A 56338-nucleotide genomic window follows, 5' to 3' on the forward strand; every position below is an offset into this window, starting at 1 on the left:
CCAGACCTGGCAGCGTCTGCCAGCGACGCTGGAAAAAGTGGGCATGAAAGTGACCGACAGCACCCGCTCAACCGGCAGCATGACGGCAACCTATAAGCCGCTCTCCGACAGCGCGTGGCAGGAACTGGGCGCGAAAGATCCTCAGCTTGCCTCCGGTGACTACAAGATTCAGGTCGGTGACCTTGATAACCGCAGTAGCCTGCAGTTTATCGATCCAAAAGGTCACACGCTGACCCAGTCGCAGAACGATGCGCTGGTCGCTGTCTTCCAGGCAGCATTCAGCAAATAAATACGAGGGCTGGTGAATCCAGCCCTTTTTATTTTCGTGCTACGCAAACGTGTGCGTGGCATAATATCCCCAGTTTTGAACACAAATCATCACACCAGGAGTAATGAAGATGCAGAAGCAAGCTGAGTTGTATCGTGGCAAAGCGAAGACCGTATACAGCACGGAAAACCCGGATCTGTTGGTGCTCGAGTTCCGCAATGATACGTCAGCAGGGGATGGCGCGCGCATTGAGCAGTTCGATCGTAAAGGCATGGTGAACAACAAGTTCAACCACTTCATTATGACCAAACTGGCCGAAGCGGGTATCCCGACTCAGATGGAAGCGTTGCTGTCCGATACGGAATGTCTGGTGAAAAAACTGGATATGGTTCCGGTTGAGTGCGTTATTCGTAACCGCGCGGCGGGCTCCCTGGTGAAGCGTCTGGGCATTGAAGAAGGTATCGAACTGAATCCACCGCTGTTCGATCTGTTCCTGAAAAACGACGCCATGCACGACCCGATGGTCAATGATTCCTACTGCGAAACCTTCGGCTGGGTGAACAAAGAGAACCTGGCGCGCATGAAAGAGCTGACCTACAAAGCCAACGACGTGCTGAAAAAATTGTTTGATGACGCGGGCCTGATCCTCGTCGACTTTAAGCTGGAGTTTGGTCTGTTCAAAGGCGAAGTGGTGCTGGGCGATGAGTTCTCACCGGACGGTAGCCGCCTGTGGGACAAAGAAACCCTGGATAAAATGGACAAAGACCGCTTCCGTCAGAGCCTGGGTGGCCTGATTGAAGCGTACGAAGCGGTTGCTCACCGTTTAGGCGTTAAGCTCGACTAACTCCCTCACTTGCCAAAGGATGTTCGCATCCTTTGGCGTCTTACCTTTGTTTCCTATGGTAATCTTGCCGTTAACCGCCTACGATCATAGCTATTATAAATGGAATAGTTAGAGGTGGTTATGCGCTGGCAAGGGCGTCGTGAAAGTGACAATGTAGAAGACAGACGCAGTGATGGCGGCGGCGGTCCTTCCATGGGCGGACCCGGCTTCCGCTTACCCAGCGGCAAGGGCGGTATCATTCTGCTGATAGTGGTGCTGGTCGCGGGCTATTACGGCGTCGATCTCACCGGGTTAATGACCGGTCAGCCGCTGCAACAGCAGCAGCATTCTCAGCGCTCCATCAGCCCGAATGAAGATGAAGCGGCCAAATTTACCTCCGTGATCCTCGCCACAACGGAAGACACCTGGGGTCAGCTGTTTGAGAAGATGGGGCGTACCTACCAGCAGCCGAAGCTGGTGATGTACCGGGGCGCAACCCGCACCGGATGCGGCACCGGACAGTCCGTGATGGGGCCGTTCTACTGCCCGGCGGACGGCACCGTCTATATCGATCTCTCCTTTTACGATGACATGAAACGCAAGCTTGGCGCTGACGGCGATTTTGCCCAGGGCTACGTGATCGCGCATGAAGTCGGCCATCACGTGCAAAAGCTGCTGGGGATTGAGCCAAAAGTGCGCCAGCTGCAGCAAAATGCGTCGCAGGCTGACGTGAACCGCCTGTCCGTTAAAACGGAGCTGCAGGCGGACTGCTTCGCGGGCGTCTGGGGCCACAGCATGCAGCAGCAGGGCGTGCTGGAATCCGGCGATCTTGAGGAGGCGCTGAATGCCGCTCAGGCGATCGGTGACGACCGTCTTCAGCAGCAGAGCCAGGGGCGCGTCGTGCCGGACAGCTTCACTCACGGTACTTCGCAGCAGCGCTACAGCTGGTTTAAACGCGGTTTCGACAGCGGCGACCCGGCGCAGTGTAATACCTTCGGCAAAGCGATGTAATGCTGGCGTTTGAACAGCTGATACGCGAGCTTGAGCGCACCGGCCATCGTCGGCTGGTGGTGCTCAGCGGTGAGGCGCAGTGGACGTTGAGTCAGGCGACTGACCTGCGTAATGCCCTGCCGGGAGACTGGCTGTGGCTGGATGACAATCCCTCAAAAACCCTCAGCGGACTGCTGGGACGCGAATACCTTCACGCCGTTTTTGACGCGCGCGCCGGGTTTGACGTCTCAGCCTTCGCCGCGCTCAGCGGGACGCTGCGCGCCGGAAGCCTCCTGGTGCTGCTGGTTCCTCCGCTTGCTGACTGGGCCGACAGGCCAGACAGCGATTCTTTGCGCTGGAGCGACAGCGCGGAGCCGATCGCCACTCCACACTTTGTGCACCACTTCTGCCGGACGCTTGCCGCCGATTCGGATGCGATTGTCTGGCAACAGCATCGTCCTTTGTCCGTTCCCGTTGCGCCGGATTTACCCGCCTGGCAGCCTGCCAGCGGCGCACCGCAGCGCGAGCAGGCGGAGATCCTCGACGCGCTTCTGACCATGCCTGCGGGCATCGCTGCCGTAACGGCACCGCGCGGGCGAGGAAAGTCAGCGCTGGCGGGGATGCTGCTCAATAGCATTCAGGGGAGTGCGGTGGTCACGGCACCGGCTAAAGGGGCAACGGATGTCATTGCGCGCTTTGCGGGCGAGCATTTCCACTTTATGGCCCCGGATGCGCTGCTGGCCTCCACGCTGCAGGCCGACTGGCTGATTGTCGATGAAGCGGCTGCCATCCCGGGCCCGCTGCTGGAGAAGCTGGTGACGCGCTTTTCGCGCGTATTATTAACCACCACGGTGCAGGGCTATGAAGGGACGGGCAGGGGATTCCTGCTGAAGTTCTGCGCCCGTTTCAGCGGACTGCGGCATTATGCCTTATCGACCCCCATTCGCTGGGCCGCCGGATGTCCGCTTGAGCGGTTCGTGGCAAATGCTCTGTTATTTGATGATGCGCTTATCGATCGCAAACCGGAAGGTGAGGTTCGTATAACGCCGCTGGCGCCGCGGATGTGGGAGAGCGACCCGGCACGCGCGGCAAGCGTTTATGAACTGCTGTGTGCTGCACACTACCGCACGTCACCACTCGATTTACGCCGGATGATGGACGCGCCCGGCCAGCACTTTGCTGTTGCAGAGACGGGGGCTGATATTGCAGGCGCGCTCTGGCTGGTGGAAGAGGGCGGGTTGTCACCGGAACTTAGCCGCGCCGTGTGGGCGGGATACCGGCGTCCACGCGGGAATCTCGTGGCGCAGTCGCTGGCGGCGCACGGCGGCTCTCCGCTCGCGGCGACGCTGAAAGGGCGACGGGTTAGCCGCATTGCGGTTCACCCCCTGCGCCAGCGGGAAGGCATCGGGCAACGGCTTATCCTTAGCGCCAGCGGGGAAGATTATCTGTCGGTGAGTTTTGGTTATACCGACGAGCTGTGGCGTTTCTGGCAGCGGTGCGGGTTTGTGCTGGTGCGGATGGGGAGCCATCGGGAAGCCAGCAGCGGCTGCTACACGGCGATGGCGCTGCTGCCGCTGAGCGAGGCCGGGCGTCGGCTGTGCGCGCAGGAACATCACCGTTTATGCCGGGATATGCGCGTCCTGTCGGCCTGGAACGGTGAAAAGATCCCGGTGGACGACGGCTGGGAAGCTACCCTTAATAGTGATGACTGGCGGGAGCTGGCGGGGTTTGCTTTTGCCCATCGCGCGTTTTCAACCTCGGTTGCCGCGCTGACGCGGTTGTTGCTCACCGTTGATATGCCGCTTCCGGCCCTGCGGGGGAAACTAGCAGGGAAAACGGATGAGCTCGGGCGAAAAGCGTTGCTGGCAAAGCTGCGCTCTGAAACCGCGCAAGCGCTTGAAAGCCTTGATTATCCGCGCTGCCAGCAGTTGAAGGAAGCCATTTTGCAATGGCAATTTTTTCAATGACTTCTTCAGTAAAGTGGCATGGTCATTCCCGCCGGGAGGCGTAGAATCCAGGTCATCTATTAAGGAGACCACCATGAAACATGACCATTTTGTTGTTCAAAGCCCTGACAAACCGGCTAAACAGTTACTGCTTCTGTTTCATGGGGTTGGCGATAATGCCGTCAATATGGGGCAGATTGGCAGCTGGTTTGCGCCCGTTTTCCCGGAAGCGCTGATTGTCAGCATCGGCGGCGTAGAGCCATGCGGCCCGAACGGGCGCCAGTGGTTCTCGGTTCAGGGCGTGACGGAAGAGAACCGTCAGGCGCGTATCGACGCCATCATGCCGACCTTTATCGACGTCATCCGCTACTGGCAGCAGCAGAGCGGCGTAGGAGCCGAAGCGACCGCGCTGATTGGCTTCTCGCAGGGGTCAATCATGTCGCTGGAAAGCGTAAAGGCACAGCCGGGTCTGGTTTCACGGGTGATCGCGTTTAACGGCCGTTTTGCGACGTTACCGACAAGCGCAACCACGCAGACCACGATCCACTTAATCCACGGCGGTGAAGACCGGGTGATTGAGCTCTCGCATGCGGTTGCTGCCCAGGAAGCGCTGATGCGTGAGGGTGGGGATGTGACGCTTGATATCGTTGACGATCTGGGCCACGCCATTGACGACCGCAGCATGCAGTTTGCGCTTGACCATCTGCGCTATACCGTACCGAAGCACTACTTTGATGAAGCACTCAGCGGCGGTAAGCCGGATGACGATGATATTGTTGAGTTTATGTGATTCTTCCCCCTCTCCCATGGAGAGGGGGAATCGGATCGATTACTTCTTCTGATCCTTCTTCGGCCAGTCGTCGTCATCGTCCCACTTGTCGTTGAAATCACGGTGCGGGGGAAGATCCGGCTTGTTGGCGAGAAATTTTTTATGGTCCACGCGCTTAAGGTCTTTAATCACGTTCAGCAATACGCCGACCAGAAAAACCAACACCAGAACCCACCAGTACTTTGAAAGCCAATCCATTCGCTATTCCTCTCAGAGCGTTCGTCAGGCGACGATTTGCTCCATAATACGTTGATACATACGGGCCAGCAGTTGTAAATCTGCCGCATTGACACACTCATTTATTTTATGAATGGTTGCGTTCACTGGCCCCAGTTCGACAACCTGAGCACCCATACGGGCGATAAAGCGTCCGTCTGAGGTACCACCCGTTGTCAGCAGCTGTGGCTTAATTTCATTATAGTGCTCGATGGCGTTCACCACCGCATCCACCAGTTTACCGCGCTGCGTCAGGAACGGCTGGCCGGAAAGCCACCACTCCACGGTGTAACGCAGCTGATATTTTTCCAGCAGGGCGATAACGCGCGCCTTGATCATCTCATCGGTCAGTTCCGTGCTGAAGCGGAAGTTGAACTGGACGACGTAATCCCCCGGGATCACGTTATTGCTGCCGGTCCCGGCCTTGACGTTCGCAATCTGCATGCTGGTCGGCGGGAAGAACTCGTTGCCCTTATCCCACTCAATCGCCACCAGCTCGCTCAGCATTGGCGCGGCGCGGTGGACCGGGTTATCGGCCAGATGCGGATACGCAACGTGCCCCTGAACGCCGTGAATGGTCAGGTTACAGGTCAGCGAGCCACGGCGACCGTTTTTGACGACGTCACCCACCACTTCGGTACTGGACGGCTCACCGACCAGGCAGTAGTCGAGACGCTCGTTGCGGGCCATCAGCGCTTCGACGACCTTCACGGTGCCGTTGTGCGCGCTGGCTTCTTCGTCGGAGGTGATCAAAAACGCGAGGCGGTTTTTGTGGTTCGGATGCTGCGCCACAAAGCGCTCTGCCGCCACGACCATCGCCGCCAGAGAGCCTTTCATGTCTGCCGCGCCGCGGCCAAACAGCATGCCATCGCGAATGGTCGGCTCAAACGGCGGGTTAATCCAGCGATCCGCGTCACCGGCGGGAACGACGTCAGTATGCCCGGCGAAGGCAAGCGTTTCGCCCTGTCCGCGCCACGCCCAGAAGTTCTGGGTATCGCCAAAGTCCATGCGTTCAACGGTAAAACCGATGGCACGCAGGCGTTCAATCATAAGAGCCTGACAACCTGCGTCGTCCGGGCTAAGGGAAGGACGGCGAATAAGCTGCTGAGTCAGCTCAATGACCGGGCATGACATAAACTACACCTCAACGAAAAAAGTCGGAATAAAGGGTTTCACTGAAACCCAGCAGCATAGGCTGCCCTGGCGCGCAGAGCAATGGGCGTTTGATAATTGCCGGCATCTCGAGCATCAGTTTTGCCGCGCTGTCGGCATCGGTGATGCTGGCGCGCAGTGAGTCGTCCAGTTTACGCCAGGTGGTGCCGCGGGTGTTCAGCAGGGCTTCCCAACCCAGTTCGCGGATAGCGCTATGCAGAAATTCTGCATCGAGCCCGTCGGCACGGTAATCGTGGAAGCGGTACTCCACGCTGTTAGCGTCCAGCCAGCGGCGGGCTTTTTTGATGGTGTCGCAATTTTTAATGCCGTACATCACAACCATGGTGAATCCTTTTGATGTTCTGATAATTAAATGTTCAGTAAATTCGAAGATATATCCTTAAGTGGAATATAACACATTCAGGAATCGTCTGGATTAATGTGTCTTCTTAATTCGACTCACAACTGTACGCTGAATATTCTTTCATCATTTAAGCATAGATGTCCATAAACTTTAAAAACCCAATAAAGTCAGCCAATAAAATAAAACTCACCCGTCCGTAGGGTTATTTCAAAATATTGCTGGCCGTCACAAAAAATTGAGGTCTCTCCGTTCATATTTATCATAAATCCCCGCAGGACGTGGGGTACAATCACAGCAATTGGTTAAATAGTCTTCACAATGATGGTACGTTTTTGTAGAATGCGCATAATAATAAGAGAGGTTGTTATGATTGAACGTGAACTGGGGAACTGGAAAGATTTTATCGAAGGCATGCTTCGTAAATGACATTCAGTAAGAATTGCAAGAGCACTAAAATAAGTAAAATAACCATAGTGTGAATTAATCACACAATAAAAAGGCGGCCGATAAAGCCGCCTTTTTTTATTTCAACCACTTACTCAGGACGTTCCTTCAGCGGGAAGCGGCGACGCACCAGCACAAAGAACAGCGGAACGAAGTAAATGGCCAGAATGGTGGCCGAAATCATGCCGCCCATCACCCCCGTCCCGACCGCATGCTGGCTGCTGGAGCCTGCACCCGTACTGGTTGCCATTGGCAGAACACCAAAGACAAACGCCAGCGACGTCATCAGAATCGGACGCAGGCGCTGACGGCAGGCGTGCAGCGTGGCGGCCATCAGCTCGTGGCCTTTGGCATTCATCTCGTTGGCAAACTCAACGATCAGAATGGCGTTTTTCGCCGACAGCCCAATGACGGTGAGCAGGCCCACCTGGAAGTAGACATCGTTCTCCAGGCCGCGCATCCAGGTCGCCAGCAGCGCACCGATAACCCCAAGGGGCACGACCAGCATGACCGAGAACGGGACCGACCAGCTCTCATACAGGGCGGCAAGGCAGAGGAAGACCACCAGCAGAGAGAGCGCGTAAAGGGCGGGGGCCTGCGCCCCGGAGAGACGCTCCTGGTAAGACATGGCCGTCCACTCGAGACCAAAACCGGCGGGCAGCTGTTGCACCAGTTTTTCCATGGTGTCCATGGCGGTACCGGTGCTGACGCCCGGCGCGGCTTCCCCGACGATTTCAACCGCAGAATAGCCGTTATAGCGTTCCAGGCGTGGCGATCCGCTCTCCCAGTGCGAACTGGCAAAGGCGGAGAACGGCACCATGCCGCCAGCATTATTTCTGACAAACCAGCGGTTAATATCATCCGGCAGCATGCGGAACGGCGCGGCGGACTGGACATACACTTTTTTCACGCGGCCGCGATCCATAAAGTCATTCACATAGCTCGACCCCCACGCCGTTTGCAGGGTGTCGTTGATATCGTTGATCGACACACCCAGCGCCTGCGCCTTACGCTGATCGATATCAACCTGAAGCTGCGGGCTGTCGTCGAGGCCGTTATGGCGAACGCGGGTCAGGCCGGGATCGTTGCCTGCCAGCGCTAACAGCTTATCGCGTGCCGCCATCAGCGCCGTGTGGCCCGCCCCGGCGTGATCCTGCAGCTCCATATCGAACCCGGCTGAACTGCCCAGGCCGCTTATCGCCGGCGGGCTGCTGGCAAAGACGCGCGCTTCTTTGATGTGCGCAAAGGCTTTTGTCGCACGTTCAATGATGGCAAACGAGGTGCCCGTCCGGGTATCGCGTTCGTCCCAGTCCTTCAGGCGGACAAACATGCGGGCAACGTTCTGCCCGTTTCCGCCCGGGCCGGAACCGACGGTGGAGAAGACCGAGACAACGTTATCTTTCTCTTTGGTGAAGAAGTACTGCTCCACTTTCTGCACCACTTTCAGCGTCTGCTGCTGCGTTGCGCCGCTCGGAAGCTGCACCGAGGTGGTGAACATCCCCCGGTCTTCCATCGGCAGGAACGAGGTGGGCAGGTGCAGGAACAGCCACACCATCCCGCCCAGCAGCACAACGTAAATCATCATCCAGCGCAGACTGCGGTGCAGTACGCGACCAACGGCAGATTCATAGCGCGCGGCGTTGCGGTTGAACATCCGGTTAAACCAGCCGAAGAACCCTTTCTGCCCGTGATGCTCCCCTTTGTGCAGCGGTTTCAGAATGGTGGCGCACAGCGCGGGGGTGAGGATCAGCGCGACCAGCACGGAGAGCACCATCGCCGAGACGATGGTGATCGAGAACTGGCGGTAAATCGCCCCGGTGGTGCCGCCAAAGAAGGCCATCGGGATAAAGACGGCCGACAGCACCATCGCAATCCCGACCAGCGCCCCCTGAATTTGCCCCATGGACTTGCGCGTCGCCTGGCGCGGAGAGAGCCCTTCTTCGCTCATGATGCGCTCGACGTTTTCAACCACCACGATGGCATCATCCACCAGAAGGCCGATCGCCAGCACCATCGCAAACATCGTCAGGGTATTAATGCTGTACCCGAAGGCGTAGAGTACCGCAAAGGTCCCCAGCAGCACGACGGGGACGGCAATGGTGGGGATCAGCGTCGCGCGGAAGTTTTGCAGGAACAGGTACATGACCAGGAACACCAGCGCGATGGCTTCCAGCAGAGTCTTCACCACGTCCTCAATGGAGGCTTTAACGAAGGAGGTGGTTTCATAGGCGACTTTGTACTCCAGCCCGTGCGGGAAATACTGCGACAGCTCGTCCAGACGGTCTAACACCAGTTTTGCCGTCGCCATTTCGTTCGCGCCGGAGGCCAGCTTAATCCCCAGACCGGAGGCCTGATTGCCGTTAAAGCGGCTCAGGTAGTCGTATTTCTCCGCCCCCATTTCCACCGTGGCGACATCGCCCAGACGCACTTCCGACCCGTCCTGATTCACGCGCAGGGTGATATTGCGGAACTGGTCCGGCGTCTGCAGCAGGGATTGCGAATTAATGGTGGCGTTCAGGGCTTGCTTATCAACGGAAGGCGTTCCCCCCAGTTGCCCCACGGCAATCTGGGCGTTCTGGGCTTTAATGGCATCCGTCACGTCGGTTGCCGTCATTTGGTAGCTGTTCAGCTTGTTGGGATCGAGCCAGATACGCATGGAGTACTGTGAGCCGTAGGCGTCGATATCCCCGACGCCGTTGATCCGGCTGATGGGATCCTGAATATTACTGGCGACGTAGTCCGCGATGTCCTGTTTATCCATCGAGCCATCTGTCGAGACAAAGGCGATGGTCAATATGTTGGTATCGCCGGTTTTACGCACGGTCACGCCCTGGTTTTGCACCGCCTGGGGCAGCTTGCGCATCGCCGACTGCAGCTGGTTTTGGACCTGCTGCACCGCTTCGTCCGGGTCGGTGCCCGCCTTAAAGCTCAGGGTCACCGTCGCCTGTCCCGTGGCGCTGCTTTGCGAGGACATGTACATCAGGTTATCCAGACCCGTCATGTTCTGCTCGATAACCTGCGTCACGGTATTTTCCAGCGTCTGAGCGGACGCGCCGGGGTAGTTTGCGGTGACGCGCACGTTCGGCGGTGCCAGGTCGGGGTATTGCTCAACGGGAAGTGACGTAATCGCCAGGACACCTGTCAGACACAACAGGATGGCAAGCACCCAGGCAAAAATGGGGCGATCGATGAAAAAATTCGCCATGAAAGTGTGACCTCGTTTTGCTGCACGTCATTATTGTTTATTGCCCGCATAACTTTAGCGGTAAGGCCCAGGTCAAACGTGGAGAAATAAAGGAGATAGTGTAAATTATCATGCGCTTTTCCCTGCGCTTCCCTCTTTACCGTTATTTACCCGTTAACGGCGTGGGCGCCGGAAACGTCACGCTGACCAGCGTGCCGCCGTTTTGCGGCTGCGAGAAGTGCAGCACTCCTCCAAGCCGCTGCGCGCGTTCGCGCATAATGTTCAGACCGTAATGTCCCGGCGGCTCGCTGGCCTCGCCAATCCCGATGCCGTTGTCGCGAATGCTGACGCTGTGCGTACCGTCCGCTGCGGTCACGCAGCTCACGGTGATCTCGCTGGCCTGCGCGTGCTTAATGGCGTTCAACACCGCCTCACGCACGATCTGTAACAGGTGCACCTGCTTTTGCGCGTCGAGCGCCAGCGAGGAGAGGCGGCAGTCGAGATGCAGTTTCGCCTGCGTCTGGCTCTGCAGGACATCGAGTGACTCCTGCAGCGCCGCGGGTAAATTCGCGTGGTTCAACGTCAGGCGGAAGGTGGTCAGCAGCTCGCGCAGCTGCTGCCAGGCATTGTTCAGCTCGCGGGAGAAGTCGGTGATAATGGCCTGCGCTTGGGTATTTTCTTCCGGCACGGCGCGTTTGAGCAGTGCAAGCTGAATGCGCAGATACGACAGCACCTGCGCCAGCGAATCGTGCAGCTCGCGGGCAATGGTGGCGCGCTCTTCCATCAGCAGCAGCTGCTGGTAATGCTTTTGCGCCTGGTTAAAGTACAGCCCGCGCCCGAGCATGGTCGCCACGCTTCTCATCAGCGGAAGGGGGACGCTGTCCGCCTCGCTTTGCCAGCGCAGCTCGCCGTAGAGCGTGTCCTGCATCAGTACCGGCAGGTTTTGCAGAGGGATACCCTCAGCCTCCGTCCCTTCGCACAGCCGCCAGTCGTCGCTGGTGCGCAGTTCCAGATAATTCATCTGCGTATAGTCATGGACAATCTGCAGGATATGCCGGAAACAGTGGCTGTCTATCTGGCCGGTATTGAGCGCCTGCGAGCACTTAAACAGCATGTCGAGCTGCTGGTGGGCTTCGTGCAGGTGCCGCGTCTTTTCCGCAACCGAGGCTTCGAGCGAACGGTAGAGTGTATCGAGCTCGGCTGACATGTGGTTAAAGGCGCGCGAAAGCTGGCCCAGCTCGTTCGGCAGGGCGCTATCCGGCGCAGGAGTGGCAAATTCGCCGCGCTCAATGCGTTCGCTGGCCGCCACCAGGTTATTCAGCGGCAGCACCACCTGACGACGGATGCGTCGCAGGGTAAACAGCGTCAGCAGCAGGATCCCGAGTGCGCCAGCCAGCGAGAGCAGGGTGACCGTTTGAATTTTATGTTCGGTGTAGTGCTGGAGGGCGAGCACAAAGGCATCAATGCGGCCCACAAAATCCTCAATATTGCGTTGGTACCACGCGCTGTCGCCGCGGGCGATATGCGCATCCATCTCCTGCCAGGCCACATGCAGCTGCTGATAGCGTGCTTTCACATTGTCCGGGACGTACCAGCGATCCAGCTTCTGCAGGGCAGGCGCACCGAGCGTCTGTTGCCAGCTCTCGCGATGTGCCGAAAGGGAAGGGCTGTTGCGCTGCATCTCGTAGCCCAGACGATAGCTCTGCATGCGCAGTGAGCCAGCGATGTTGATGGCTTCGGCATCGCGCTGGCTGCTGGCCAGCGTCAGCAACGCGACGGTGCTGCTGAGTACGGATAGGGCAATGATCGAAAAGAAAGCCCAGGCAAGGCTTCCGGAAACGGGTCGTTTAACGGTCACAGAACGGCTCTCTGAATAAAATTGATCTGCCACAGGTTCACTGGAAATAATTGGGCGCTTCAGGCATTTGAACATTGCCCGAACGCACCGTGATGCGTAAATACCATACTCTTATAAAGAGAAAGGTTATTGAACCAAAAACAGGTGTGGTTATGAATCGTTTTATTATGGCTAACAGCCAGCAGTGCATTGGGTGTCGCGCCTGCGAAGTCGCCTGCGTGATGGCGCACAACGGTGAGCAGCATGCCCTGAGCGAGCGCCATTTTCATCCCCGTATCACGGTCCTGAGATCCGGCGAGAAGAGCCACCCCGTGACCTGTCATCATTGCGAAAATGCACCCTGTGCGCAAAGCTGCCCGAACGGCGCCATCAGCAAATGCGATGACAGCGTACAGGTGAATCAACAAAAATGCATCGGCTGTAAGGCCTGCGTAGTGGCCTGCCCGTTTGGCACGATGGAGATTATCGTCACTCCGCTCGACAATGGCAGCGTGAAGGCCTCGGCGAATAAATGCGATCTCTGTCTGACGCGTCCACACGGCCCGGCCTGTATCGAAAATTGCCCGGCGGATGTCCTCACCCTGGCGACGCCCGCCGCGCTGGAAAACCTGGCGAAATCGCGCCGACAGCGCACGGCCTGCCTGGAGGCGCAGCCCTGGCATGGTGCCGAGGCCGTCAGCGTGGACGCGCCGCGTACTAAACTGCAGCAGATGCAAACGACCCCGCCCCGCGGCGAGCCCGACAAGCTGGCTGGCGCAGAGCGCGTGGGCCATTTTAACGAAATTTACCTGCCGTTCCGGGCCGAACAGGCCGCCCGCGAGGTGTCGCGCTGCCTGAAGTGCGGAGAGCACAGCATTTGCGAATGGACCTGCCCGCTTCACAACCACATCCCGCAGTGGATTGAGCGCCTCAACGCGGGGGATATCACCGGCGCGGCCGAGCTTTCTCATCAGACCAACTGTTTACCTGAAATTACCGGTCGCGTCTGCCCGCAGGACCGGTTATGCGAGGGCGCCTGCACGCTTCGTGACGCGGCGGGGGCCGTGACGATAGGCAACATCGAGCGCTACATCTCCGATCGGGCGCTGGCGATGGGCTGGCGGCCGGATATGTCCGCCGTCACGCCGTCAGGTAAACGTGTCGCGATTGTCGGCGCGGGGCCCGCCGGGCTGGCGTGCGCCGACGTGCTGGCGCGCCGCGGCGTGAGCGTGACGGTCTATGACCGGCATCCGGAGATCGGCGGTTTGCTGACCTTTGGCATCCCGGCATTTAAGCTCGATAAATCGCTGCTCGCCCGGCGCAGAGAGATCTTTACCGCGATGGGGATCCGCTTCGAGCTGAACTGCGAGGTGGGCCAGGACGTGTCGATGTCGCAGCTCAAGAGCGATAACGATGCCCTGTTTATTGGCGTGGGTACCTATCGTTCGATGAAGGCGGGTATCCCGAACGAGGATGCGCCAGGGGTCTACGACGCGCTGCCTTTCCTGGTGGGCAACACGCGTCATGTTATGGGGCTGGAGGCAACGGCCAGCGAGCCGTTCATCGACACCCGTGGCCTGAACGTGGTGGTGCTGGGCGGAGGCGATACCGCGATGGACTGCGTCCGCACGGCGTTACGTCACGGCGCGGCGACGGTCACCTGCGCCTATCGTCGGGATGAGGCCAACATGCCGGGCTCGAAGAAAGAGGTGCAGAACGCCAGAGAAGAGGGGGCGTCATTTGAGTTTAACGTCCAGCCGGTTGAGCTGACGCTGGATCCGAACGGTAAGGTCAACGGTATCCGGATGCTGCGTACCGCGCTCGGTGAGCCGGATGCGCAGGGGCGTCGTCGGCCCGTTCCGGTGGCGGGCAGCGAGTTTGTGATGGCCGCGGATGCAGTCATCATGGCGTTTGGCTTTAATCCGCACGCGATGCCGTGGCTGCAGGCGCAGGGTGTCGAAACGGATGACTGGGGGCGGATCGTGGCCTCGGTCGAGAGCCGCTACCGTTATCAAACAACCAACCCGCAGATCTTCGCCGGGGGCGATGCGGTACGCGGCGCGGATCTGGTCGTCACCGCGATGGCGGAAGGGCGTCATGCCGCGCAGGGGATACTCGACTGGCTGGGAGTGGATGTACCACAACATCATTAATCCGGCGGACGACAAAGCGGGATTCACGGCGTAGTATAGGACGACTCATTGTGCCGTGGAGCCCGTATGACCCTGAAAATTGACGTTATCAAAGACAAAATTCTCTCTGAAAACTACTTTGTCCTGCGTAACATCACCTATGATCTTACACGTAACAACGGTGAAGTGATCCGCCACAAGCGCGAGGTCTATGACCGTGGTAACGGAGCAACCATTCTGCTCTATAACCGTGAAAAGCAGAGCGTGGTGCTGATCCGGCAGTTCAGGGTGGCAACATGGGTCAATGGCAATCCTGACGGACGTCTGATTGAAACCTGCGCGGGCCTGCTCGATGACGATGAGCCGGAAGTCTGTATCCGCAAAGAGGCCGTCGAAGAGACCGGCTTTGAAGTGGGCGAGGTCAAAAAGGTCTTCGAGCTGTACATGTCCCCGGGCGGCGTGACGGAAATTGTCCATTTCTTCATTGCTGAATACAGCGACGCACAGCGCACGCACCGGGGCGGTGGCGTAGAGGATGAAGATATCGACGTGCTGGAGCTTCCTTTTGCCCGAGCGCTGGAGATGGTGCGTTCAGGCGAAATCAGGGATGGTAAAGCGGTGATATTGCTGCAGTATTTACAGACAACCGGGCTGATGAACACCCCTTTCGAACGGATATAGCCTGTTTTTCAGGTATATCTGATAAATCCGATTGAGCAACCCCGGCGGGAACACGAAGATACTGCCCTGTTATGCGTTTTCGTTCCGGGATTGTGTCATTCATGCGCTACAGCGTTTTTTTATTTTCCCTGTTTTGTGTGCTCCTCGCGCCGCAGGTGCGGGCTGCACCCGCGCAGCAAGCCTTCTCTGACTGGCAGGTGACCTGCAATAACCAGAACTTTTGCCTTGCCCGCAACACGGGCGAACACCGCGGTCTGGTCATGACGCTCACCCGGAGCGCCGGGGCGAAAACGGATGCCACGCTGCGTATCGATCTCGGCGGTCTTGATACGCCTTCCGTGAAAGAGCCGGATATTGCCCCGCGGCTGCTGCTGGATAATGTTCCCCTGAAGCTCGACAAACAGCGCTGGCAGCTCACCCCCTGGCATCTGAAAACGGACGATGCGGCCACCATCACCGCCTTTCTGAAAAACATCCAGGAAGGAAAAGCCCTGACTCTGCGAGGCGGTAAGCAGGTGATTTCACTGGCCGGTCTGAAAGCCGCGCTGCTGTTCATTGATGCCCAGCAAAAGCGCGTTGGCAGCGAAACCGCGTGGATCAAGAAAGGTGACGATCCGCCGTTAAGCGTGCCGCCCGCACCTGCCCTGAAAAAGGTGGCGATCGTTAATCCTACCCCAACACCGCTTTCTCACGCTGAACTGAACGATCTGCTGGATTATGGTACCGGCAGGATGAACAGCAGCCAGTGTTCGCTGGATCCTAACCGTCGCGAAGTGCGCGTCACCGCGTTAACCGATGACAAAGCGCTGCTGATCGTCAGCTGCGAGGCGGGGGCCTATAACACGGTCGATCTGGCGTGGCTGGTGTCACGTAAAAAACCGTTCTCTGCCCGCAGCGTGAGGCTGCGTCTGCCGTTTACGCCGTCAGGCGACAGCAGCGAAATCGAGTTGATGAACGCCAGCTTTGATGAAAAGACGCGTGAGCTGACCACGCTCTCGCTGGGGCGCGGTATGGGGGATTGTGGGATCCAGACGCGCTGGCGGTTTGACGGCCAGCGTTTCCGCCTGGTGCGCTATGCCGAGGAACCCAGCTGTGATAACTGGAATGGGCCAGACGCCTGGCCCACGCTGTGGATCACGCGATAGCTTTTTGCCGGGTGGCGCTGTCGCTTACCCGGCCTACGGTTTGGTGGTTTTGTAGGCCGGGTAAGGCGTAGCCGCCACCCGGCAACGCAGACCGCACTAAATCACGCTCAGCGCCTTCTCTACCACGTTCTCAACGGTAAAGCCAAAGTACGGGAACAGCTTGTCGGCAGGGGCGGACTCACCGTAGCCCCGCATCCCAACAATCGCCCCTTTGAGCCCGACATACTTGTACCAGTAGTCGGCAATACCGGCCTCCACCGCCACGCGCGCCGCGACGTTAGAGGGCAGCACCGATTCCCGGTACGCCTCGTCCTGGGCGTCAAAGATATCCGTTGAGGGCAGGGACACCACGCGCACCGCGTGGCCTTCGGCGGTCAGTTTTTCCGCCGCTTTCACCGTGATTTCCACCTCGGAACCGGTCGCAATCAGGATCACGTCCGGCTTGCCGCCGCTGTCTTTCAGGATATAGCCGCCGCGGGCAATGTTTTTCACCTGCTCCGGCGTGCGCTCAATCTGCGTCAGGTTCTGGCGTGACAGAATCAGCGCCGTCGGGCCGTTATGGCGTTCTACCGCCAGCTTCCAGCCCACCGCCGCTTCGACCTGATCGCAGGGGCGCCAGGTGCTGAAGTTTGGCGTCAGGCGCAGGCTCGCCAGCTGTTCAACCGCCTGGTGGGTGGGGCCGTCTTCTCCCAGACCGATGGAGTCGTGGGTATAGACCATAATCTGCCGCGCCTTCATCAGCGCTGCCATGCGCGCCGCGTTACGGGCGTACTCGACGAACATCAGGAAGGTGGCGGTGTAGGGCACGAAGCCGCCGTGGTGGGCGATGCCGTTGGCGATCGCGGTCATCCCGAACTCGCGCACGCCGTAGTGGATATAGTTCCCGGCAATATCCTCCTTCAGCGATTTCGAGCCCGACCAGATGGTCAGGTTACTCGGTGCCAGGTCCGCCGAGCCGCCCAGCAGCTCAGGAAGGAGAGGGCCAATCGCATTCAGGGTGTTTTGCGACGCCTTACGGGTGGCGATTTTTGCCGGGTTGGACTGCAGGTTTTCAATCAGCGCCTGAGTTTTATCGTCCCAGTCCTCCGGCAGACCGCCGCTCATGCGCCGGGAAAACTCGGCGGCCAGCTCCGGGTACGCTTTTTTGTAGGCGGCGAATTTCTCGTTCCAGGCCTGCTGGGCTTTCTCACCGTCTTCACGGGCATCCCACGCCCGGTAGATCTCTTTCGGGATCTCAAACGGCGGGTATTTCCAGCCCAGCTTCTGCCGGGTCAGCGCCACTTCTTCGTCACCCAGCGCCGCGCCGTGCGCCTCTTCTTTGCCCGCCTTGTTCGGCGAGCCGAAGCCGATAACCGTGCGGCAGATAATCAGGGACGGTTTGTCCTTCACGCTCTGCGCTTCCTGAATCGCTTTTTTCACCGCCTCAGGATCGTGGCCGTCGATCTCGTGCACCACGTGCCAGTGGTAGGCCTCGAAGCGTTTTGCCGTGTCGTCGGTGAACCAACCCTCGGTTTCCCCGTCGATGGAGATGCCGTTGTGATCGTAGAAGCCAATCAGCTTGCCGAGCCCCAGGGTGCCCGCCAGGGAACAGACCTCATGGGAAATCCCCTCCATCAGGCAGCCGTCACCCATAAACACGTAGGTGTAGTGATCGACAATCTTGTGGTCCGGCTGGTTGAACTGTGCCGCCAGCGTACGCTCGGCAATCGCCAGCCCGACCGCATTTGCCAGCCCCTGACCGAGCGGCCCGGTGGTGGTTTCCACGCCCGGCGTATAGCCAATCTCCGGGTGCCCCGGGGTTTTGGAGTGCAGCTGGCGGAAGTTTTTCAGCTCCTCAAGCGGCAGATCGTAACCGGACAGGTGCAGCAGGCTGTAGAGCAGCATCGAGGCGTGGCCGTTGGAGAGAATAAAGCGGTCACGATCGTACCAGGTGGGATCGTTAGGGTTGTGCTTCAGGAAGTCGTTCCACAGGACTTCGGCAATATCGGCCATGCCCATCGGTGCGCCGGGATGGCCAGAATTGGCTTTCTGCACGGCATCCATGCTGAGGGCGCGGATGGCATTGGCGAGCTCTTTACGGGACATAGTTCACTCCGTGGCAAGGTTAAAGTTTGGCAGCGAGAAGATCTTCAAGTTTGCGCTGGTCGACGGCGAACAGGCGGATACCTTCCGCCAGTTTTTCCACGGCCATGGCGTCCTGATTGTGCTCCCAGCGGAATTCGGCTTCGGTCATGGCTTTCGGTTTTGGCAGAACGGTAGAGGTGGGGATCAGCTTGCGGATGACCGTCTCTTCTTTGTCCTGTAGCTCCTGGAGCAGGTTAGGGGAGATGGTCAGGCGGTCGCAGCCCGCCAGGGCGAGGATCTGCTCGGTACGGCGGAAGCTGGCCCCCATCACGATGGTTTCGTAGCGATGCTGTTTGTAGTAGTCGTAGATATTGCGCACCGATTTCACGCCCGGGTCCTCATCCACCACGTACGGATCCATCGGCTGTTTCGCCTGGTACCAGTCGTAGATGCGGCCAACAAACGGTGACACCAGGAACACGCCCGCTTCGGCACAGGCGCGCGCCTGGGCAAAGGAGAACAGCAGCGTCAGGTTGCAGTGAATTCCCTCTTTTTCCAGCACCTCTGCCGCGCGGATGCCTTCCCAGGTCGACGCCAGCTTGATCAGAATGCGTGATTTATCGATCCCCTGCTCCTGGTAGAGTTCCACCAGGCGGCGAGCCTTGTTGATGCTCTTTTCTTTATCGAACGAGAGGCGGGCGTCAACTTCAGTCGAGACGCGACCCGGAATGCTTTTAAGAATTTCCGCACCAAAATTAACTGCCAGCTTGTCGCTGGCTTCGGCGACCTGCTGCTCCTGCGTCTTCCCGCGCTGTTTTCCGTAGGCAATGGCGTCATCAATCAGATGACTAAAATGGGTAAGCCCGGCTGCCTTGAGCAGTAGCGAAGGGTTGGTGGTCGCATCCTCCGGCTGATAGTGGCGAATCGACTCGATATCGCCGCTGTCTGCGACCACCGTGGTGAATTGTTTGATGCCGTCTAGCTGGTTCATAAATGATTACTCCTTGGAAATAAAAGCGTTAGCTGAGTGCGTTAGTTCACACTTCTGAGAAAATCATGATGGACTTAACAAAAAAGCATAGCAGACGGGGGAGGCATTGCTTTTGAGACGGGTAACATGGCTGTTATAAATTGATAACAATTTTTAATGTGTGATGGTGAGAGTTTGGCAGCCTTCAAAGTTTAGGAGGCGGCCTGAGGCGATACTAGGCGGCACACCAGGGTGTGCAACCGGATCGTTTTCGTCACCCTTTTGACCGATACGTGAAAGGAAAAATAAGATGGATGAGCAGTTGAAACAGAGTGCCCTCGATTTTCACGAGTTCCCTGTCCCGGGCAAAATTCAGGTCTCCCCAACCAAGCCGCTGGCGACCCAGCGCGATTTGGCGCTGGCCTACTCGCCGGGCGTGGCGGCCCCGTGTCTGGAGATCGAAAAAGATCCGCTGGCGGCCTATAAATACACCGCGCGCGGCAACCTTGTTGCCGTGATCTCTAACGGCACGGCGGTACTGGGGCTCGGTAACATCGGCGCGCTGGCCGGTAAGCCGGTGATGGAAGGCAAGGGGGTGCTGTTCAAGAAATTCGCCGGTATCGACGTGTTTGATATCGAGGTGGACGAGCTCGATCCTGACAAATTCATCAACGTGGTGGCCGCGCTGGAGCCGACCTTCGGCGGGATCAACCTGGAAGACATCAAAGCGCCGGAATGTTTCTATATCGAGCAGAAGCTGCGCGAGCGTATGAACATTCCCGTGTTCCATGACGACCAGCACGGAACGGCCATTATCAGCACCGCCGCCATTCTCAACGGCCTGCGCGTGGTAGAGAAAAATCTCTCCGACGTGCGCATGGTGGTCTCCGGCGCTGGCGCCGCGGCCATCGCCTGTATGAACCTGCTGGTGGCGCTGGGTATGCAGAAACACAACATTGTGGTCTGCGACTCCAAGGGCGTGATTTACAAAGATCGCGAGCCGAACATGGCGGAAACCAAAGCGGCGTATGCGGTAGAAGACGACGGCAAGCGCACGCTTGAGGACGTGATTGACGGCGCGGATATCTTCCTCGGCTGCTCGGGTCCGAAAGTGCTGACCCAGGAGATGGTGAAGAAGATGGCGCGCGCGCCAATGATCCTGGCCCTGGCGAACCCTGAGCCGGAAATTCTGCCGCCGCTGGCGAAAGCGGTGCGTGAAGACGCCATTATCTGCACCGGGCGTTCCGACTACCCGAACCAGGTAAACAACGTGCTCTGCTTCCCGTTCATCTTCCGCGGCGCGCTGGACGTCGGCGCGACGGCGATCAATGAAGAGATGAAGCTTGCCGCCGTTCACGCCATCGCGGAGCTGGCGCACGCCGAGCAGAGCGAAGTGGTTGCCTCAGCCTATGGCGATCAGGATCTGAGCTTTGGCCCGGACTACATCATTCCAAAACCGTTCGACCCGCGTCTGATTGTCAAAATTGCCCCTGCGGTGGCAAAAGCGGCGATGGATTCCGGCGTGGCGACGCGTCCGATTGAAGACTTCGACGCTTACGTCGATAAGCTCACCGAGTTTGTCTATAAAACCAACCTGTTCATGAAGCCGATCTTCTCTCAGGCGCGCGCCGACGCGAAGCGCGTGGTGCTGGCGGAAGGGGAAGAGGCGCGCGTGCTGCACGCCACCCAGGAGCTGATCACCTTAGGCCTGGCGAAACCGATCCTGATTGGTCGTCCGAGCGTGATTGAAATGCGTATCCAGAAGCTGGGCCTGCAGATTAAGCCGGGCGTCGACTTCGAGATCGTCAACAACGAATCCGATCCGCGCTTCAAAGAGTACTGGAGCGAATACTACGCGATCATGAAGCGCCGGGGGATCACCCAGGAGCAGGCGCAGAAAGCCGTCATCAGCAACACGACGGTGATCGGCGCGATCATGGTCCATCGCGGCGAGGCGGATGCGCTGATCTGCGGCACCATCGGCGACTACCACGAGCACTTTAGCGTGGTGCAGGAGATCTTCGGCTATCGCGACGGCGTCCATACCGCCGGGGCGATGAACGCCCTGCTGCTGCCGAGCGGGAACACCTTTATCGCTGACACCTATGTTAACGACGATCCGAGCCCGGACGAGCTGGCGGAGATCACCGTGATGGCCGCCGAGACCGTGCGCCGCTTCGGTATCGAGCCGAAGGTGGCGCTGCTGTCGCACTCTAACTTCGGTTCGTCCAAATCAGCGGCGGCGTGCAAAATGCGTGAGACGCTGGCGCTGGTGCGCGAGCGCGCGCCGGAGCTGATGATTGACGGGGAAATGCACGGTGATGCGGCGCTGGTGGAGAGCATCCGCAACGAACGTATGCCGGACAGCCCGCTGAAGGGATCGGCGAACATCCTGATTATGCCGAACGTGGAGGCGGCGCGTATCAGCTACAACCTGCTGCGCGTCTCCAGCTCTGAAGGGGTGACCGTAGGACCGGTGCTGATGGGCGTGGCGAAGCCGGTGCATGTGTTAACGCCGATTGCCTCCGTACGCCGTATCGTGAATATGGTGGCGCTGGCGGTGGTTGAGGCGCAGACGCAGCCGCTGTAAGCCTTGTGAGTCGGGTGGCGCGTTCGCTTACCCGACCTACAGGTTGAGCAGGCCGGATAAGCGCAGCGCCATCCGGCAGTTAAACCCAGTCGCGTACTTTAAGGAACTCACTCAAGGCAGCCTCCGGGCTGCCTTCTTTTGGCTCGTAGCAGTACTCCCAGCGAACCAGCGGCGGCATCGACATCAGAATCGACTCCGTGCGCCCGCCGGTCTGCAGGCCAAACAGCGTCCCGCGATCCCATACCAGGTTGAACTCCACGTAGCGCCCGCGACGGTAGAGCTGGAACTCGCGCTCGCGCACGCCATAGCTGGTGTCTTTACGGCGTTCGACGATGGGCAGGTACGCGTCGGTATAGCCTTCGCCCACCGCGCGCATAAAGCTAAATGCGGTATCAAAATCAGGCGTGTTAAGATCGTCAAAGAACAGCCCGCCGATGCCGCGCTGCTCGTCGCGGTGCTTCAGGTAAAAGTAGTCATCGCACCACTTTTTAAATTTCGGGTAAATGTCTTCGCCAAACGGCAGGCAAAGATCCCGCGCGGTGGTGTGCCAGTGCACGGCATCCTCTTCGAAGCCGTAGTAGGGCGTCATGTCGAAACCGCCGCCAAACCACCAGACCGGATCGGCCCCCGCTTTTTCCGCAATGAAAAAGCGCACGTTGGCATGGCTGGTCGGCACAAACGGATTGTACGGATGCACCACCAGCGAAACGCCCATCGCTTCGAAGCTGCGGCCCGCAAGCTCGGGACGATGTGCCGTTGCAGACGCGGGCATCGCGTCGCCATGAACGTGGGAAAAATTCACGCCCGCTTGTTCGAAGATGCCGCCGTTACGCAGCACGCGGCTACGCCCGCCGCCGCCGGCTTCGCGCTGCCAGTTGTCTTCCTGAAATTCTCCGCCGTCAGCGGCGGCCAGTTTCTGGCAAATTTCGTCCTGCAGCTGCAGCAGAAAGGTTTTGACCAGTTGAGCATTGGGTTTCATCAGCGTTTCCTGGAGTGCGCTTTTTGGTTATCAAACCAGTTGAAGTAACTGATAATGCCGGAGGCGATGGCGTTGGCGATCTTCTGACGAAACGCCGTGGTGCCGAGAAGTCGCTCCTCTTCCGGGTTGGTAATGAACGAGGTTTCCACTAGCACGGACGGGATAGACGGTGATTTCAACACCACAAACGCCGCCTGTTCGGTGCTCCTGCTGTGCAGGCGATGCACTGGCTTAATCTTCTTCAGGATGTGCGAGCCGAGCGTCAGGCTGTTTTTGATCGTATCCGTCTGCACGAGGTCGAACAGCACCTGCTGTAGCAGGTGGTCTTTGTCGGTGGCTTTTTTCCCGGCGACTTCATCCGCCCGGTTCTCGCGGTCGGAGAGGTATTTTGCCATGGCGCTACTGGCGCCGCGGTTGGACAGCGCAAACACCGAGGCACCGGCGGCAGAGGGGTTGGTAAAGCCGTCCGCGTGAATCGACATAAACAGATCCGCCCCGTGCTGGTGGGCGATCTCTACGCGATCGTACAGCGGAATAAAGGTGTCGCCAGAGCGCGTCAGACGCGCGTCAATGCCGTTGCTGCGTAAAATCGCCCGCACATTTTTTGCAATCGCCAGCACGACGTGTTTTTCTTTCGACCCGTTTTTGCCGATGGCGCCGGTGTCAATACCGCCGTGGCCCGGGTCGAGCATCACCAGGCGCTTTGCGCCCGGCTTTTTGGTTTTCGGTTTGCTGTGTCCGTTACTGGTTTTAAGCGTGCTCTCGTCTTTTGCCTGAGCCTGCTTTGCGATGCCCGTTAACGTTAAGGCCGCCAGCCCCGCTTTGAGAACCTGACGACGCGATGTGAGTGCTTTTAATGGTTTGAATGTGCTCATGCGGCCTGAATACTAAAAAATGGGGTCCTGGTGTTATATCGTATCGCGTTTAGCGTTACGACAGTCCTTATTGAGAATTGTTTTACTTTTCATTTCAATACGTGACAAAGTGACATTATGCCAAATTTTGGCGAGATTTTCCCCGGTTATTGGCTAAAGGCGTGGTTCGCGCCATAATCACTGTTTTTAAACCCGAAAAGGCGGTTAATACCATGGAGATACGCGTTTTTCGCCAGGAAGATTTCGAAGAGGTGATCACCCTTTGGGAGCGCTGCGATCTGCTGCGTCCGTGGAACGATCCGGAAATGGATATCGAACGTAAGGTGAATCACGACGTCAGTCTGTTTCTGGTTGCGGAAGTCAATGGCGAGGTTGTGGGGACGGTGATGGGCGGTTATGACGGCCATCGCGGCTCGGCCTATTATCTGGGCGTCCATCCGGAATACCGTGGTCGCGGTATTGCCAATGCGCTGCTCAACCGGCTCGAGAAGAAGCTGATTGCCCGCGGCTGTCCGAAAATCCAGATCATGGTGCGGGAAGATAACGACGTGGTGCTGGGCATGTATGAACGCCTGGGCTACGTACACGCTGACGTGCTGAATTTAGGAAAGCGTCTCATCGAAGATGAAGAGTACTGAGATCCATCCGGCAGATTATGACGCGCAGGGTCGCGTCAGGCTGCCCTTTTTATTCTGGTGCGTTCTGCTGCTTCAGGCCCGCACCTGGGTGCTGTTTGTAATGGCCGCTGCGTCGCGCGGGCAGGGCGACACGCTGCTGACGCTCTTCTATCCCGATCACGATGCCTTCTGGCTCGGCTTGCTGCCGGGCGTACCAGCGGTGGTGGCTTTCTTGTGCAGCGGTCGGCGGCACGTAATCCCGCGCTTGTGGCGCGCCCTTCGCGGGCTGCTGATCCTTGCCCAAATTGCGCTGCTCTTCTGGCAGCCGGTACTCTGGTGGTACGGTGAACCGCTGACGGGCATCGGCGTTGCGCTGGTGGTTGCCGATATCGTGGCGCTGCTGTGGCTGCTGACCAACCCGCGCCTTCGCGCCTGTTTTGTGCCTCAGGATGATTAATCCGGCACTTTTTGCCGATGTCGCACTCCAACAAGCGTTGATTTAACACGTAAGGACGTTTCAATGAAATCGCTGCGTTTAGTTTTATGCGCTCTTCCGCTGGCATTGACCGGCTGTTCGACGCTCTCCTCCATTAACTGGTCTGCCGCGTATCCGTGGAACTGGTTTGGCTCATCAACGGAAGTGACCGAGCAGGGCGTGGGGAAAATTACCGCCGCGACGGCGCTGGATCAGAATGCTATTCAGGATGCGCTCAGCAGTGACTACCGCCTGCGCAGCGGCATGAAAACAGAGAATGGCAATATTGTTCGCTATTACGAGGCGCTGAAGGGCGACAAGCTGGCGCTGGCGATCAACGGTGACAAAGGCACGGTAAACCGGATCGCGGTGATGGATGAAGATATTCCGACCGCCAGCGGCGTGAAGGTCGGGACGCCGTTTAGCGATCTTTATAAGCAGGCCTTTGGCAACTGCACCAGAGTGCCATCCGACGATGAAGTGGCGGTGGAGTGTAAGGCGGAAGGCAGCCAGCACATCAGCTATGTTTTTACCGGCACCTGGAGCGGCCCGGAAGGGTTGATGCCGTCTGACGACACCCTGAAGAGCTGGAAGGTGAGCAAAATACTCTGGAAGCAGTAATTTGCGTCTGAACAAACCGCCTCGCTGAAATCCGGGTATAATAGCCGCCATCAATGCCACGCTGACGTGGCATCTTTATTTCAGGAGGAGCGATGTCTCAGGTTCAGAGTGGCATTTTGCCAGAACATTGCCGCGCGGCGATTTGGATTGAAGCCAATGTCAAAGGGGACGTGGATGCCCTGCGTGCGGCCAGCAAAGCTTTTATTGATAAACTGGCGACCTTCCAGGCCAAATTCCCGGAAGCCCACCTCGGCGCCGTTGTTGCGTTTGGCAATAACGTCTGGCGTCAGCTGAGCGGCGGTGAAGGGGCAGAAGAGCTGAAGGACTTCATTCCTTACGGCAAAGGCCTTGCACCTGCGACCCAGTACGACGTGCTGATCCACATCCTTTCTCTGCGTCACGACGTGAACTTCTCGGTTGCGCAGGCGGCGGTGGCGGCCTTTGGCGACAGCATCGAGGTGCAGGAAGAGGTTCACGGTTTCCGCTGGGTCGAAGAGCGCGATCTGAGCGGCTTTGTCGACGGAACCGAAAACCCGGCGGGTGAAGAGACGCGTCGTGAAGTCGCGGTAATCAAAGACGGCGTGGACGCGGGCGGAAGCTACGTGTTCGTGCAGCGCTGGGAGCATAACCTCAAGCAGCTTAACCGCATGAGCGTGCACGACCAGGAGATGATGATTGGCCGCACCAAAGAAGCTAACGAAGAGATCGACGGCGATGACCGTCCGGTCACCTCGCACCTGACCCGCGTTGACCTCAAGGAAGACGGCAAAGGGCTGAAGATTGTCCGCCAGAGCCTGCCGTACGGTACCGCAAGCGGTACGCACGGCCTCTACTTCTGCGCCTACTGCGCGCGCCTGCATAACATTGAACAGCAGCTGCTGAGCATGTTCGGCGATACCGACGGCAAGCGCGACGCCATGCTGCGCTTCACCAAACCGGTCACCGGCGGCTACTACTTCGCGCCGTCCGTCGAGCGTCTGCTGGCGCTATAAACCGCTTTCCATACGTAGGCCGGGTAAGCGTTAGCGCCACCCGGCAATTTTCCCCGCCCCCTTATTCCCTTTTCTGCTTCTAAATCACCAAACGGTATATAAAACCGTTACTGCTTTCATCACCGTTATAAATATTATGACTATAAGATAGTCATCACATTTATAAGGGTGCGCAATGGCCGTTACTGTACTGAAAAAAGGAACTCTGGCGCTGGCAGGTTTACTGCTGGTGGCACAGGCGCAGGCGACTGAACTGTTGAACAGTTCGTATGACGTCTCCCGCGAGCTGTTTGCCGCCCTTAACCCCCCGTTCGAACAGCAGTGGGCGAAAGACAATAACGGCGACAAGCTGACCATCAAGCAGTCTCACGCCGGTTCATCAAAGCAGGCGCTGGCCATTCTTCAGGGACTGAAAGCGGACGTCGTGACCTACAACCAGGTGACTGACGTGCAGATCCTGCACGACAAAGGCAAGCTCATCCCGGCGGACTGGCAGAGCCGTCTGCCGAACAACAGCTCGCCGTTCTACTCCACCATGGGTTTCCTGGTGCGCAAGGGTAATCCGAAGAATATCCACGACTGGAGCGACCTGGTGCGTTCCGACGTGAAGCTGATCTTCCCGAACCCAAAAACCTCCGGTAACGCGCGTTACACCTATTTAGCGGCGTGGGGCGCGGCGGACAAGGCTGACGGCAACGATAAAGCCAAAACCGAGCAGTTCATGACCCAGTTCCTGAAAAACGTCGAAGTGTTTGATACCGGCGGCCGCGGGGCGACCACGACCTTCGCAGAGCGCGGCCTGGGCGATGTGCTGATCAGCTTTGAATCGGAAGTGAACAACATCCGCAAGCAGTATGAAGCGCAGGGCTTTGAGGTGGTTATCCCGAAAACCAACATTCTGGCCGAGTTCCCGGTCGCATGGGTGGATAAAAACGTGCAGGCGAACGGTACCGAGAAAGCGGCAAAAGCCTATCTCAATTACCTGTACAGCCCTCAGGCGCAGACCATCATTACCGATTACTACTACCGCGTGAACAACCCGGACGTGATGAACAAGCTGAAAGATAAGTTCCCGCAGACCGCGCTGTTCCGCGTGGAAGACCATTTCGGCTCCTGGCCAGACGTGATGAAAACGCATTTTGCCAGCGGCGGTGAGTTAGACAAACTGCTGGCGGCGGGGCATAAGTAATGTTTGCAGTCTCGACCAAACGCGTGCTGCCGGGCTTTACCTTAAGCCTCGGGACCAGCCTGCTGTTCGTCTGCCTGATTCTGCTGTTGCCGCTCAGCGCGCTGGTGATGCAGCTTGCGCAGATGAGCTGGGCGCAGTACTGGGACGTGATCACCAACCCGCAGGTGGTGGCGGCCTATAAGGTGACGCTGCTGTCGGCGTTTGTCGCCTCCATTTTTAACGGCGTGTTTGGCCTGCTGATGGCGTGGATTTTGACCCGCTATCGCTTCCCGGGCCGCACGCTGCTTGACGCCCTGATGGATCTGCCGTTTGCGCTGCCGACGGCGGTCGCGGGCTTAACCCTCGCGTCGCTCTTCTCCGTGAACGGGCTGTACGGCGAGTGGCTGGCGAAATTTGACATCAAGGTGACCTACACCTGGCTTGGTATCGCGGTGGCGATGGCCTTTACCAGCATCCCGTTTGTGGTGCGTACCGTGCAGCCGGTGCTGGAAGAGTTAGGTCCGGAATACGAAGAAGCGGCGGAAACGCTGGGCGCCACGCGCTGGCAGAGCTTCCGCAAAGTGGTGCTGCCGGAGCTGTCTCCGGCGCTGATGGCGGGCGTCGCGCTGTCGTTTACCCGCAGCCTCGGCGAGTTCGGTGCGGTGATTTTTATCGCCGGGAACATCGCCTGGAAAACGGAAGTGACCTCGCTGATGATTTTCATTCGCCTGCAGGAGTTTGATTATCCGGCGGCGAGCGCGATCGCTTCGGTGATCCTCGCGGCATCGCTGCTGCTGCTGTACTCGATTAACACTCTGCAAAGTCGCTTTGGTCGACGTGTGGTAGGTCACTGATGGCGGAAGTTACGCAATTGAAGCGATACGATGCGCCCCGCATCAACTGGGGTAAATGGTTTCTGATTGGGGCGGGCGTGCTGGTTTCCGCCCTCATTCTCGTCGTGCCGACGATTTATATCTTCGTTCAGGCGTTCAGCAAGGGCCTGATGCCCGCGCTGGAAAACCTGGCGAACCCGGATATGCTGCACGCCATCTGGCTGACCGTGCTGATTGCCCTGATCACCGTTCCGGTGAACCTGGTGTTCGGTACCCTGCTGGCGTGGCTGGTGACGCGCTTTAATTTCCCGGGACGTCAGCTGCTGCTGACCCTGCTGGATATTCCGTTTGCCGTGTCGCCGGTGGTGGCGGGTCTGGTGTATCTGCTCTTTTACGGCTCCAACGGCCCGCTGGGCGGCTGGCTGGATGCACATAACCTGCAGATCATGTTCGCCTGGCCGGGCATGGTGCTGGTCACCATCTTCGTGACCTGTCCGTTTGTGGTGCGCGAGCTGGTGCCGGTGATGTTAAGCCAGGGCAGCAACGAAGACGAAGCGGCGGTGCTGCTCGGGGCTTCGGGCTGGCAGATGTTCCGCCGCGTGACGCTGCCGAACATCCGCTGGGCGCTGCTTTATGGCGTGGTGCTGACCAATGCCCGCGCGATTGGCGAGTTCGGTGCCGTTTCCGTCGTCTCTGGCTCCATTCGGGGTGAAACCCTGTCGCTGCCGCTGCAGATTGAACTCCTGCAGCAGGACTACAACACCATCGGCGCCTTTACTGCCGCAGCGTTGCTGACGCTGATGGCGATTTTGACCCTGTTTTTGAAGAGTGTGGTGCAGTGGCGTTTAGAAAATCAGGAAAAACGTCAGCATCAGGAGGGAAATCATGAGCATTGAGATTGCCAATATTAAGAAGTCTTTTGGTCGCACCCAGGTGCTGAATGATATCTCGCTGGATATCTCTTCCGGACAAATGGTGGCGCTGCTGGGGCCGTCTGGCTCGGGCAAAACCACGCTGCTGCGCATTATCGCCGGGCTTGAGCACCAGACCAGCGGACACATCCGCTTCCACGGCACCGACGTGAGCCGCCTGCACGCCCGCGATCGTAAGGTGGGCTTTGTGTTTCAGCATTACGCGCTGTTCCGCCACATGACCGTGTTCGACAACATTGCGTTTGGCCTGACCGTGCTGCCGCGTCGTGAGCGCCCGGATGCGGCAACCATTAAGGCGAAAGTGACCAAACTGCTGGAGATGGTGCAGCTGGCGCATCTGGCGGACCGTTTCCCGGCCCAGCTGTCCGGCGGGCAGAAACAGCGCGTGGCGCTGGCGCGCGCGCTGGCCGTTGAGCCGCAAATTCTGCTGCTGGACGAACCCTTCGGCGCGCTGGATGCGCAGGTGCGTAAAGAGCTGCGCCGCTGGCTGCGTCAGCTTCATGAAGAGCTGAAATTCACCAGCGTCTTCGTGACCCACGACCAGGAAGAGGCGATGGAAGTCGCGGATCGCGTGGTGGTCATGAGTCAGGGCAACATTGAGCAGGTTGACGAGCCGGAGCAGCTCTGGCGTGAACCGGCGACCCGCTTCGTGCTGGAGTTTATGGGCGAGGTGAACCGCCTGCAGGGCACCATTCGCGGCGGTCAGTTCCACGTTGGCGCGCACCGCTGGCCGCTGGGCTATACCTCCGCGCATCAGGGGCCGGTCGATCTGTTCCTGCGCCCATGGGAGGTGGACGTGAGCCGTCGAACCAGCCTGGACTCACCGCTGCCGGTACAGGTGCTGGAAGCGAGCCCTAAAGGGCATTACACCCAACTGGTGGTTCAGCCGCTGGGCTGGTACACCGAGCCGCTGACCGTGGTCATGCGCGACGACGTCCCGCCGCATCGGGGAGAGCGCCTGTTTGTCGGTCTTCAGCATGCCCGTATTTATCACGGCAAGGAACGCATCGAGACGCGCGAGGATATTGCTCTGGCGGAGTCAGCCTGATAGGTTATTAGGATGTTTATCGCCCGGTGGCGCTGCGCTGACCGGGCCTACAGCTAAAACTGCGTCTTGTAGGCCGGGATCGCTGCGCGCAACCCGGCTTTTTTATTGAGTAAAAATCGTGAAAACACTCGAACACACCATCGGCAATACCCCTCTGGTCAAACTTCAGCGCATGGGGCCGGATAACGGCAGCGAAATCTGGGTCAAACTCGAAGGCAATAACCCGGCGGGGTCGGTGAAAGACCGGGCCGCACTGTCGATGATCGTCCAGGCCGAAAAGCGCGGCGAGATTAAGCCGGGCGACGTGCTGATCGAAGCCACCAGCGGCAACACCGGTATCGCCCTGGCGATGATTGCGGCGCTGAAAGGCTACCGCATGAAGCTGCTGATGCCGGACAACATGAGTCAGGAGCGTCGCGCCGCGATGCGTGCCTACGGAGCCGAGCTGATTCTGGTGACCAAAGAGCAGGGGATGGAAGGCGCGCGCGACCTGGCGTTAGAAATGGCCGAGCGCGGCGAAGGTAAACTGCTCGATCAGTTTAACAACCCGGACAACCCTTACGCGCACTACACCACCACCGGCCCGGAAATCTGGCAGCAAACCGACGGGCGCATTACCCATTTTGTCTCCAGCATGGGCACCACGGGAACCATTACCGGCGTATCCCGTTTTCTGCGCGAGCAGGCGAAAACCGTCACCATCGTTGGCCTGCAGCCGGAAGAGGGGAGCAGCATTCCGGGCATTCGCCGCTGGCCGGCGGAGTATATGCCCGGCATCTTTAATGCGCAGCTTGTGGACCAGGTGCTGGATCTTCACCAGCGCGAGGCGGAAAATACCATGCGTGATCTGGCCGTGCGAGAAGGTATCTTCTGCGGCGTCAGCTCGGGCGGCGCGGTAGCGGGTGCGATTCGGGTAGCGCAGGCAAACCCGGGTGCGGTAGTGGTGGCGATTATTTGCGATCGCGGCGATCGCTATCTCTCTACCGGCGTCTTTGGTGAAGAGAGTTATTCGCAGGGGGCGGGGATTTAAGCGTCATGGAGATGATTCTATTCCGGGATAATACCCGGGCGCAGCAAACCGATATTGTCGCGGTGCAGTCGCAGGTGGTGTACGGCAGCGTGGGGAACAGCATTGCGGTACCGAATATTCGTACCCACAGGCTGAACGTCACCGCCGTACCGACGGTACTGTTCAGCAACACGCCACACTATGACACCTTCTACGGCGGCGTGATCCCCGACGAGTGGTTCAGCGGCTACCTGAAGGCGCTGGAAGAGCGCGAAATCCTGCGCGAGCTTAAGGCGGTCACCACCGGCTATATGGGCAGTGCCAGCCAGATCGTCCTGCTGGCACAGTGGTTGAAGGCGGTCAAAGCGCAGCATCCTGACCTGCTGGTGCTGGTCGATCCGGTTATCGGCGATATTGACAGCGGGATGTACGTGAAGCCTGAGCTCCCCGAAGCGTATCGGGAGCACCTGCTGCCGCTGGCGCAGGGGATCACGCCCAATGTCTACGAGCTGGAAGTGTTAAGCGGCAAACCATGCCGTACACCTGAAAGCGCCATCGCGGCAGCACAGGGACTGCTCTCCGACAGCCTGAAATGGGTGGCGATCACCAGTGCGCCGGTTGCCGACGATCCGCAAAACATCCACGTGGTGCTGGTCTCACGCGAGGGCGTCACCGTCAGCGCACATCCGCGCGTAGAGACCGATCTGAAGGGAACGGGCGATCTGTTCTGTTCAGAGCTGGTAAGCGGCATTGTAGAGGGGAAAACCGTTGCCGATGCCATTCGCATGGCCGGCGATCGGGTGACTGACGTCATGCTGTATACCCAGTCGAAAGGCTACGACGAGCTTATCCTCCCGGCATAAACAAAAATGGCGCCCGAAGGCGCCATTTTTCTGTGCGGCAAGAATTACTTCTTGATGCGGATAACCGGGGTTTCACCCACGGTGACGCTGCCAGACAGTTTGATCAGTTCTTTGATTTCGTCCATGTTGGAGATAACAACCGGCGTCAGGGTAGACTTGGCTTTTTCTTCCAGCAGTGGCAGATCGAATTCAATCACCGGGTCGCCAACTTTCACACGCTGGCCTTCTTCCGCGATACGTTTGAAGCCTTCGCCTTTCAGTTCAACGGTGTCGATACCGAAGTGAACGAACAGTTCGATACCGCTATCAGATTCGATAGAGAACGCATGGTTGGTTTCAAAAATTTTACCGATGGTGCCGTCAACTGGAGCAACCATTTTGTTGCCAGTTGGTTTGATAGCAATGCCATCACCAACGATTTTCTCAGCAAACACTACATCCGGCACGTCTTCGATGTTGACGATCTCGCCGGAGAGCGGAGCAACAATCTCAATAGTTCCGGAGTCTTTCTTATCATCAGAAACCAGAGATTTCAGTTTATCGAACAAACCCATGATCTTCTCCTAAGCAGTAATTTGGGCCGCATCTCGTGGATTAGCAGATTGTTTTTTCTTCAATGAACTTGTTAACCAGCGTCATTAACTCGTCCGTTGTCGGTTGAGCAAGAGCCTGCTCTGCTAACACCTTCGCATCTTCGAAGTTCGTGTTACGGATAATCTTCTTAATGCGCGGGATGGAAATGGCGCTCATAGAGAATTCGTCCAGACCCATACCCAGCAACAGAAGTGTAGCACGTTCGTCGCCTGCAAGCTCACCACACATGCCAGTCCATTTACCTTCTGCATGAGAAGCATCAATAACTTGCTTGATCAAGTTCAGTACGGACGGTGACATTGGCTGGTAGAGATGTGAAATCATATCATTACCACGGTCAACTGCCAGGGTGTACTGCGTTAAATCATTGGTGCCGATACTAAAGAAATCAACTTCTTTGGCTAAATGACGCGCAATGGTCGCCGCCGCAGGTGTTTCCACCATCACGCCGATCTCGATTGACTCGTCAAATGCTTTACCTTCGTCGCGCAGTTCCTGCTTGTAGATTTCGATCTCTTTCTTCAGTGCACGCACTTCTTCAACAGAGATGATCATCGGGAACATGATGCGCAGCTTACCGAAAGCGGACGCACGCAGGATTGCGCGAACCTGGTCACGCAGGATCTCTTTACGATCCATCGCAATACGCACGGCACGCCAGCCCAGGAACGGGTTCTCTTCTTTCGGGAAGTTCATGTACGGCAGCTCTTTGTCGCCACCGATGTCCATGGTACGGACGATAACCGCCTGAGAGCCACAGGCTTCAGCAACGGCTTTATACGCAGCAAACTGCTCTTCTTCCGTTGGCAGCGCGTCGCGGTCCATGAACAGGAATTCTGTACGATAGAGACCAACGCCTTCCGCACCGTTGCGCTCAGCGCCATCAACGTCGCGGACGGTACCGATGTTTGCGCACACTTCTACCTGATGGCCGTCCAGAGTGATGGCTGGCAGGTCTTTCAGCTTAGCGAGTTCCGCTTTTTCAGTCGCAACCTGCTCCTGAACCGCGCGCAGTTTTTCGATCTCTTCGTTAGTTGGGTTGACGTAAACCAGATTGTTTACGGCATCCAGAATCAGATAATCGCCGTTTTTCACCTGAGAGGTGACGCTTCCGGTACCCACGATGGCAGGCAGTTCCAGAGAACGCGCCATGATAGAGGTGTGGGAGGTACGGCCGCCCGCATCGGTGATGAAACCGAGGACCTTTTTCAGGTTCAGCTGTGCGGTTTCAGATGGGGTGAGGTCAGCGGCAACCAGGATCACTTCATCCTGAATCGCGCTCAGGTCGATAATGGCCAGACCCAGGATGTTGCGCAGCAGGCGCTTACCGATGTCACGTACGTCAGCCGCACGCTCTTTCAGGTATTCATCATCCAGTTCTTCCAGGGCAGTTGCCTGACCTTCGATAACTTCATGCGCAGCCGCGTCGGCCGTCATGCCTTTATCTTTAATCAGGGCTATGATTTCCTGCTCCAGCTCCTCATCTTCGAGCAGCATGATGTGCCCTTCGAAGATGGCTTCTTTTTCTTCACCGAAAGTTTCGCCAGCTTTAGTTTTGATTGCTTCCAGTTGCGCAGATGCCTTGGCACGACCGCTCAGAAAACGTTCAACTTCCTGATCAACCTTGTCGGCAGAAATTTTTTTCCGGTCGATGACGATCTCGTCTTCTTTCAGCAGCAGTGCTTTGCCGAAAGCGATACCCGGGGATGCTAAAATGCCTGAAATCATAACCCTACCTTACTTGTGACTGATATTTAAAAGAACCCGGAAACTTACTCGAGCTCAGCCATCAGTTTTACCAGATGCTCAACTGCTTTCTGCTCGTCTTCACCTTCCGCAGAGATGGTGACTACGGTGCCCTGAGTCAGGCCCAGAGTCTGCAGTTTGAACAGGCTTTTTGCGCTGGCGCTTTTGCCGTTGGAAGTCACAGTGATTTCAGAAGTGAAGCCTTTCGCTTCTTTAACAAACTGAGCAGCAGGGCGGGTGTGCAGACCGTTCGGAGCGGTAATGGTAACTTCTTGCTGGAACATTGTATTTCCCCAACTTATAGGTTTAGTGTTGTGGAACTAAAGTCTAGCCTGGCGACTGAACTTTAGCCTGTATTGTTAGCGCTGACGTTTCGATCGTCATTAAACATTATGCAGCGAAAGCAAGACTTGAACCAAATCATAAAATCGATTCAGCAAGGCTATTTCGTTCGCTGATTAATTTCACGCATCAAAATAATTGCTGGTTTAAATACCAGACCCAACGGGGTGAAGCAATGCCAGGAGGGGCAAAAGTTTGAAGCAGGCCACAAAAAAGCACCTGAAAAGGTGCTTTTTTACGCGTTATTAACATAGTGGCACTACTGTTGCAGCTCTTTTTCAGTGAACAGATCGGCAAACAGTGCGGTGCTCAAGTAACGCTCACCCGAGGAAGGAAGGATAACCACAATATTCTTATTGGTAAAGGCCTCATCTTCCTGAAGTTTGAGCGCTGCCGCAACGGCCGCACCGGAAGAGATACCTGCCAGAATACCTTCTTCATCCATCAGGCGGCGCGCGGTAGAGATGGCTTCTTCGTTCGTGATAGTGACCACTTTATCGATCAGCTTCAGATCCAGGTTACCCGGAATGAAGCCTGCGCCAATCCCCTGAATTTTGTGCGGGCCGGGTTTGAGCTCTTCCCCCGCCAGGGCCTGGGTGATAACCGGTGAATCAGTCGGCTCAACGGCAACGGTGATCAGCTCTTTTTTACCTTTGGTGCCTTTAATATAGCGTGACACGCCGGTCAGCGTGCCGCCGGTACCTACGCCGGAGATAAAGACGTCAACCTGGCCGTCGGTATCTTCCCAGATTTCCGGGCCGGTAGTCTTCTCGTGAATTTCCGGGTTAGCCGGGTTGCTGAACTGCTGCAGCAGCAGGTATTTCGCCGGATCGCTGGCCACAATCTCTTCGGCTTTCTGAATGGCACCCTTCATGCCCTTCGCGCCTTCGGTCAGCACCAGGTTCGCGCCCAGCGCTTTAAGCAGCTTACGACGCTCGATGCTCATGGTTTCAGGCATGGTCAGCGTCAGCTTGTAGCCGCGCGCGGCAGCAACATAGGCCAGAGCGATCCCGGTATTGCCGCTGGTGGGTTCCACCAACTCAACGCCCGGCTTCAGTACGCCACGTTTTTCAGCATCCCAAATCATGTTTGCACCGATACGGCATTTTACGCTGAAGCTCGGGTTACGTGATTCGACCTTCGCCAGGATGCGTCCATTACCGATACGGTTCAGTCGAACCAGGGGCGTATGACCGATAGTCAGCGAGTTGTCTTCATAAATCTTACTCATGGCCTGTCCTTAACTGTATGAAATTGGGATACCGACCCAGCATACCTGCTAAGCAGGTAGGGGGAAGTAAGGAATTCGCATATCTATATACTGCAAGGAAATAATGGGGATCAGTATGGAATAAGGGGCGGCATAAGCCACCCCTGCTTTACACATTTTTGCATTATTTCCATAACGCGTGCTTAGCACGGTAGCAGTCGACCCACATGGCGGTCGCGCCGCAAACGGCAACCGGCATGATGAACAGATTCAGGAACGGAATCATGGTGAACAGGCTGGTCAGCGCGCCAAACTGCATATTGGCGATCTTCTGGCTGCGCAGGGCGGTGCGCATCTCTCTAAACGGCACCTTGTGGTTATCGAACGGATAGTCGCAGTACTGGATGGCCAGCATCCAGGCGCTGAACAGGAACCACAGCACCGGTGCCACCGTCTGGCCAATGCCGGGCACAAAATAGAGGATAAGCAGCACAACCGCGCGGGGCAGGTACCAGGCAAACTTCTGCCATTCACGCTTCATAATGCGAGGGAGGTCTTTCATGATCCCCACGATGCCCGTGTCCGGCGGTGTTGCGCCGGTAAGGCGCGCTTCCAGCTGTTCCGCCAGCAAACCGTTAAACGGCGCGGCTATCCAGTTGGCAATCGTCGAGAAGAAGTAGCCAAATACCAGCAAAACGGAGATCACCGCTACCGGCCAGAGCAGGTAGTTAAGCCACTGCAGCCAGTCCGGCACGTAGCTCATCAGCGATGGGATCCAGCTTTCCAGTTTTGTGAACAGCCACCAGAACGCGCCCCCCATCAGAATAATGTTGATCAACAGCGGCAGAATGACGAAGCGTCGAATACCCGGCAGGGAGACCAGTTTCCAGCCCTGAGAAAAATACCAGACGCCGCTGCGCGGGGGAGAAGAAGATGTTGAAACCATAGCCAGGCTGTACTCCTTTTTACACAACCAGTGGAATTGCCCGCCTATATTATCCACTTACGGACCAATGACCAGTTCGGAAATGTTCGAAAAACCAGCAAAAAGCACGATTTCCTTCATCTTTATGCTGTGAATGCTCTGCACACACTTGCACTTGACGTAAACGGCAAATACTCTTAGTGAGTAAATGTTTGCCGTGGTGGCAAGGTGTTAGAACAACAGAGAATATAATGATGCAGGATTTGCGTCTGATATTAATCATTGTTGGCGCGATCGCCATAATCGCTTTACTGGTACATGGTTTCTGGACCAGCCGTAAAGAGCGTTCCTCGATGTTTCGCGATCGCCCACTGAAGCGCATGAAGTCCAGTCGTGACGACGATTACAGTGAAGATGACATCGATGGAAGCGACGATGACGGCGTGGGTGAAGTTCGTGTTCATCGGGTCAATACTGCGCCCGGCGTAGGCCATGGGGAGCATGAAGCACCTCGTCCTTCGCAGCACCAGTATCAACCGCCGTATGCTTCTGCACAGCCGCGCCAGCCAGCGCCACAGCCTGTGGAAGAACCGGTGCGCCAGCCGCCGCAAAAGCCTGTGTATCAGCAGCCTGCTGCGCCACAGCCGGTTCAACAACAACCCGTGCAGCAGCCTGTGCAACAGCAGCCTGCGCAACCGGTACATCAACCGCAGCAGCCTGTTCATGTTCAACCTGCGCCGCAGCCCGCTCCTGCCCCGCACGTTGAGCCTGAGCCCGTTGTAGAGCCAGAGCCGGTTGTTGAAAAAACGCAGCGTAAAGAAGCGGTGATCATCATGAACGTGGCCGCCCATCACGGCAGCCATCTGAACGGTGACGTACTGCTGAACAGTATTCAACAGGCCGGCTTCAAGTTTGGTGATATGAATATCTTCCATCGTCACCTGAGCCCGGACGGTAGCGGCCCGGCGCTATTCAGCCTGGCCAATATGGTTAACCCTGGCACATTCGACCCAGAAATGACGGGCGATTTCGTGACGCCGGGTGTCACTATCTTTATGCAGGTGCCGTCCTACGGCGACGAACTGCAAAACTTTAAGCTGATGCTGCAATCCGCTCAGCACATCGCTGACGAAGTGGGTGGTGTGGTGCTCGACGATCAGCGTCGCATGATGACCCCGCAGAAGCTGCGTGAGTATCAGGACCGCATCCGCGAAGTTAAGGAAGCCAACGCGTAACCGACGCGTTATCTTCAACTCCTCCTCAACCCCCGCATGTCGGGGGTTTTTTCTCATTGATGGTGTGATATGGACTCAATCGAACAACAACTCACTGAACTGCGAACCACGCTTCGCCATCATGAATATCTCTATCATGTTATGGACGCGCCGGAAGTCCCGGATGCTGAGTATGACCGCCTGATGCGCGAGCTGCGCGAATTAGAGGCGCAGCATCCTGAACTCATTACACCGGATTCCCCCACCCAGCGCGTCGGCGCTGAGCCGCTGGGCGCTTTCAGCCAGGTGCGTCATGAAGTACCGATGCTTTCGCTGGATAACGTCTTCGATGAAGAGAGCTTTCTCGCGTTTAACAAGCGCGTGCAGGATCGCCTGAAAAGCAGCGACGCTCTCACCTGGTGCTGCGAACTGAAGCTGGATGGCCTGGCGGTCAGTCTTCTCTATGAAAACGGCGTGCTGGTGCGTGCCGCGACGCGTGGCGACGGTACGACGGGCGAAGACATCACTACCAACGTGCGTACCATCCGCGCGATCCCGCTGAAGCTGCAGGGTGACAATATTCCTGCACGTCTGGAAGTGCGCGGCGAGGTGTTTCTGCCCCAGGCGGGCTTCGAGAAAATTAACGAAGAGGCACGTCGCACCGGCGGTAAGGTGTTTGCTAACCCGCGTAACGCGGCGGCGGGCTCGCTGCGCCAGCTTGATCCGCGCATCACCGCGAAGCGACCGCTTACGTTCTTCTGCTACGGCGTCGGTATTCTGGAGGGCGGCGAGCTGCCGGATACCCATCTCGGGCGTCTGCTGCAGTTTAAGGCGTGGGGCCTGCCGGTGAGCAACCGCGTTCAGCTCTGCGACTCGCCGGAAGCGGTGCTGGCGTTCTACCACAAGGTGGAAGCGGACCGTCCGACGCTCGGCTTTGATATTGATGGCGTGGTCATCAAGGTGAACTCGCTGGCGCTGCAGGAGCAGCTGGGCTTTGTGGCGCGCGCGCCGCGCTGGGCGGTGGCGTTTAAGTTCCCGGCCCAGGAGCAGATGACCTTCGTCCGCGACGTGGAGTTCCAGGTGGGACGTACAGGGGCCATTACCCCGGTCGCTCGTCTGGAGCCCGTACAGGTGGCCGGCGTGCTGGTGAGTAACGCCACGCTGCATAACGCCGATGAAATCGACCGCCTGGGTCTGCGTATTGGTGACAAAGTGGTAATTCGCCGCGCGGGGGACGTGATCCCGCAGGTGGTTAACGTCGTGGAGTCAGAGCGTCCTGACGATACGCGCGAGGTTGTCTTCCCGACCCATTGCCCGGTGTGCGGCTCGGACGTCGAGCGCGTAGAAGGTGAAGCGGTGGCGCGCTGTACGGGCGGCTTAATCTGTGGCGCGCAGCGTAAAGAGTCACTGAAGCACTTCGTCTCCCGTCGCGCAATGGACGTTGACGGCATGGGCGACAAGATTATCGATCAGCTGGTTGAGAAAGAGTACGTCCACACGCCAGCGGATCTCTTCAGGCTGACCGCAGGTAAACTAACCGGTCTGGATCGCATGGGGCCAAAGTCAGCCCAGAACGTGGTTAACGCGCTGGAAGCGGCAAAAGAGACCACCTTCGCCCGTTTCCTTTATGCGCTGGGCATTCGTGAAGTGGGTGAAGCGACGGCAGCAGGGCTGGCAGCGTACTTTGGTACGCTGGAGGCGCTGGAAAAGGCAAGCATCGACGAACTGCAGAAAGTCCCGGATGTCGGCATCGTCGTCGCCACGCATGTCTTTAACTTCTTTGCTGAAGAGAGCAACCGCGAGGTCATCGGCCAACTGCTGGCAGAGGGCATCAAATGGCCTGCGCCGGTCGTCGTCAACGCCGAAGAGATCGACAGCCCGTTCGCCGGTAAAACGGTGGTGCTGACCGGCAGCCTGAGCCAGCTATCCCGTGATGATGCAAAGGCACGTCTGGTGGCGCTGGGAGCCAAAGTGGCGGGCAGCGTGTCGAAGAAAACCGACCTGGTGATCGCCGGGGAGGCCGCCGGTTCGAAGCTGGCGAAAGCCCAGGAGCTGGGGATTGAGGTTATCGACGAAGCGGAAATGATGCGTCTGTTAGGAGAGTAACGTGGAGAAAGAGCAGCTCGTTGAGATCGCCAATACGGAGATGCCGTTCGGTAAATACAAGGGCCGCAGGCTGATTGATTTGCCGGAGGAGTATCTCCTGTGGTTTGCCCGTAAGGATGAATTCCCGGCAGGGCGACTGGGCGAGCTGATGGCTATCGCGTTACTGATCAAAACCGAGGGGCTGACCCAGCTGGTGCAGCCCCTGAAACGTCCTTAAGCCTTTGCGGCGCGGGTCCCTTCCTGCGCCAGTTTTTCCGTCTGGCGCTTGTAGCGACGCGCCAGCACCGCGCAGACCATCAGCTGGATCTGATGGAAAATCATTAGCGGCAGTACCATCATTCCAATCACCGAGGTCGGGAACAGAATGTTGGCCATCGGGATACCGTTTGCCAGACTCTTCTTCGAACCGCAGAACACAATCGTAATTTCATCCGCTTTGTTGAAGCCGCACTTGCGTGCCACAAAGACGTTTACTGCAATGACAATTGCCAGCAGGATGAGGCTGACCACCACGATAAAGAGCAGCGAACCAGCGCCCACCTTATGCCAGATCCCGTTCACGACCGCTTCGCTGAAGGCGGAATAGACCACCAGCAGGATCGACGACTGGTCGGTTTTTGAAATCCATTTCTTGTGCTTTGCCACAAATGCGCCCGTCCACGGACGCGAGAGATGCCCCAGCACAAACGGCAGCAGCAGCTGCAAACAGATTTTGCCGACCTGCTCAAGGTTACCTTCCGCGCCGTGCATGTTCATCAGCAGGCCCACCAGCAGCGGGGAGACGAAAATCCCCAGCAGGCTGGATGCCGATGCCGAGCAGACGGCGGCCGCAACGTTCCCTCCCGCCAGAGAGGTAAAGGCAATGGCGGATTGCACGGTAGCCGGCAGAATACAGAGATACAGAAAACCGGTATAGAGCGCCGGGTCGACGTTAACCGGTGCCCACCAGGCAAACAGCACGCCGAGGATCGGGAAGAGAATGAACGTGCTGCACATCACCCAGAGGTGCAGCCGCCAGTGGCTCCCCCCTGCGATAATCGCTTCACGGGACAGCTTCGCGCCGTGCATAAAAAACAGCAGTGCGATGGCGGCCGTCGTCAGCCCTTCAAAGAACGGAACGAACCCGCCGCGAGCGGGAAAGAACGAGGCCAGTAAAACGGTAACGACCAGGGTGAGCGTAAACGGATCAACAATACGAAATAGTTTCATAATGACTCCTGAAAACAGATGTCGCTATTGTGCTTTTTTCCATTTGAGAAATAAAATTGATTTATTGCATCCATTCATGAATTAAACAGATGAATTATTCTTTACGCCAGCTCCGCATTTTCGTTACCGTCGCCAATGCCCGCAGCTTTAGCCGGGCAGGGGAGATGATTGGCCTGAGCCAGTCGGCGGTCAGCCACAGCGTGAAAGAACTGGAAAATCAGACCGGCGTCCGGTTGCTTGACCGCACCACGCGCGAAGTGGTGTTGACCGAAGCCGGGCAGCAGCTTGCTCTTCGCCTTGAACGGCTGCTGGATGAGCTGAACAGCACGCTCAGAGACGTGGGGAGGCTGGGGCAGCAGCTTTCGGGTACCGTGCGGGTCGCGGCCAGCCAGACGATATCTGCACACCTTATCCCGCAGTGTATTGCCGAGGGGAACCATCGCTACCCGGACATTGACTTTGTGCTGCATGATCGGCCACAGCAGTGGGTACTGGAGAGCATCCGCCAGGGTGATGTCGATTTTGGTATTGTTATCGATCCCGGCCAGGTGAGCGATCTGGAGTGCGAAAGCGTACTTTCGGAGCCCTTTTTGCTGCTCTGCCGTGACGACGATCCGCTGGCCGCGTTGCCTGACGTCAGGTGGCAGTCACTGCAGGGCGCAAATCTGGTTTTACAAGATTATGCCTCGGGCAGCCGCCCGCTGATTGATTCCGCGCTGATGAATCAGGGAGTAAAGGCAGCGATCGTGCAAGAGATTGGCCACCCGGCAACGCTGTTTCCCATGGTGGAAGCCGGGATCGGCATCAGCGTGTTGCCCGCCCTGGCGCTTCCCCTGCCTCAGGGGAGTCGACTTGCCGTGAAGCGGTTGACGCCCGTTGTCGAACGAAAGCTAATGCTGGTGCGGCGAAAAAATCGTTCACTCTCGGGGGCGGCGCAGGCTATCTGGGAAGTGGTGCGTATCCAGGCACAGCGATTGACCGAGGCCCGCATACGCGATCCACTTTTTAACGCTTCAGAAGATCAGATGTAGATATCAATCTGATTATTATCTGATGGGCTATTCACACCTTCCACTTTGCCCAATTTTTGATCCTGCTTTTTCTGGGCCTCTTCGGCCTGCTGGCGCTGCAGTGCGGCGAGCTGCGCCTGCAGCACTTTGATCTGGGTCTGAATCAGTTCCTGCTGCTTTTTCTTTTCATCCGTGCTGCCGGGACTGTTCGCCAGCTCTTTTAGCTGCTGAGTTAGCTTTTTGATCTTATCGAGAATGCGGCTGATTTGCGCGGCGATATCGTTACTGCTGGAAGTACCGCTCCCGCCGCTGGTTTGAATAGGTTGGGTTGATGCCTGAATGGTCGTCATACTTTTTCCTCGCGTTATAAAACAGAGGTATCGGCACCGACGGGATTAGCTTGAGGAAAATGCGGCAGGTTCACATTTTTTATATCGCAGATAGCAAAAAAGCGCCTTTAGGGCGCTTTTTTACATTGGTGGGTCGTGCAGGATGACTCGCTTCGCTCGCCCTTCGGGCCGTCGCCGTAAACGGCTCCGGTGCCTCACTGCGTTCGGCTCGAACCTGCTGCAGGTTCGAATCATCCAGATCGCAGATAGCAAAAAAGCGCCTTTAGGGCGCTTTTTTACATTGGTGGGTCGTGCAGGATTCGAACCTGCGACCAATTGATTAAAAGTCAACTGCTCTACCAACTGAGCTAACGACCCGAAATGGTGGGCGATGACGGGCTCGAACCGCCGACCCCCTCCGTGTAAAGGAGATGCTCTACCAACTGAGCTAATCGCCCATTTCGGAACTGCTGCGATAAGGTGAGAATGGTGGGCGATGACGGGCTCGAACCGCCGACCCCCTCCGTGTAAAGGAGATGCTCTACCAACTGAGCTAATCGCCCAATCTCAATCCTTATCTACACTGCGAGTCTACCGAAGTAGATGGTGGGTGATGACGGGCTCGAACCGCCGACCCCCTCCGTGTAAAGGAGATGCTCTACCAACTGAGCTAATCACCCCCGCTGTGTGGAGTCGCATTATAGGGAGAGTTGAAAATGAGTCAACGCATTTTCTAAAGTTTTTATTCGTTCGTCGTAAAATTAAGCAAAACGATCGCGAAATGGGCAGTGGCGCATGATTTCTAAACAAAAATCGCAAACTCGGGCCCGATTCAGGGAACAACATTGAGGAATCGCCGCACAGTGATAGAATATTGCCCATTGTTTTTTCCCCAGGATTTGCCGATTACCGGCATCTTTATAACGTAAGGCCATTTCATGAAAATCAAAACTCGCTTCGCGCCGAGCCCGACAGGCTATCTGCACGTCGGTGGTGCACGTACCGCTCTCTATTCCTGGCTTTTCGCACGCCACAACAAAGGTGAGTTCGTGCTGCGTATTGAAGACACCGATCTTGAGCGCTCCACGCCAGAAGCAATTGAAGCCATTATGGATGGGATGAACTGGCTGAACCTGGAATGGGATGAAGGTCCCTACTTCCAGACCAAACGCTTTGACCGCTATAACGCCGTCATTGATGAGATGCTGGTCGCGGGCACGGCGTATAAGTGCTACTGCTCCAAAGAGCGTCTGGATGCGCTGCGTGAAGAGCAGATGGCGAACGGTGAAAAGCCGCGTTATGACGGCCGCTGCCGCCACGACCACAGCGAGCATGCTGCAGATGAGCCTTGCGTTGTGCGTTTTGCTAACCCGCAAGAGGGGTCTGTGATCTTTGACGATCAGATCCGTGGCCCGATCGAATTCAGCAACCAGGAGCTCGACGATCTGATCATCCGTCGTACCGATGGTTCTCCAACCTACAACTTCTGCGTCGTGGTTGACGACTGGGATATGGAAATTACCCACGTTGTGCGCGGTGAAGACCATATCAACAACACGCCACGTCAGATCAACATCCTGAAGGCGCTGAACGCCCCTGTGCCTGTTTATGCGCACGTCTCCATGATCAACGGCGACGACGGGAAAAAGCTGTCTAAACGTCACGGGGCGGTGAGCGTGATGCAGTATCGCGACGACGGCTATCTGCCAGAAGCGCTGCTGAACTATCTGGTGCGTCTGGGCTGGGCTCACGGTGACCAGGAGATCTTCAGCCGCGAAGAGATGATCGAACTGTTCTCTCTCAGCTCTGTCAGCAAATCCGCCAGCGCGTTCAACACCGACAAGCTCCTGTGGCTGAACCATCACTACATCAATACCATGCCGCCAGAATATGTGGCGACGTATCTGCAGTGGCACATTGAGCAGGCAAATATTGATACCCGCACAGGCCCTGAGCTGGCGGATCTGGTGAAACTGCTCGGCGAGCGCTGCAAAACGCTGAAAGAGATTGCTGAAAGCTGCCGCTACTTCTATGAAGAGTTTGATGCGTTTGATGCGGACGCCGCGAAGAAACACCTTCGCCCGGTTGCGCGTCAGCCGCTGGAAGTGGTGCGTGACAAGCTGGCTGCCATTACCGAGTGGACCGCAGAGAATGTGCATCACGCCATTCAGGCGACGGCGGACGAGCTGGAAGTCGGCATGGGTAAAGTCGGTATGCCACTGCGCGTTGCGGTGACCGGTGCGGGTCAGTCTCCGGCGCTGGACGTAACGGTTCATGCTATCGGCAAATCACGCAGCGTAGCGCGCATTAACAAGGCTCTGGACTTTATCGCTGAACGAGAAAATCAGCAGTAATAACGTCTCAGATAAAACAAACGGCAGGGGAACCTGCCGTTTTTTTATGCTTCTTCTTCTGCAATACCCAGACGCTTAAGAAAGCCGTGAATGCCTTCGCGCTTCAGGAAGGTGTCCAGACGCTTCTGCTCTGCTGCAGTCATACTCTCCAGCGTCTCAATTATGCCCGGAAACAGGTTTGCAGAGGGGGCATTGTAGGCGGAGGTGGCCTCCGCGAGATGGTAAACTGCCTGACGGTTGCGAATCGCCGGGAGACTCATGATATGTTCCTTCACGCGCGCATCGATATGAATGAGCCGCGCGCGGCCGCCTTTCACGCCGTTGAGTCCTTCTGTTTTCCAGCCCTGCTGGCGAATCCAGCGATTAACCGTTTGCCTGGCAACGCCCAAACTCTCCGCCAGCTCTTCCGTGGTCATTTTGCTCCGTAATTTTTTCATATCAGTCCCGATCGCGAATCCCTAAACGTTGCAACAATCCGGTGATCCCTTCCCGCAGTAACAGCGATGTCATCTGTTTCTGCTCTTCCGGTGTCATTTCATCAGCCAGCGTCAGGAGTAGGGTGTGAAGCGAACTGTTATGGCTGGTACCTTCTGCCATATCGGACGTTTCGCTTGCCCGACGTGCGCTGCGGATAAAGTCGCGGACTTTTTCGTTCACATGTACCAGTCGCGCTTTCCCGCCCTGAACGCCAGGTTTTGGTGACGTAATCCAACCCTCTTTGCGTACCCATTTATTGATGGTCTGTCGGCTATAGCCAGTGAGCAGGGCTAACTCTTCTGGCGTCATTCGTTCCTTGATCATGCAATTTCCTGAATATCAGTGGGGTTAATTAACGGCTCATTTTATAGCACCGTTTTACATGAAAACGTGACAGGCTTAACTCCTGATTACGAGCACGCTCGCAAAGTGATTCATTTGCATGATTTTTCGGCGATCGAACGGCGGTCATTGATTTTGCCGTTGACACTCCGCAGCGGAATTCATATTATGCCGCCCGTCAACATGACAGCTTTACGATGGGGCTATAGCTCAGCTGGGAGAGCGCTTGCATGGCATGCAAGAGGTCAGCGGTTCGATCCCGCTTAGCTCCACCAAACTCTGAACCCAACAGAGTGCGGTCAGTAAAGTCATATGTGGGGCTATAGCTCAGCTGGGAGAGCGCTTGCATGGCATGCAAGAGGTCAGCGGTTCGATCCCGCTTAGCTCCACCAAAATTGTAAACCCTCGTCAAATGACGAGGGTTTTTTTTATCTGTTTGTAACGCCCGCCACTGGTTTTTGTTATCAAAAAGAAGGTATTCCCATACCTCACCTCAATCGAAATCAATAAACGTGTCTATAAATAGACTTGAACTTGATTCGTGCAATTAATAAACCTATTATCCATCCGGTCAATGATTCAGACGGATAATATACTCATCAGCTTAATGAATAGAAAAACGTACAATAATGTAAAGATATTTATAATTGCCCTGACACTTTGTCTGATTGCGGTACCTGTCTCCCGTTATCTCTCTCCACGCGCAATTGTTAATGGTCATGACGTTTATTTAGCATGGCTGCCGCTCAGCGTGATGCTGGCGGTAATTCTGCTATTTGGGCGCAGGGCTATTTTTCCCATTTTGTTAGGTTTTACTGTCACTAATTTATTCTATATTAATTTAGCGCCGCTACAATATTCAGTTTTGCTGTTCTGTCAGACCTTTGCGTTGTTCGCGGCCTGCGGTCTGCTACGCCTCATGCTGGGCAAGCGCTGGCGCCACTCCATCCCTAACAAGCACATCGGGCTACGTATATTCTGGCTCGGTTTTATTGTGCCATTTGGTATTAAGCTGTCGATGTATATGGCAGGCTATTTGTTTGATTTTCCGGTGACTATCTCAACCTATTTCGGCGAAGGAACGGTAATTTATAATGTTGTGGATATTCAAAGCCTGATATGCGCGGGGCTGATTTTTACCATGATGTTCTATTACCCATTAAGAATGATAATTAATCCTCGTTATGCCGTCACCTTCTGGCGGCGAAGCGTGAAGCCCGTGTTTTATCACAAGAATCCATTATATATTTTTGTCTGGCTGATGCTTTTAGGCGCCATTCTCATCATTTTATGTGGTCCTTTTGAATCACCGGTCATTGCGGGCTATTTGATGCCGCTGATTTTTATTCTTTTTACCCTGGCAATAAGCCGCCTGACCTATGCGTTGATTTCTCTGCTCTGGGCCACCTCAGCGCTCCTGCTGTTGACCTACAACTACAACTTCCTTAACGGGGTCGAATCGGGCCATTCACTCTCCTTTATCCTCTCCGTGCTGATCTCTTTCGCTATCTGCTTGCTTTACATGTCGCGCATTTACCAGCGCAGCGAGTGGCTGAAGCGGGGCTGGCAGGGCAGGGCGCTTACCGATCCCCTTACCGGTTTGCCCAATATTCGTGCGCTGGAAGATTATCTTGAGATTCACCCGGATGCCAAAGTGTGCATTCTGCGCATGGATAACCTGGAGTTTTTGAGCCGCCACTACGGGATTATCATGCGGGTCCACTGCAAACGTACGATCGCCACGTCGCTACAGCCACTTTTGCAGAAAGATGAGACGCTCTTCCAGCTTCCGGGAAGCGAACTGGTGCTGGTATTACTGGGGCCGGGAACCGCCGAGCGGCTCCAGCATATGGTCGATCGGCTGAACAGCCGTAAGATTTTCTGGAACAACACCGGGCTGGATATTGAATTTGGCGCATCCTGGGGAATGGTCGAAAACGGCGAAAAGCTGCATCACACGCTGGGACAGCTGAGCTGGCTGGCAGAGCAGGCCTGCGGAGAGCAAAACGTTCTCGCGCTCACGAATAGCCTTGAGGCGGCATCAGGACAAACGACAGAGCGTGTCCTGATGCTGGCGCGGATTAAGCATGCCCTTGAGGCGGGGCAGTTCCATTTATACGCGCAACCGATCCAGAAGGCGGACGGGAGCGGGTATTACGAAATCCTGGCGCGTATGGAGAGCGAGGGCGAGATCTTCACCCCTGACCGCTTTATTCCGCTGATTGCCCAGTTCAACCTCAGCCATCGGTTTGATATGTGCATTATGGAGAAATTACTGCTGTGGCTGCGCGATCACCCTTCAACACAGGCTGGCACCCGTTTCTCCGTCAATCTGATGCCGCTCACGCTGATGCAAAAAGAGGTGGCGACTGAGATTTGCGCGCTGTTTGAACGGTACGGCGTGGCACCTCAGGCCGTCGTGATTGAGATCACCGAGGAGCAGGCTTTTTCAAATTCAGGCACAAGTATCAACAATATTCAGCAGCTGCGGGATTACGGTTTCCGAATTGCCATAGATGATTTTGGTACTGGCTACGCCAACTACGAGCGCCTCAGACGCCTGCAGGCGGACATCATTAAAATTGACGGCTGCTTTGTGAAAGACATTTGTACAGACGACATGGATGCAATGATCGTCCAGTCGATGTGTAATCTGGCGAAGGCGAAATCGCTGTGCGTCGTCGCGGAATACGTCGAAACGCCGGCCCAGCGGGAGATGCTGCTTTGCTTTGGTGTGGATTACCTGCAGGGATACCTGATAGGCAAACCCAAACCGCTGGAAGAATTGCGGGCATAAAAAAACCGGGAGCCTGGCTCCCGGTTTTTGTTTAACGGTAAACGTTACAGAACCAGTGCCGCGATAGATGCGGACAGGACGCTCACCAGCGTAGAGCCGTAAACCAGCTTCAGGCCAAAGCGAGAAACCACGTTACCCTGCTCTTCGTTCAGACCCTTAATCGCACCGGCGATGATACCGATAGACGAGAAGTTCGCGAAGGAGACCAGGAACACGGAGAGAATACCTTCCGCGCGTGGAGAAAGCGTGCTGGCAATTTTCTGCAGATCCATCATCGCAACGAATTCGTTAGAAACCAGTTTGGTTGCCATGATACTGCCCACCTGCAGCGCTTCGTGAGCCGGAACACCCATCACCCATGCAACAGGGTAGAAGATGTAGCCCAGAATGCCCTGGAAGGAGATACCCAGCACCGCGGCGAACAGGGCGTTCAGTGCAGAAATCAGCGCAATGAAGCCGATCAGCATGGCGGCAACGATAATCGCGACTTTGAAACCGGCCAGGATGTATTCACCCAGCATTTCGAAGAAGCTCTGGCCTTCGTGCAGGTTAGACATCTGGATGTTCTCTTCGCTGGCGTCAACGCGGTACGGGTTGATCAGCGACAGAACGATAAAGGTGCTGAACATGTTCAGTACCAGCGCAGCCACCACGTATTTTGGTTCCAGCATGGTCATATACGCGCCCACGATAGACATGGAAACGGTAGACATTGCGGTTGCCGCCATGGTGTACATGCGGTTGCGGGACATCTTGCCGAGAATATCTTTATACGCGATGAAGTTCTCAGACTGACCGAGGATCAGGGAACTGACGGCGTTGAAGGATTCCAGCTTACCCATGCCGTTCACTTTGGATAACAGGAAACCAATTCCACGAATCACGAACGGCAGAACGCGGATGTGCTGCAGAATACCGATCAGCGCGGAGATGAAGACGATAGGGCAGAGAACCTTCAGGAAGAAGAACGCCAGACCTTCGTCGTTCATTTTACCGAAGACAAAGTTGGTCCCTTCATTGGCGAATCCGAGCAGTTTTTCGAACATTTCGGAGAAGCCTTTCACGAAGCCGAGGCCTACGTTGGAGTTCAGGAAGAACCACGCAAGTAAAACTTCAATGACCAGCAGTTGGACAACATAACGAATACGAATTTTTTTGCGGTCTGTGCTGACCAGCAATGCGAGTGCAGTAACGACAACAAGTGCCAGGACAAAATGAAGGACGCGGTCCATATTTGCTCCAAATATGAGGCAGGTTTAATTTTCGTGCACATTCTATGTAACAAGCGAAAAGAAAACGAGATCGAGGACACACTATAGTTACATCCTGTGACGAGTCTCAAAAATAGTGATCCACAATACATTTTTGTTATGTTAGGTAAATGAGTGAAAAGTTAAGTTTGTGTGCTAGTCTTCACAAAAGCATGCGCGATTTCAGTTTCAGTTAGATCGCCCCACTTACCCGCCCGTCTATCGTTCAAAGCTATCAGAGAAATCACTGCAAACTTCATAAATGATCTTGATAATCATTCTCATTTTGATAGCATTAAACATAGCAAAGGCTATATTTCAGAGGCAGAAATGACAAACAGTCGCGTAGAGGGTAGCAGTGGCAGAGCAGCGCGCAAGTTGCGGTTCGCATTAATGGGACCTGCGTTCATCGCTGCCATTGGTTATATCGATCCAGGTAACTTTGCGACCAATATTCAGGCCGGGGCCAGCTTCGGCTATAAGCTGCTCTGGGTGGTCGTCTGGGCAAACCTGATGGCAATGCTGATTCAGATGCTCTCCGCAAAGCTGGGGATTGCGACGGGCAAAAACCTGGCGGAGCAAATTCGCGACCATTATCCGCGTCCCGCGGTCTGGCTCTACTGGGTTCAGGCTGAAATCATCGCCATGGCCACTGACCTTGCTGAATTTATCGGCGCAGCGATCGGCTTTAAGCTGATTCTGGGTGTGTCGCTGTTGCAGGGGGCGGTCCTCACCGGGATTGCCACGTTCCTGATCCTGATGCTGCAGCGTCGGGGTCAAAAGCCGCTGGAGAAGGTCATTGGCGGTCTGCTGCTGTTTGTCGCGGCGGCCTATATCGTTGAGCTAATCTTCTCACAGCCGAATCTGGCGCAGCTCGGTAAAGGAATGGCGATCCCAAGCCTGCCGACCTCGGAAGCGGTGTTCCTGGCCGCCGGGGTGCTGGGGGCGACCATCATGCCGCATGTGATCTATCTCCACTCCTCGCTGACTCAGCATCTCCACGGTGGGACGCGTAAAGAACGTTACTCCGCCACCAAGTGGGACGTGGCGATCGCCATGACCATCGCGGGGTTTGTCAATCTGGCGATGATGGCTACTGCAGCCGCAGCTTTCCACTTTAACGGTCATACCGGTATTGCCGATCTCGACCAGGCGTATCTCACGCTGGAGCCGTTGCTGAGCCATGCTGCCGCCACGATATTTGGCCTTAGCCTGGTGGCTGCTGGTCTCTCTTCTACGGTGGTGGGCACGCTGGCAGGCCAGGTGGTGATGCAGGGGTTTGTCCGGTTCCATATTCCGCTGTGGGTTCGTCGTTCCGTCACCATGCTGCCGTCATTTGTGGTGATTCTGATGGGACTCGACCCAACGCGAATTCTGGTCATGAGCCAGGTGCTGCTGAGTTTTGGTATTGCGCTGGCGCTGGTGCCGCTGCTGATCTTTACCAGCAACAAAACCCTGATGGGCGAGCTGGTCAACTCAACGCTGGTGAAACGAACCGGGTGGGCCATCGTGGTGGTGGTCGTGGCGCTGAACCTGTGGTTGTTAGTGGGAACCGCGCTGGGTCTTTAACAAAAAAGGAGCCGTGGAGGCTCCTTTTTGATTAGTGATGATGGCCGTGACCATGACCTTTGCCGCGACCCCAGCCGCCGCGACGGTCGTCACGATCGTTCCAGCCTTCACGGTAACCGCGCTCATAGGCGCTGTCTTTATACCAGCCGCGGTGTCTGCCGTTATCATGTTTCCACCAGCGATCGCCGCGCCACTCATAGTGACGATGCCAGTAATCACGGTCGCGCCAGTAGCCGCCGTCCCAGTATCTGCCGTAGTCGTCACGATCGCCAATTTGTAATTTTACTGATGGCAACAGGGTGATTTCGCCCGCAGTGGCGATCAGCGGCGCCGAAGCCAGTAATACCGCTGCAAGAATCAGTGACCTGAACATACTCTTTCTCCTTCACGATCGGGGCCTTTGTTGGGCCTGTTAACGCAATTTTACGAGTTGGTAAAGCGTCGTATCATCGCCTCAACTCCGAATTCCTGGGTGAGAGCACTTTTTGCTAAAAGTGATGTTATATTGAGCTGCTCAGGATCGCGTCTATACGGGCCAACTCTTCTGCAGAGAAATGGCGGTTTGCCAGCATCCCCACGGCGTCATCAATCTGAGCCGCTTTACTTGCCCCAATCAGCACCGACGTCACTTCCTCATGGCGTAATACCCAGGCCAGCGCCATCTGGGACAGCTTCTGGCCGCGGCTTTCTGCCAGGGCATTCAGCTTCCTGACTTTCTCCAGCTTCTCTTCGGTGAGCTGATCGGGTTTAAGAAACTGACTGCCGCTTGCCGCGCGTGAGTCTGCGGGGATGCCGTTCAGATAGCGATTGGTCAGTTGCCCGCCGGCCAGCGGCGAGAAGGGAATACAGCCGACTCCCTTTTCCTGCAACACGTCCAGCAGCCCCGCTTCCGGCGCACGTTCAAAAAGGGAGTATTTCGGCTGGTGGATCAGGCAGGGCGTCCCGAGGTCATTAAGGATATCAATCGCCTGGCGAGCCAGAACAGCCGGGTAGTTGGATAATCCGACATACAAAGCCTTCCCCTGACGCACCACATGGTCAAGCGCTTTCATGGTTTCCTGCAGCGGCGTTTCCGGATCTGGCCGGTGATGATAGAAGATATCCACATACTCCAGCCCCGTGCGCTTCAGGCTTTGATCGAGGCTTGCCAGCAGATATTTACGTGACCCCCAGTCGCCGTAAGGCCCCTCCCACATGGTATAACCCGCTTTGGTGGAGATGATTAGCTCGTCGCGCCAGGGCAGGAAATCCTCCTGCAAAATACGTCCGAAATTACGTTCGGCCGATCCGGGGGGCGGGCCATAGTTGTTGGCAAGGTCGAAATGCGTAATGCCCAGATCGAACGCACGCTGTAAAAGTTGACGGCTGTTTTCGATAAGGGTGGTGTCACCAAAGTTATGCCACAGCCCAAGCGAGATGGTAGGCAACCTGAGTCCGCTTCGCCCGCAGCGGCGATACTCCATTGTCCTGTAACGATTTTTGTCCGGCTGATAACCCATTTTCGTGACCTCTGGCGCTGAAGTGAAAAATCAGTGTATGCGTTTACATTTTCGTGAAAAAAAGCAGCATAGCGCAGCCTTTTTTGTAAAGCATTCTTTCCATGCCCTTCTTATCACCAATTCTGGACAGCCATCACGCTTATTTAATACTCAAGGTGAGGTCAACATTAGAAGGATACCTGTTCATGCGTACCCCATACTGCGTCGCCGATTACCTGCTGGACCGTCTTACTGATTGTGGAGCCGATCATCTGTTTGGCGTGCCGGGCGACTATAACCTGCAGTTTCTCGACCATGTGATAGACAGCCCGGATATCTGCTGGGTGGGCTGTGCCAACGAGTTAAACGCTTCTTATGCCGCTGACGGATACGCCCGATGTAAGGGCTTTGCCGCGCTGCTGACGACATTTGGCGTAGGAGAGTTAAGCGCCATGAACGGCATTGCGGGCAGCTTCGCCGAGCACGTTCCGGTCTTGCATATTGTAGGGGCACCGGGTACGGCATCACAGCAAAGAGGGGAGCTGCTGCACCACACGCTTGGCGACGGTGAGTTTCGTCATTTTTATCATATGAGCGAACCGATCACTGCTGCACAGGCGATCCTGACCGAACAAAACGCCTGTTATGAAATCGACCGGGTGTTAACGACAATGCTCCGGGAGCGTCGCCCCGGCTATCTGATGTTGCCTGCCGATGTGGCAAAAAAGGCCGCCACTCCCCCTGTAAACGCTCTCACGCTCAGGCTTCCACATGCCGATAGTGCCTGCCTGAAAGCATTTCGGGACGCCGCAGAAAACAAGCTTGCCAGGAGCAAGCGTACTGCGCTGCTGGCCGATTTCCTTGTCCTGCGCCACGGCCTGAAGCATGCGCTACAAAAATGGGTCAAAGACGTGCCGATGGCACACGCCACCATGCTGATGGGCAAAGGGATATTTGACGAACGTCACGCCGGATTTTATGGCACCTACAGCGGTTCAGCGAGCGCCGGTGCGGTAAAAGAGGCGATTGAAGGGGCGGATACCGTACTGTGCATCGGCACGCGATTTACCGATACCCTGACCGCCGGCTTCACGCATCAGCTCACCCCGGCACAAACGATAGAAGTTCAGCCTCATGCCTCACGCGTGGGTGATCTCTGGTTTACCGGCATCCCTATGCTTCAGGCAATCGAAACGCTGGTGGAACTGTGCAAACAGCACGTGCACGAGACGCCCGCGCAGTCTTCTCAAAGCGCGATGGCCTACCCGCAGCCGGATGGCTCGCTGACGCAGGCGAATTTCTGGCAAACGTTGCAGACATTTATTCGTCCGGGAGACATCATTCTTGCGGATCAGGGCACCTCGGCCTTCGGCGCGATCGACCTTCGTCTGCCGGCTGACGTGAATTTTATCGTCCAGCCGCTGTGGGGATCGATTGGCTATACGCTGGCGGCAGCATTTGGCGCGCAAACGGCCTGCCCGAACCGGCGCGTGATTGTCCTGACGGGGGATGGCGCGGCGCAACTTACTATCCAGGAGCTTGGCTCGATGCTGCGGGATAAACAACACCCCATCATTCTGGTCCTGAACAACGAAGGGTACACGGTGGAAAGAGCGATCCACGGGCCTGAGCAGCGTTACAACGACATTGCGCTATGGAACTGGACGCAAATCCCGCAGGCCCTGAGCCTTGATCCTCAGGCCCAGTGCTGGCGGGTCAGTGAAGCGGAGCAGCTGGCGGACGTCCTTGAGAAAGTGGCACACCACGAGCGGCTCTCGCTGATTGAGGTGATGCTGCCGAAAGCCGATATCCCTCCGCTGCTGGGGGCGATCACCAAAGCGCTGGAAGCGCGCAACAGCGCCTGATTATTTGTCGTTTCGCCAGGCCATCATCATCGGTTTGCCCGCCAGCAGGAGCCAGGCGGGCAACATCACGATGCAAAGTAACGGGATGAGGGTGGTATCCGGTACCACCACGGCGGCCATGAAGAGGCTCAGCCAGGCATCGCGCGTGACCACCAGCACCAGCCCCAGAATCGAGCAGGAAACGGTAATCGCAGCCGGAACGGCATCGACATGCTCGTGCAGCATCAGCCCCAGCGCAACGCCGACAAAGACCGCCGGGAAGATGCGTCCACCACGGAAACCGCAGGCGGCCGCCACCACCAGCGCTGCCAGCTTGATCACGGCAAACAGCAGATAGTCGGAGACGCTGAACACCTGGCTGAAGGCCAGCTGCTGCATCTCGTCCAGTCCTTTAAACAGCGTCACCGGCCCGCCGATCGTACCTAAAATACCCAGAACCAAACCGCCAGCCCCCAGAATCAGCACCGGGTGTTTGAGTCTGTGCATCAGCCGGTGCAGGCGTGGAAGACACCATACTGCCACCATGCCCAGCGCAATGGCGATGGCGACGACGATGGCGCCGCTGAAGATATCGGCGATTTGCATCTGGCCGTAGTGGGGGAGAGAGAGTGAAAAATGGGGATGGAAAAACAGGCTGGTCGTCAACGCTCCGGCGGCTGCGGCCATCAGTGGGGCAAAGAGCTTGTCCCACAGCGGGACGTCGTTATTGCTGCTGAGCGTCTGCGAAAAGATCAGTGCGGCAGCGACGGGCGTGCCGAAGAGCGCCCCGATGGTGCCTGCGGAGGCGAGAATGGTCCAGTCCAGCGCGCCAACGCGGGGCAAAATGCGTGAACCAAGAAAAACCGCCAGGCCAATGTTCACGGCCATAATCGGATGCTCAGGTCCCAGACTAACGCCTCCAGCCAGACCGATAATCAGCGCAATGATTAGCCCTGGCAACGCCGAGGGGGCCACCGGGGCACCGATCAACGGTTCCAGTGCCGGATCGGGGCCAGCATGACCTGGACTGAAACGGATCACCAGGCCCACCGCAATACCGGTTAACGTCAGCATCCCAACGATCCACGCAGGAGAGTCAGCGGTGACGCCCAGCCCTGCAGGAAGCGCGTTCCATAATAGTGTTTGCAGCACCGACGCGACTTTCATCACGACAATAAGGACCAGACTTGAAACCACGCCTATGATGAGCGCCGGAATTGCCAGCAACAGCATGGTTCTGGCTCGCGGGTGAAGCATGATGATTTCCTTGTACAAAACGGTATTACGTTACTTTGCACATTAAGCCTTATGGCAATAGTGCAAAAGGTGCTGAAACGGTAAAGTTATTCTGTGACGAAGATCGATAATCCATGGGCATTCACCTTCCGGTCGTTGTTGTTATCACGCCTTGAATTTACAGTGTCCCAAAGATTTATTCTGACTTTAGCGGAGCAGTAGAAGAATGACAAAGTATGCTTTGGTAGGCGATGTGGGC

At 56.6% G+C, this 56338-nt stretch carries 53 protein-coding genes, 7 tRNA genes and 1 other RNA gene (2 of these 61 only partly in view); 31 read left to right on the top strand and 30 right to left on the bottom strand.

Going from position 1 to position 56338, the window contains the following annotated elements; all coding sequences use genetic code 11:
- The 5 genes from bamC to ypfH form a co-directional block, all read left to right on the top strand.
- A protein-coding gene (gene bamC / locus ACVCAM_RS13730; protein WP_008501632.1) for an outer membrane protein assembly factor BamC crosses the window boundary here: on the top strand, positions 1 to 289 show its end. The gene continues 746 nt to the left of window position 1, outside the view; the window shows 289 of its 1035 coding nt (coding positions 747-1035); the start codon falls outside the window, past its left edge; it ends in the stop codon at positions 287 to 289.
- 109 nt (positions 290 to 398) lie between these two features.
- Positions 399 to 1112, top strand: coding sequence for a phosphoribosylaminoimidazolesuccinocarboxamide synthase (purC, locus tag ACVCAM_RS13735; protein ID WP_008501631.1), 714 nt, complete (start codon positions 399 to 401; stop codon positions 1110 to 1112).
- Positions 1113 to 1232: 120 nt separating this feature from the next.
- The gene (gene ypfJ, locus ACVCAM_RS13740) at positions 1233 to 2102 is read left to right on the top strand and encodes a KPN_02809 family neutral zinc metallopeptidase (protein WP_407223553.1); all 870 of its coding nucleotides are present in this window, start codon (positions 1233 to 1235) and stop codon (positions 2100 to 2102) included.
- Positions 2102 to 4048, top strand: coding sequence for a tRNA(Met) cytidine acetyltransferase TmcA (locus tag ACVCAM_RS13745; protein WP_070533471.1), 1947 nt, complete (start codon positions 2102 to 2104; stop codon positions 4046 to 4048). The genes ypfJ and ACVCAM_RS13745 overlap by 1 nt, the downstream gene beginning before the upstream one ends.
- Positions 4049 to 4121: 73 nt before the next feature.
- Positions 4122 to 4817, top strand: coding sequence for an esterase (gene ypfH, locus ACVCAM_RS13750; protein ID WP_070533473.1), 696 nt, complete (start codon positions 4122 to 4124; stop codon positions 4815 to 4817).
- 39 nt (positions 4818 to 4856) lie between these two features.
- Here ypfH and ACVCAM_RS13755 read toward each other — a convergent pair whose 3' ends face one another.
- From ACVCAM_RS13755 to ACVCAM_RS13765, 3 genes are read right to left on the bottom strand one after another with little or no spacing between them, the layout of a single operon-like run.
- The gene (locus ACVCAM_RS13755; RefSeq protein WP_008501627.1) at positions 4857 to 5054 is read right to left on the bottom strand and encodes a YpfN family protein; all 198 of its coding nucleotides are present in this window, start codon (positions 5052 to 5054) and stop codon (positions 4857 to 4859) included.
- A 24-nt stretch (positions 5055 to 5078) separates the two neighbouring features.
- On the bottom strand, positions 5079 to 6206 hold the full coding sequence (gene dapE, locus ACVCAM_RS13760; protein ID WP_008501626.1) for a succinyl-diaminopimelate desuccinylase: 1128 nt from the start codon (positions 6204 to 6206) through the stop codon (positions 5079 to 5081).
- Positions 6207 to 6216: 10 nt separating this feature from the next.
- The gene (locus ACVCAM_RS13765; protein WP_008501625.1) at positions 6217 to 6567 is read right to left on the bottom strand and encodes an ArsC family reductase; all 351 of its coding nucleotides are present in this window, start codon (positions 6565 to 6567) and stop codon (positions 6217 to 6219) included.
- Positions 6568 to 6954: 387 nt separating this feature from the next.
- On the opposite strand from ACVCAM_RS13765, the gene ypfM reads away from it, so the two are divergent.
- Positions 6955 to 7014: a protein YpfM gene (gene ypfM, locus ACVCAM_RS13770; protein WP_015572204.1), complete on the top strand. Its 60-nt coding sequence runs from the start codon at positions 6955 to 6957 to the stop codon at positions 7012 to 7014.
- A 109-nt stretch (positions 7015 to 7123) separates the two neighbouring features.
- On the opposite strand, the gene acrD is transcribed toward ypfM, so the two are convergent.
- Both acrD and narQ read right to left on the bottom strand, forming a co-directional pair.
- A complete protein-coding gene (gene acrD / locus ACVCAM_RS13775; protein WP_023294258.1) occupies positions 7124 to 10237 on the bottom strand; it encodes a multidrug efflux RND transporter permease AcrD in 3114 nt (1037 codons plus the stop codon).
- 142 nt (positions 10238 to 10379) lie between these two features.
- Positions 10380 to 12074, bottom strand: coding sequence for a nitrate/nitrite two-component system sensor histidine kinase NarQ (gene narQ / locus ACVCAM_RS13780; RefSeq protein WP_023294257.1), 1695 nt, complete (start codon positions 12072 to 12074; stop codon positions 10380 to 10382).
- A gap of 152 nt (positions 12075 to 12226) precedes the next feature.
- Here narQ and aegA point away from each other — a divergent pair, with 152 nt between their 5' ends.
- From aegA to ACVCAM_RS13795, 3 genes are all read left to right on the top strand, one after another.
- Complete coding sequence (aegA, locus tag ACVCAM_RS13785; RefSeq protein WP_046091485.1) at positions 12227 to 14206, top strand: formate-dependent uric acid utilization protein AegA; 1980 nt, start codon at positions 12227 to 12229, stop codon at positions 14204 to 14206.
- A gap of 66 nt (positions 14207 to 14272) precedes the next feature.
- Positions 14273 to 14866 (top strand): GDP-mannose pyrophosphatase NudK, encoded by a 594-nt coding sequence (gene nudK / locus ACVCAM_RS13790; protein ID WP_025912781.1) that lies wholly within the window; start codon positions 14273 to 14275, stop codon positions 14864 to 14866.
- 101 nt (positions 14867 to 14967) lie between these two features.
- Positions 14968 to 16011 (top strand): DUF1176 domain-containing protein, encoded by a 1044-nt coding sequence (locus ACVCAM_RS13795; RefSeq protein ID WP_045335351.1) that lies wholly within the window; start codon positions 14968 to 14970, stop codon positions 16009 to 16011.
- A 96-nt stretch (positions 16012 to 16107) separates the two neighbouring features.
- Here the strand turns inward: ACVCAM_RS13795 and tkt are convergent, their stop codons facing one another.
- A complete protein-coding gene (gene tkt, locus ACVCAM_RS13800) occupies positions 16108 to 18096 on the bottom strand; it encodes a transketolase (protein ID WP_023294253.1) in 1989 nt (662 codons plus the stop codon).
- A gap of 19 nt (positions 18097 to 18115) precedes the next feature.
- A complete protein-coding gene (tal, locus tag ACVCAM_RS13805) occupies positions 18116 to 19066 on the bottom strand; it encodes a transaldolase (RefSeq protein WP_008501618.1) in 951 nt (316 codons plus the stop codon).
- A gap of 289 nt (positions 19067 to 19355) precedes the next feature.
- On the opposite strand from tal, the gene maeB reads away from it, so the two are divergent.
- Positions 19356 to 21635 (top strand): NADP-dependent oxaloacetate-decarboxylating malate dehydrogenase, encoded by a 2280-nt coding sequence (maeB, locus tag ACVCAM_RS13810; protein WP_008501617.1) that lies wholly within the window; start codon positions 19356 to 19358, stop codon positions 21633 to 21635.
- 79 nt (positions 21636 to 21714) lie between these two features.
- Here the strand turns inward: maeB and hemF are convergent, their stop codons facing one another.
- Positions 21715 to 22614 carry an oxygen-dependent coproporphyrinogen oxidase gene (hemF, locus tag ACVCAM_RS13815; RefSeq protein WP_023294252.1) on the bottom strand — a complete coding sequence of 300 codons (900 nt, stop codon included), beginning with the start codon at positions 22612 to 22614 and terminating at the stop codon, positions 21715 to 21717.
- Positions 22614 to 23489 carry an N-acetylmuramoyl-L-alanine amidase AmiA gene (gene amiA / locus ACVCAM_RS13820; protein WP_008501615.1) on the bottom strand — a complete coding sequence of 292 codons (876 nt, stop codon included), beginning with the start codon at positions 23487 to 23489 and terminating at the stop codon, positions 22614 to 22616. The genes hemF and amiA overlap by 1 nt, the downstream gene beginning before the upstream one ends.
- Before the next feature lie 212 nt (positions 23490 to 23701).
- Between amiA and ACVCAM_RS13825 the strand changes: the two genes are divergently transcribed.
- The 10 genes from ACVCAM_RS13825 (at position 23702) to pdxK (ending at position 32047) form a co-directional block, all read left to right on the top strand.
- Positions 23702 to 24127 carry a GNAT family acetyltransferase gene (locus tag ACVCAM_RS13825; protein WP_008501614.1) on the top strand — a complete coding sequence of 142 codons (426 nt, stop codon included), beginning with the start codon at positions 23702 to 23704 and terminating at the stop codon, positions 24125 to 24127.
- A complete protein-coding gene (locus ACVCAM_RS13830) occupies positions 24114 to 24563 on the top strand; it encodes a DUF2919 domain-containing protein (protein ID WP_023294251.1) in 450 nt (149 codons plus the stop codon). The genes ACVCAM_RS13825 and ACVCAM_RS13830 overlap by 14 nt, the downstream gene beginning before the upstream one ends.
- Positions 24564 to 24626: 63 nt before the next feature.
- Positions 24627 to 25202 (top strand): RpoE-regulated lipoprotein, encoded by a 576-nt coding sequence (locus ACVCAM_RS13835; RefSeq protein WP_407223540.1) that lies wholly within the window; start codon positions 24627 to 24629, stop codon positions 25200 to 25202.
- Between the two features lie 92 nt (positions 25203 to 25294).
- Complete coding sequence (locus ACVCAM_RS13840) at positions 25295 to 26194, top strand: Dyp-type peroxidase (protein ID WP_023294250.1); 900 nt, start codon at positions 25295 to 25297, stop codon at positions 26192 to 26194.
- 175 nt (positions 26195 to 26369) lie between these two features.
- Positions 26370 to 27383, top strand: a complete 1014-nt coding sequence (locus tag ACVCAM_RS13845) for a sulfate ABC transporter substrate-binding protein (protein ID WP_023344640.1) — start codon at positions 26370 to 26372, stop codon at positions 27381 to 27383.
- Positions 27383 to 28216, top strand: a complete 834-nt coding sequence (gene cysT, locus ACVCAM_RS13850) for a sulfate/thiosulfate ABC transporter permease CysT (protein WP_008501609.1) — start codon at positions 27383 to 27385, stop codon at positions 28214 to 28216. The genes ACVCAM_RS13845 and cysT overlap by 1 nt, the downstream gene beginning before the upstream one ends.
- A complete protein-coding gene (gene cysW / locus ACVCAM_RS13855; RefSeq protein ID WP_008501608.1) occupies positions 28216 to 29091 on the top strand; it encodes a sulfate/thiosulfate ABC transporter permease CysW in 876 nt (291 codons plus the stop codon). The genes cysT and cysW overlap by 1 nt, the downstream gene beginning before the upstream one ends.
- Positions 29081 to 30175, top strand: coding sequence for a sulfate/thiosulfate ABC transporter ATP-binding protein CysA (gene cysA, locus ACVCAM_RS13860; protein ID WP_023294248.1), 1095 nt, complete (start codon positions 29081 to 29083; stop codon positions 30173 to 30175). The genes cysW and cysA overlap by 11 nt, the downstream gene beginning before the upstream one ends.
- A 118-nt stretch (positions 30176 to 30293) precedes the next feature.
- A complete protein-coding gene (gene cysM, locus ACVCAM_RS13865) occupies positions 30294 to 31205 on the top strand; it encodes a cysteine synthase CysM (protein ID WP_023294247.1) in 912 nt (303 codons plus the stop codon).
- Between the two features lie 5 nt (positions 31206 to 31210).
- Entirely contained in the window at positions 31211 to 32047 is an 837-nt protein-coding gene (gene pdxK, locus ACVCAM_RS13870) for a pyridoxine/pyridoxal/pyridoxamine kinase (protein ID WP_023294246.1), read from the top strand.
- A gap of 44 nt (positions 32048 to 32091) precedes the next feature.
- On the opposite strand, the gene crr is transcribed toward pdxK, so the two are convergent.
- The 5 genes from crr to cysZ form a co-directional block, all read right to left on the bottom strand.
- Complete coding sequence (crr, locus tag ACVCAM_RS13875; protein WP_003861316.1) at positions 32092 to 32601, bottom strand: PTS glucose transporter subunit IIA; 510 nt, start codon at positions 32599 to 32601, stop codon at positions 32092 to 32094.
- A gap of 40 nt (positions 32602 to 32641) precedes the next feature.
- Positions 32642 to 34369 (bottom strand): phosphoenolpyruvate-protein phosphotransferase PtsI, encoded by a 1728-nt coding sequence (ptsI, locus tag ACVCAM_RS13880; RefSeq protein WP_008501604.1) that lies wholly within the window; start codon positions 34367 to 34369, stop codon positions 32642 to 32644.
- Positions 34370 to 34413: 44 nt separating this feature from the next.
- Positions 34414 to 34671, bottom strand: a complete 258-nt coding sequence (ptsH, locus tag ACVCAM_RS13885) for a phosphocarrier protein Hpr (RefSeq protein WP_000487600.1) — start codon at positions 34669 to 34671, stop codon at positions 34414 to 34416.
- A gap of 317 nt (positions 34672 to 34988) precedes the next feature.
- Positions 34989 to 35960 (bottom strand): cysteine synthase A, encoded by a 972-nt coding sequence (cysK, locus tag ACVCAM_RS13890; RefSeq protein WP_008501603.1) that lies wholly within the window; start codon positions 35958 to 35960, stop codon positions 34989 to 34991.
- 163 nt (positions 35961 to 36123) lie between these two features.
- Positions 36124 to 36885: a sulfate transporter CysZ gene (cysZ, locus tag ACVCAM_RS13895; protein ID WP_025912776.1), complete on the bottom strand. Its 762-nt coding sequence runs from the start codon at positions 36883 to 36885 to the stop codon at positions 36124 to 36126.
- Between the two features lie 230 nt (positions 36886 to 37115).
- Between cysZ and zipA the strand changes: the two genes are divergently transcribed.
- The 3 genes from zipA (at position 37116) to ACVCAM_RS13910 (ending at position 40401) form a co-directional block, all read left to right on the top strand.
- Positions 37116 to 38099 carry a cell division protein ZipA gene (gene zipA, locus ACVCAM_RS13900; RefSeq protein ID WP_407223539.1) on the top strand — a complete coding sequence of 328 codons (984 nt, stop codon included), beginning with the start codon at positions 37116 to 37118 and terminating at the stop codon, positions 38097 to 38099.
- A gap of 69 nt (positions 38100 to 38168) precedes the next feature.
- The gene (gene ligA, locus ACVCAM_RS13905; RefSeq protein WP_025912774.1) at positions 38169 to 40184 is read left to right on the top strand and encodes an NAD-dependent DNA ligase LigA; all 2016 of its coding nucleotides are present in this window, start codon (positions 38169 to 38171) and stop codon (positions 40182 to 40184) included.
- A 1-nt stretch (position 40185) separates the two neighbouring features.
- Positions 40186 to 40401 (top strand): DUF3820 family protein, encoded by a 216-nt coding sequence (locus ACVCAM_RS13910; protein ID WP_008501599.1) that lies wholly within the window; start codon positions 40186 to 40188, stop codon positions 40399 to 40401.
- Here the strand turns inward: ACVCAM_RS13910 and ACVCAM_RS13915 are convergent.
- Positions 40398 to 41393, bottom strand: a complete 996-nt coding sequence (locus tag ACVCAM_RS13915; protein ID WP_008501598.1) for a bile acid:sodium symporter family protein — start codon at positions 41391 to 41393, stop codon at positions 40398 to 40400. The two genes, ACVCAM_RS13910 and ACVCAM_RS13915, sit on opposite strands and share 4 nt — an antisense overlap.
- An 89-nt stretch (positions 41394 to 41482) precedes the next feature.
- On the opposite strand from ACVCAM_RS13915, the gene ACVCAM_RS13920 reads away from it, so the two are divergent.
- On the top strand, positions 41483 to 42424 hold the full coding sequence (locus tag ACVCAM_RS13920) for a LysR family transcriptional regulator (protein ID WP_008501597.1): 942 nt from the start codon (positions 41483 to 41485) through the stop codon (positions 42422 to 42424).
- On the opposite strand, the gene ACVCAM_RS13925 is transcribed toward ACVCAM_RS13920, so the two are convergent.
- From ACVCAM_RS13925 to ACVCAM_RS13950, 6 genes are all read right to left on the bottom strand, one after another.
- Entirely contained in the window at positions 42415 to 42753 is a 339-nt protein-coding gene (locus tag ACVCAM_RS13925; RefSeq protein WP_025912773.1) for a FlxA-like family protein, read from the bottom strand. The two genes, ACVCAM_RS13920 and ACVCAM_RS13925, sit on opposite strands and share 10 nt — an antisense overlap.
- Before the next feature lie 126 nt (positions 42754 to 42879).
- Positions 42880 to 43008: non-coding RNA, RtT sRNA (locus ACVCAM_RS13930), on the bottom strand.
- A gap of 26 nt (positions 43009 to 43034) precedes the next feature.
- A tRNA-Lys gene (locus ACVCAM_RS13935) sits at positions 43035 to 43110 on the bottom strand.
- Positions 43111 to 43114: 4 nt separating this feature from the next.
- A tRNA-Val gene (locus ACVCAM_RS13940) sits at positions 43115 to 43190 on the bottom strand.
- 29 nt (positions 43191 to 43219) lie between these two features.
- Positions 43220 to 43295 (bottom strand) — tRNA-Val (locus tag ACVCAM_RS13945).
- A 41-nt stretch (positions 43296 to 43336) separates the two neighbouring features.
- A tRNA-Val gene (locus ACVCAM_RS13950) sits at positions 43337 to 43412 on the bottom strand.
- A gap of 258 nt (positions 43413 to 43670) precedes the next feature.
- On the opposite strand from ACVCAM_RS13950, the gene gltX reads away from it, so the two are divergent.
- The gene (gltX, locus tag ACVCAM_RS13955; protein ID WP_023294239.1) at positions 43671 to 45086 is read left to right on the top strand and encodes a glutamate--tRNA ligase; all 1416 of its coding nucleotides are present in this window, start codon (positions 43671 to 43673) and stop codon (positions 45084 to 45086) included.
- A 44-nt stretch (positions 45087 to 45130) separates the two neighbouring features.
- Here gltX and ACVCAM_RS13960 read toward each other — a convergent pair whose 3' ends face one another.
- Positions 45131 to 45523, bottom strand: a complete 393-nt coding sequence (locus ACVCAM_RS13960) for a YfeC-like transcriptional regulator (protein WP_008501594.1) — start codon at positions 45521 to 45523, stop codon at positions 45131 to 45133.
- A 1-nt stretch (position 45524) separates the two neighbouring features.
- A complete protein-coding gene (locus ACVCAM_RS13965) occupies positions 45525 to 45887 on the bottom strand; it encodes a YfeC-like transcriptional regulator (protein WP_008501593.1) in 363 nt (120 codons plus the stop codon).
- 217 nt (positions 45888 to 46104) lie between these two features.
- On the opposite strand from ACVCAM_RS13965, the gene ACVCAM_RS13970 reads away from it, so the two are divergent.
- From ACVCAM_RS13970 to ACVCAM_RS13980, 3 genes are all read left to right on the top strand, one after another.
- A tRNA-Ala gene (locus ACVCAM_RS13970) sits at positions 46105 to 46180 on the top strand.
- Between the two features lie 41 nt (positions 46181 to 46221).
- Positions 46222 to 46297, top strand: a tRNA-Ala gene (locus ACVCAM_RS13975).
- A 215-nt stretch (positions 46298 to 46512) separates the two neighbouring features.
- Positions 46513 to 48702, top strand: coding sequence for a sensor domain-containing phosphodiesterase (locus tag ACVCAM_RS13980; protein WP_407223538.1), 2190 nt, complete (start codon positions 46513 to 46515; stop codon positions 48700 to 48702).
- Positions 48703 to 48746: 44 nt separating this feature from the next.
- Here ACVCAM_RS13980 and ACVCAM_RS13985 read toward each other — a convergent pair whose 3' ends face one another.
- The 4 genes from ACVCAM_RS13985 to ACVCAM_RS14000 all read right to left on the bottom strand — a co-directional run bounded on the left by ACVCAM_RS13985 (position 48747) and on the right by ACVCAM_RS14000 (position 51407).
- Positions 48747 to 49934, bottom strand: coding sequence for a NupC/NupG family nucleoside CNT transporter (locus ACVCAM_RS13985; protein ID WP_008501591.1), 1188 nt, complete (start codon positions 49932 to 49934; stop codon positions 48747 to 48749).
- Between the two features lie 408 nt (positions 49935 to 50342).
- Positions 50343 to 50732 (bottom strand): hypothetical protein, encoded by a 390-nt coding sequence (locus ACVCAM_RS13990; protein WP_154816488.1) that lies wholly within the window; start codon positions 50730 to 50732, stop codon positions 50343 to 50345.
- Positions 50733 to 50804: 72 nt separating this feature from the next.
- Positions 50805 to 51137, bottom strand: a complete 333-nt coding sequence (locus ACVCAM_RS13995; RefSeq protein WP_154816489.1) for a hypothetical protein — start codon at positions 51135 to 51137, stop codon at positions 50805 to 50807.
- A 154-nt stretch (positions 51138 to 51291) separates the two neighbouring features.
- Positions 51292 to 51407: transfer RNA gene (locus tag ACVCAM_RS14000), tRNA-Met, on the bottom strand.
- Here ACVCAM_RS14000 and ACVCAM_RS14005 point away from each other — a divergent pair.
- Positions 51375 to 51521, top strand: a complete 147-nt coding sequence (locus ACVCAM_RS14005; RefSeq protein ID WP_148639726.1) for a manganese transporter — start codon at positions 51375 to 51377, stop codon at positions 51519 to 51521. The genes ACVCAM_RS14000 and ACVCAM_RS14005 overlap by 33 nt on opposite strands.
- A 31-nt stretch (positions 51522 to 51552) precedes the next feature.
- Here the strand turns inward: ACVCAM_RS14005 and ACVCAM_RS14010 are convergent, their stop codons facing one another.
- Positions 51553 to 51894 (bottom strand): DUF2502 domain-containing protein, encoded by a 342-nt coding sequence (locus tag ACVCAM_RS14010; RefSeq protein ID WP_008501589.1) that lies wholly within the window; start codon positions 51892 to 51894, stop codon positions 51553 to 51555.
- A gap of 127 nt (positions 51895 to 52021) precedes the next feature.
- A complete protein-coding gene (gene mgrA, locus ACVCAM_RS14015) occupies positions 52022 to 53020 on the bottom strand; it encodes an L-glyceraldehyde 3-phosphate reductase (protein WP_055321755.1) in 999 nt (332 codons plus the stop codon).
- A gap of 185 nt (positions 53021 to 53205) precedes the next feature.
- Between mgrA and ipdC the strand changes: the two genes are divergently transcribed.
- Positions 53206 to 54864, top strand: coding sequence for an indolepyruvate decarboxylase (gene ipdC / locus ACVCAM_RS14020; protein ID WP_039266818.1), 1659 nt, complete (start codon positions 53206 to 53208; stop codon positions 54862 to 54864).
- Here the strand turns inward: ipdC and ACVCAM_RS14025 are convergent, their stop codons facing one another.
- Positions 54865 to 56100 carry an ion channel protein gene (locus ACVCAM_RS14025; RefSeq protein WP_055321754.1) on the bottom strand — a complete coding sequence of 412 codons (1236 nt, stop codon included), beginning with the start codon at positions 56098 to 56100 and terminating at the stop codon, positions 54865 to 54867.
- 205 nt (positions 56101 to 56305) lie between these two features.
- On the opposite strand from ACVCAM_RS14025, the gene glk reads away from it, so the two are divergent.
- Positions 56306 to 56338 carry the start of a glucokinase gene (gene glk, locus ACVCAM_RS14030; RefSeq protein WP_008501585.1) on the top strand. 933 nt of this gene lie beyond the right edge of the window, so the window shows 33 of its 966 coding nt (coding positions 1-33); its start codon is at positions 56306 to 56308; the stop codon falls past the right edge of the window.

Source organism: Enterobacter sp. CFEC122, assembly GCF_052983755.1.

Excerpts from the sequence above, each read along its gene's own strand:
- purC (WP_008501631.1), top strand. The coding sequence starts at position 399 with ATGCAGAAGCAAGCTGAGTTGTATCGTGGCAAAGCGAAGACCGTATAC.
- ypfJ (WP_407223553.1), top strand. The coding sequence starts at position 1,233 with ATGCGCTGGCAAGGGCGTCGTGAAAGTGACAATGTAGAAGACAGACGC.
- ACVCAM_RS13745 (WP_070533471.1), top strand. The coding sequence starts at position 2,102 with ATGCTGGCGTTTGAACAGCTGATACGCGAGCTTGAGCGCACCGGCCAT.
- ypfH (WP_070533473.1), top strand. The coding sequence starts at position 4,122 with ATGAAACATGACCATTTTGTTGTTCAAAGCCCTGACAAACCGGCTAAA.
- ACVCAM_RS13755 (WP_008501627.1), bottom strand. The coding sequence starts at position 5,054 with ATGGATTGGCTTTCAAAGTACTGGTGGGTTCTGGTGTTGGTTTTTCTG.
- dapE (WP_008501626.1), bottom strand. The coding sequence starts at position 6,206 with ATGTCATGCCCGGTCATTGAGCTGACTCAGCAGCTTATTCGCCGTCCT.
- ACVCAM_RS13765 (WP_008501625.1), bottom strand. The coding sequence starts at position 6,567 with ATGGTTGTGATGTACGGCATTAAAAATTGCGACACCATCAAAAAAGCC.
- acrD (WP_023294258.1), bottom strand. The coding sequence starts at position 10,237 with ATGGCGAATTTTTTCATCGATCGCCCCATTTTTGCCTGGGTGCTTGCC.
- aegA (WP_046091485.1), top strand. The coding sequence starts at position 12,227 with ATGAATCGTTTTATTATGGCTAACAGCCAGCAGTGCATTGGGTGTCGC.
- nudK (WP_025912781.1), top strand. The coding sequence starts at position 14,273 with ATGACCCTGAAAATTGACGTTATCAAAGACAAAATTCTCTCTGAAAAC.
- ACVCAM_RS13795 (WP_045335351.1), top strand. The coding sequence starts at position 14,968 with ATGCGCTACAGCGTTTTTTTATTTTCCCTGTTTTGTGTGCTCCTCGCG.
- tkt (WP_023294253.1), bottom strand. The coding sequence starts at position 18,096 with ATGTCCCGTAAAGAGCTCGCCAATGCCATCCGCGCCCTCAGCATGGAT.
- tal (WP_008501618.1), bottom strand. The coding sequence starts at position 19,066 with ATGAACCAGCTAGACGGCATCAAACAATTCACCACGGTGGTCGCAGAC.
- maeB (WP_008501617.1), top strand. The coding sequence starts at position 19,356 with ATGGATGAGCAGTTGAAACAGAGTGCCCTCGATTTTCACGAGTTCCCT.
- hemF (WP_023294252.1), bottom strand. The coding sequence starts at position 22,614 with ATGAAACCCAATGCTCAACTGGTCAAAACCTTTCTGCTGCAGCTGCAG.
- amiA (WP_008501615.1), bottom strand. The coding sequence starts at position 23,489 with ATGAGCACATTCAAACCATTAAAAGCACTCACATCGCGTCGTCAGGTT.
- ACVCAM_RS13825 (WP_008501614.1), top strand. The coding sequence starts at position 23,702 with ATGGAGATACGCGTTTTTCGCCAGGAAGATTTCGAAGAGGTGATCACC.
- ACVCAM_RS13830 (WP_023294251.1), top strand. The coding sequence starts at position 24,114 with ATGAAGAGTACTGAGATCCATCCGGCAGATTATGACGCGCAGGGTCGC.
- ACVCAM_RS13835 (WP_407223540.1), top strand. The coding sequence starts at position 24,627 with ATGAAATCGCTGCGTTTAGTTTTATGCGCTCTTCCGCTGGCATTGACC.
- ACVCAM_RS13840 (WP_023294250.1), top strand. The coding sequence starts at position 25,295 with ATGTCTCAGGTTCAGAGTGGCATTTTGCCAGAACATTGCCGCGCGGCG.
- ACVCAM_RS13845 (WP_023344640.1), top strand. The coding sequence starts at position 26,370 with ATGGCCGTTACTGTACTGAAAAAAGGAACTCTGGCGCTGGCAGGTTTA.
- cysT (WP_008501609.1), top strand. The coding sequence starts at position 27,383 with ATGTTTGCAGTCTCGACCAAACGCGTGCTGCCGGGCTTTACCTTAAGC.
- cysW (WP_008501608.1), top strand. The coding sequence starts at position 28,216 with ATGGCGGAAGTTACGCAATTGAAGCGATACGATGCGCCCCGCATCAAC.
- cysA (WP_023294248.1), top strand. The coding sequence starts at position 29,081 with ATGAGCATTGAGATTGCCAATATTAAGAAGTCTTTTGGTCGCACCCAG.
- pdxK (WP_023294246.1), top strand. The coding sequence starts at position 31,211 with ATGGAGATGATTCTATTCCGGGATAATACCCGGGCGCAGCAAACCGAT.
- crr (WP_003861316.1), bottom strand. The coding sequence starts at position 32,601 with ATGGGTTTGTTCGATAAACTGAAATCTCTGGTTTCTGATGATAAGAAA.
- ptsI (WP_008501604.1), bottom strand. The coding sequence starts at position 34,369 with ATGATTTCAGGCATTTTAGCATCCCCGGGTATCGCTTTCGGCAAAGCA.
- ptsH (WP_000487600.1), bottom strand. The coding sequence starts at position 34,671 with ATGTTCCAGCAAGAAGTTACCATTACCGCTCCGAACGGTCTGCACACC.
- cysK (WP_008501603.1), bottom strand. The coding sequence starts at position 35,960 with ATGAGTAAGATTTATGAAGACAACTCGCTGACTATCGGTCATACGCCC.
- cysZ (WP_025912776.1), bottom strand. The coding sequence starts at position 36,885 with ATGGTTTCAACATCTTCTTCTCCCCCGCGCAGCGGCGTCTGGTATTTT.
- zipA (WP_407223539.1), top strand. The coding sequence starts at position 37,116 with ATGATGCAGGATTTGCGTCTGATATTAATCATTGTTGGCGCGATCGCC.
- ligA (WP_025912774.1), top strand. The coding sequence starts at position 38,169 with ATGGACTCAATCGAACAACAACTCACTGAACTGCGAACCACGCTTCGC.
- ACVCAM_RS13915 (WP_008501598.1), bottom strand. The coding sequence starts at position 41,393 with ATGAAACTATTTCGTATTGTTGATCCGTTTACGCTCACCCTGGTCGTT.
- ACVCAM_RS13920 (WP_008501597.1), top strand. The coding sequence starts at position 41,483 with ATGAATTATTCTTTACGCCAGCTCCGCATTTTCGTTACCGTCGCCAAT.
- ACVCAM_RS13925 (WP_025912773.1), bottom strand. The coding sequence starts at position 42,753 with ATGACGACCATTCAGGCATCAACCCAACCTATTCAAACCAGCGGCGGG.
- gltX (WP_023294239.1), top strand. The coding sequence starts at position 43,671 with ATGAAAATCAAAACTCGCTTCGCGCCGAGCCCGACAGGCTATCTGCAC.
- ACVCAM_RS13960 (WP_008501594.1), bottom strand. The coding sequence starts at position 45,523 with ATGAAAAAATTACGGAGCAAAATGACCACGGAAGAGCTGGCGGAGAGT.
- ACVCAM_RS13965 (WP_008501593.1), bottom strand. The coding sequence starts at position 45,887 with ATGATCAAGGAACGAATGACGCCAGAAGAGTTAGCCCTGCTCACTGGC.
- ACVCAM_RS13980 (WP_407223538.1), top strand. The coding sequence starts at position 46,513 with ATGAATAGAAAAACGTACAATAATGTAAAGATATTTATAATTGCCCTG.
- ACVCAM_RS13985 (WP_008501591.1), bottom strand. The coding sequence starts at position 49,934 with ATGGACCGCGTCCTTCATTTTGTCCTGGCACTTGTTGTCGTTACTGCA.
- ACVCAM_RS13995 (WP_154816489.1), bottom strand. The coding sequence starts at position 51,137 with ATGGCTCAGCAACGGCTCCAGCGTGAGATACGCCTGGTCGAGATCGGC.
- ACVCAM_RS14010 (WP_008501589.1), bottom strand. The coding sequence starts at position 51,894 with ATGTTCAGGTCACTGATTCTTGCAGCGGTATTACTGGCTTCGGCGCCG.
- mgrA (WP_055321755.1), bottom strand. The coding sequence starts at position 53,020 with ATGGGTTATCAGCCGGACAAAAATCGTTACAGGACAATGGAGTATCGC.
- ipdC (WP_039266818.1), top strand. The coding sequence starts at position 53,206 with ATGCGTACCCCATACTGCGTCGCCGATTACCTGCTGGACCGTCTTACT.
- ACVCAM_RS14025 (WP_055321754.1), bottom strand. The coding sequence starts at position 56,100 with ATGCTTCACCCGCGAGCCAGAACCATGCTGTTGCTGGCAATTCCGGCG.